Origin of the sequence: Anaerococcoides asporogena, from assembly GCF_029590275.1 — a bacterium.
Taxonomy (GTDB): domain Bacteria; phylum Bacillota; class Clostridia; order Clostridiales; family Clostridiaceae; genus JG1575.
The window spans coordinates 1,608,666-1,666,336 of record NZ_CP120965.1 but is presented as its reverse complement, the minus strand read 5'-3'; the positions used below and the strand labels follow the sequence as shown (position 1 = coordinate 1,666,336).

General features: G+C 52.8%; 40 protein-coding genes and 1 pseudogene (2 of these 41 cut by a window edge). 8 read left to right on the top strand and 33 right to left on the bottom strand.

The window, feature by feature from the left end; genetic code table 11:
• Positions 1–1,973, top strand: partial view of a UvrD-helicase domain-containing protein gene (locus P6M73_RS07915; RefSeq protein ID WP_277855568.1) — the 3' portion only. The gene continues 160 nt to the left of window position 1, outside the view; the window shows 1,973 of its 2,133 coding nt (coding positions 161–2,133); the start codon falls outside the window, past its left edge; its stop codon occupies positions 1,971–1,973.
• 337 nt (positions 1,974–2,310) lie between these two features.
• On the opposite strand, the gene P6M73_RS07910 is transcribed toward P6M73_RS07915, so the two are convergent.
• From P6M73_RS07910 to P6M73_RS07900, 3 genes are all read right to left on the bottom strand, one after another.
• A complete protein-coding gene (locus tag P6M73_RS07910; RefSeq protein WP_277855567.1) occupies positions 2,311–6,267 on the bottom strand; it encodes a S8 family serine peptidase in 3,957 nt (1,318 codons plus the stop codon).
• 381 nt (positions 6,268–6,648) lie between these two features.
• Positions 6,649–7,323 carry a class I SAM-dependent methyltransferase gene (locus tag P6M73_RS07905; RefSeq protein WP_277855566.1) on the bottom strand — a complete coding sequence of 225 codons (675 nt, stop codon included), beginning with the start codon at positions 7,321–7,323 and terminating at the stop codon, positions 6,649–6,651.
• Between the two features lie 205 nt (positions 7,324–7,528).
• Entirely contained in the window at positions 7,529–8,668 is a 1,140-nt protein-coding gene (locus P6M73_RS07900; RefSeq protein WP_277855565.1) for a glycerate kinase family protein, read from the bottom strand.
• A 404-nt stretch (positions 8,669–9,072) separates the two neighbouring features.
• On the opposite strand from P6M73_RS07900, the gene P6M73_RS07895 reads away from it, so the two are divergent.
• Complete coding sequence (locus P6M73_RS07895; protein ID WP_277855564.1) at positions 9,073–10,056, top strand: ornithine cyclodeaminase family protein; 984 nt, start codon at positions 9,073–9,075, stop codon at positions 10,054–10,056.
• A 162-nt stretch (positions 10,057–10,218) separates the two neighbouring features.
• On the opposite strand, the gene P6M73_RS07890 is transcribed toward P6M73_RS07895, so the two are convergent.
• The 24 genes from P6M73_RS07890 to sufC all read right to left on the bottom strand — a co-directional run bounded on the left by P6M73_RS07890 (position 10,219) and on the right by sufC (position 43,663).
• Positions 10,219–11,541, bottom strand: a complete 1,323-nt coding sequence (locus P6M73_RS07890) for a cell wall-binding repeat-containing protein (RefSeq protein WP_277855563.1) — start codon at positions 11,539–11,541, stop codon at positions 10,219–10,221.
• A 36-nt stretch (positions 11,542–11,577) separates the two neighbouring features.
• Positions 11,578–11,748, bottom strand: a complete 171-nt coding sequence (locus P6M73_RS07885) for a hypothetical protein (protein ID WP_277855562.1) — start codon at positions 11,746–11,748, stop codon at positions 11,578–11,580.
• A 694-nt stretch (positions 11,749–12,442) separates the two neighbouring features.
• The gene (locus P6M73_RS07880) at positions 12,443–15,133 is read right to left on the bottom strand and encodes a cell wall-binding repeat-containing protein (RefSeq protein WP_277855561.1); all 2,691 of its coding nucleotides are present in this window, start codon (positions 15,131–15,133) and stop codon (positions 12,443–12,445) included.
• Between the two features lie 721 nt (positions 15,134–15,854).
• Positions 15,855–18,422, bottom strand: a complete 2,568-nt coding sequence (locus tag P6M73_RS07875; protein WP_277855560.1) for a fibronectin type III domain-containing protein — start codon at positions 18,420–18,422, stop codon at positions 15,855–15,857.
• A gap of 720 nt (positions 18,423–19,142) precedes the next feature.
• Positions 19,143–20,540 carry an O-antigen ligase family protein gene (locus tag P6M73_RS07870; protein WP_277855559.1) on the bottom strand — a complete coding sequence of 466 codons (1,398 nt, stop codon included), beginning with the start codon at positions 20,538–20,540 and terminating at the stop codon, positions 19,143–19,145.
• On the bottom strand, positions 20,537–21,667 hold the full coding sequence (locus tag P6M73_RS07865; protein ID WP_277855558.1) for a hypothetical protein: 1,131 nt from the start codon (positions 21,665–21,667) through the stop codon (positions 20,537–20,539). The genes P6M73_RS07870 and P6M73_RS07865 overlap by 4 nt, the downstream gene beginning before the upstream one ends.
• 1 nt (position 21,668) lies before the next feature.
• Positions 21,669–22,769, bottom strand: a complete 1,101-nt coding sequence (locus tag P6M73_RS07860) for a glycosyltransferase family 4 protein (protein ID WP_277855557.1) — start codon at positions 22,767–22,769, stop codon at positions 21,669–21,671.
• Positions 22,766–24,217 carry an O-antigen polysaccharide polymerase Wzy gene (wzy, locus tag P6M73_RS07855; RefSeq protein ID WP_277855556.1) on the bottom strand — a complete coding sequence of 484 codons (1,452 nt, stop codon included), beginning with the start codon at positions 24,215–24,217 and terminating at the stop codon, positions 22,766–22,768. Before wzy ends, P6M73_RS07860 begins: the two co-directional genes overlap by 4 nt.
• Position 24,218: 1 nt before the next feature.
• Complete coding sequence (locus tag P6M73_RS07850; RefSeq protein WP_277855555.1) at positions 24,219–25,358, bottom strand: DegT/DnrJ/EryC1/StrS family aminotransferase; 1,140 nt, start codon at positions 25,356–25,358, stop codon at positions 24,219–24,221.
• Between the two features lie 166 nt (positions 25,359–25,524).
• Entirely contained in the window at positions 25,525–26,685 is a 1,161-nt protein-coding gene (locus P6M73_RS07845) for an aspartate aminotransferase family protein (protein ID WP_277855554.1), read from the bottom strand.
• A 140-nt stretch (positions 26,686–26,825) separates the two neighbouring features.
• Positions 26,826–28,139, bottom strand: coding sequence for a lipopolysaccharide biosynthesis protein (locus P6M73_RS07840; RefSeq protein WP_277855553.1), 1,314 nt, complete (start codon positions 28,137–28,139; stop codon positions 26,826–26,828).
• 3 nt (positions 28,140–28,142) lie between these two features.
• Positions 28,143–30,308, bottom strand: a complete 2,166-nt coding sequence (locus P6M73_RS07835) for an O-antigen ligase family protein (protein WP_277855552.1) — start codon at positions 30,306–30,308, stop codon at positions 28,143–28,145.
• A gap of 4 nt (positions 30,309–30,312) precedes the next feature.
• On the bottom strand, positions 30,313–31,593 hold the full coding sequence (locus tag P6M73_RS07830) for a hypothetical protein (protein WP_277855551.1): 1,281 nt from the start codon (positions 31,591–31,593) through the stop codon (positions 30,313–30,315).
• A 330-nt stretch (positions 31,594–31,923) separates the two neighbouring features.
• Positions 31,924–32,562: a sugar transferase gene (locus tag P6M73_RS07825; RefSeq protein ID WP_277855550.1), complete on the bottom strand. Its 639-nt coding sequence runs from the start codon at positions 32,560–32,562 to the stop codon at positions 31,924–31,926.
• Complete coding sequence (locus tag P6M73_RS07820; RefSeq protein ID WP_277855549.1) at positions 32,555–33,490, bottom strand: NAD-dependent epimerase/dehydratase family protein; 936 nt, start codon at positions 33,488–33,490, stop codon at positions 32,555–32,557. The genes P6M73_RS07825 and P6M73_RS07820 overlap by 8 nt, the downstream gene beginning before the upstream one ends.
• The gene (locus P6M73_RS07815) at positions 33,487–34,476 is read right to left on the bottom strand and encodes a peptidoglycan bridge formation glycyltransferase FemA/FemB family protein (protein ID WP_277855548.1); all 990 of its coding nucleotides are present in this window, start codon (positions 34,474–34,476) and stop codon (positions 33,487–33,489) included. The genes P6M73_RS07820 and P6M73_RS07815 overlap by 4 nt, the downstream gene beginning before the upstream one ends.
• Before the next feature lie 183 nt (positions 34,477–34,659).
• The gene (locus tag P6M73_RS07810) at positions 34,660–35,721 is read right to left on the bottom strand and encodes an LCP family protein (RefSeq protein WP_277855547.1); all 1,062 of its coding nucleotides are present in this window, start codon (positions 35,719–35,721) and stop codon (positions 34,660–34,662) included.
• Positions 35,722–36,199: 478 nt separating this feature from the next.
• Positions 36,200–36,706, bottom strand: coding sequence for a flavin reductase family protein (locus tag P6M73_RS07805; protein ID WP_277855546.1), 507 nt, complete (start codon positions 36,704–36,706; stop codon positions 36,200–36,202).
• Between the two features lie 229 nt (positions 36,707–36,935).
• Complete coding sequence (locus tag P6M73_RS07800; protein ID WP_277855545.1) at positions 36,936–38,345, bottom strand: aminoacyl-histidine dipeptidase; 1,410 nt, start codon at positions 38,343–38,345, stop codon at positions 36,936–36,938.
• Positions 38,346–38,750: 405 nt separating this feature from the next.
• A complete protein-coding gene (sufU, locus tag P6M73_RS07795; RefSeq protein ID WP_277855544.1) occupies positions 38,751–39,209 on the bottom strand; it encodes a Fe-S cluster assembly sulfur transfer protein SufU in 459 nt (152 codons plus the stop codon).
• A complete protein-coding gene (locus P6M73_RS07790) occupies positions 39,196–40,416 on the bottom strand; it encodes a SufS family cysteine desulfurase (RefSeq protein WP_277855543.1) in 1,221 nt (406 codons plus the stop codon). The genes sufU and P6M73_RS07790 overlap by 14 nt, the downstream gene beginning before the upstream one ends.
• Entirely contained in the window at positions 40,413–41,492 is a 1,080-nt protein-coding gene (locus P6M73_RS07785; protein ID WP_277855542.1) for a SufD family Fe-S cluster assembly protein, read from the bottom strand. The genes P6M73_RS07790 and P6M73_RS07785 overlap by 4 nt, the downstream gene beginning before the upstream one ends.
• Positions 41,493–41,501: 9 nt before the next feature.
• Positions 41,502–42,911 carry a Fe-S cluster assembly protein SufB gene (sufB, locus tag P6M73_RS07780; RefSeq protein ID WP_277855541.1) on the bottom strand — a complete coding sequence of 470 codons (1,410 nt, stop codon included), beginning with the start codon at positions 42,909–42,911 and terminating at the stop codon, positions 41,502–41,504.
• Positions 42,884–43,663: a Fe-S cluster assembly ATPase SufC gene (gene sufC / locus P6M73_RS07775; protein WP_277855540.1), complete on the bottom strand. Its 780-nt coding sequence runs from the start codon at positions 43,661–43,663 to the stop codon at positions 42,884–42,886. Before sufC ends, sufB begins: the two co-directional genes overlap by 28 nt.
• A gap of 300 nt (positions 43,664–43,963) precedes the next feature.
• Between sufC and P6M73_RS07770 the strand changes: the two genes are divergently transcribed.
• Together P6M73_RS07770 and P6M73_RS07765 are read left to right on the top strand one after the other, a co-directional pair.
• Positions 43,964–44,773 carry a TraX family protein gene (locus P6M73_RS07770; RefSeq protein WP_277855539.1) on the top strand — a complete coding sequence of 270 codons (810 nt, stop codon included), beginning with the start codon at positions 43,964–43,966 and terminating at the stop codon, positions 44,771–44,773.
• Between the two features lie 455 nt (positions 44,774–45,228).
• Positions 45,229–45,474 carry a hypothetical protein gene (locus P6M73_RS07765; protein WP_277855538.1) on the top strand — a complete coding sequence of 82 codons (246 nt, stop codon included), beginning with the start codon at positions 45,229–45,231 and terminating at the stop codon, positions 45,472–45,474.
• A 227-nt stretch (positions 45,475–45,701) separates the two neighbouring features.
• Here P6M73_RS07765 and P6M73_RS07760 read toward each other — a convergent pair whose 3' ends face one another.
• The 5 genes and pseudogenes from P6M73_RS07760 to glyA form a co-directional block, all read right to left on the bottom strand.
• Positions 45,702–47,390, bottom strand: a complete 1,689-nt coding sequence (locus P6M73_RS07760; protein WP_277855537.1) for a MutS-related protein — start codon at positions 47,388–47,390, stop codon at positions 45,702–45,704.
• Positions 47,391–47,463: 73 nt separating this feature from the next.
• Entirely contained in the window at positions 47,464–49,074 is a 1,611-nt protein-coding gene (locus P6M73_RS07755; protein WP_277855536.1) for an IS1634 family transposase, read from the bottom strand.
• A gap of 372 nt (positions 49,075–49,446) precedes the next feature.
• A complete protein-coding gene (locus tag P6M73_RS07750) occupies positions 49,447–52,644 on the bottom strand; it encodes a hypothetical protein (protein ID WP_277855535.1) in 3,198 nt (1,065 codons plus the stop codon).
• A gap of 388 nt (positions 52,645–53,032) precedes the next feature.
• Positions 53,033–53,293, bottom strand: a pseudogene (locus P6M73_RS16980) (serine hydroxymethyltransferase); the annotation flags it as partial.
• A 485-nt stretch (positions 53,294–53,778) separates the two neighbouring features.
• On the bottom strand, positions 53,779–55,014 hold the full coding sequence (gene glyA / locus P6M73_RS07740) for a serine hydroxymethyltransferase (RefSeq protein WP_277855533.1): 1,236 nt from the start codon (positions 55,012–55,014) through the stop codon (positions 53,779–53,781).
• 204 nt (positions 55,015–55,218) lie between these two features.
• Between glyA and P6M73_RS07735 the strand changes: the two genes are divergently transcribed.
• The 4 genes from P6M73_RS07735 to P6M73_RS07720 all read left to right on the top strand — a co-directional run bounded on the left by P6M73_RS07735 (position 55,219) and on the right by P6M73_RS07720 (position 57,086).
• The gene (locus P6M73_RS07735; protein WP_277855532.1) at positions 55,219–55,974 is read left to right on the top strand and encodes a threonine/serine exporter family protein; all 756 of its coding nucleotides are present in this window, start codon (positions 55,219–55,221) and stop codon (positions 55,972–55,974) included.
• Entirely contained in the window at positions 55,975–56,445 is a 471-nt protein-coding gene (locus P6M73_RS07730; protein ID WP_277855531.1) for a threonine/serine exporter family protein, read from the top strand.
• 1 nt (position 56,446) lies between these two features.
• Positions 56,447–56,629, top strand: a complete 183-nt coding sequence (locus tag P6M73_RS07725; RefSeq protein WP_277855530.1) for a hypothetical protein — start codon at positions 56,447–56,449, stop codon at positions 56,627–56,629.
• Positions 56,630–56,948: 319 nt separating this feature from the next.
• The gene (locus P6M73_RS07720; protein WP_277855529.1) at positions 56,949–57,086 is read left to right on the top strand and encodes a hypothetical protein; all 138 of its coding nucleotides are present in this window, start codon (positions 56,949–56,951) and stop codon (positions 57,084–57,086) included.
• Here P6M73_RS07720 and P6M73_RS07715 read toward each other — a convergent pair.
• Positions 57,079–57,671, bottom strand: partial view of an IS1634 family transposase gene (locus P6M73_RS07715; RefSeq protein ID WP_277855528.1) — the 3' portion only. It continues 22 nt past the right edge of the window; 593 of the gene's 615 nt are visible here — the last part of the coding sequence; its start codon lies beyond the right edge, outside the window; the stop codon is at positions 57,079–57,081. The two genes, P6M73_RS07720 and P6M73_RS07715, sit on opposite strands and share 8 nt — an antisense overlap.

Below are 57,671 nucleotides of genomic sequence, written 5' to 3'. Positions count from 1 at the left end.
CTACTGATGACTCCCTTCGATCCGTCCGTGTCAACCGTTCCTACCGGGCTATTGTCAAATCGCCGGCCAAGGACGCTCCTAATGTTTATACCCTGCTCTGGATCGATTCTCATGATGAGGCCTATGCCTGGGCTGAAAAAAAACGATTTGGCGTTAACCCTGTGACCAATGCGATTGAAATCTATACAGTGGTGGAGCGAACGGAAGTCGAGGAGACAAAAGAAGAATCGGATCTCTTTCATGCCATCCGAGACAAGGACTTCCGCCAACTGGGCATTAATGAAACACTGCAGAAAATGATCAGATCAGTCTCTACCTGGGAAGAGCTTGAACAGATTCAGCCTTACCTTCCGAAAAGGATTTACGAAACTTTGGCTTTCCTTCACGAGGGCATTCCCGTGGAGGAAATCCTTGATGCAGTGACCGAACCAGCCGGTGAACCTCTTAAGTTCGAGGAAGCGGTGCGCTCACCTCAAAATTCCGATCAGTTTCTGGTGGTGGAGACCGACGAACAGGCCGCCCTGGTGGATCAGATGGTCGCCGCCGGCATCGAAGACTGGCGAGTGTTCCTGCACCCCCAGCAAAAGGAGCTTACTACTCGATCTTTTGACGGTCCAGCCCTGGTGCTCGGCACAGCCGGAACCGGGAAAACGGTCGTGGCAATGCACCGGGCATTGATGCTTGCAGAAACTGTCTTTTCCAATTCAAGCGATCGGATCCTTTTTACGACTTTTACCTCCAGTCTGGCCGACGACATTTCAGATCAGCTCAAGGTGTTATGTCCCCCTGAGATCCACCGCCGAATTGAGGTCATTAATCTGGATAAATGGGTCAACCGTTTCCTGAAAACTCAGGGTCGCCGGGAATCCATCCTATATGGATATGACCTTGCAGCAGCCTGGCATGAGGCTTTGAACAAAGCAGCAGTCCCATTGAACCTGCCCCCGGCTTTTTATGCCGATGAATATGAAAAGATCATACTGCCACAGGGCATTAATGCCCTGGAAGACTATCTAAGAGTCCGGCGAACCGGTCGTGGAACGGCACTGGACCGAGGGCAGAAAGTCAATGTCTGGTCCGTGATTACCACCTTCCGCCAATTCCTGGAATCAAACCACACCCTGGATCCAGGAGGTGCTCTGGTCCTGGCATGCGAACTGATCACAGATTTATGCCCACAGGGGCTATATTCCTCAGTGCTGGTAGATGAGACCCAGGACTTCGGAGAGAATGCCCTGCGCCTCATTCGAGTCCTGGCAGGCCCTGAGAAAGCCAATGATCTCTTTCTGGTGGGTGATGCGCACCAGCGGATCTATGGCAGAAAAATTTCCTTGTCACAATGTGGTATTGATACCACAGGACGTCGGGAAATTCTGCGTGTCGACTATCGCACAACCGAGGAAATCGGCTGCTTTGCACGGTCGCTTCTGAAAGGAATGAGAATGGATGATCTGGATCAGGGCATCCAGGATCCCCGCGGCTCCATGTCGCTGCGTCACGGTCCTAAGCCACTGCTCCAAAACTGGTCAAAGCAGAATGAAGCCTGGAAGGCTTCTATGAATCAGATCCAGCTCTGGCTGGAGCAGGGTTATCCTGCTCATTCAATCTGCGTGACTGCAAGACTGAATAAGCAGATCAGCCAGATCAAGCAATACCTGAATAATCAGGACATCGCAACCTATGAAGTGAAGGCTGGACGACCGGATGAAGGGTCTATCCGCGGGATTCGACTGGCAACGATGCATCGGATCAAGGGCCTGGAATTTGACTGTATTCTCGTTATTGAGGCCAATCGGGACAGCTTGCCTCTCCGATCATTCTTGGAAAGCGCTGCTGATCCCTTCGATGCCAGGGAACGCACCATTTCCGAACGACTGCTTCTCTATGTAGCGGCAACCCGTGCCCGAAAAGAACTGGTTATTCATAGTTGGGGTGAACCATCAAAATTTCTGGATCCAATAATCAGTAAATGATCCAATGAATGGAAAACTGCCTGCTGGATGATTATTTACCATGATCTTTCCCAGATTCAAGACCCCAGGATTTCCCCTGCTCAATACATCCATAATGAAAAAGCCTCAGTGAAATACAGGATTTCACTGAGGCTTTTTTTTGTTATGTCCTTATCCGATTTACTCAGTTTCCTCTCTTTGCTCGATGGCTGCGATGCCTGATGGGCTATTGAAACCTGAGCTGGATCCTCTGAAGCTGCTTTGCCCTCCTATCGCTGCTGATAGCTCGGGCTTATCTGCTTTCGTTAAGCCTGTTGATCGGTTACAGATCATCCCCGAAAGAACGTCAAACTGAGGTTTAATTGCAGATCTGCTGGATCGCAGTCTGGGTGGCTGTGCTGATGGCGGAAAGACCGCCCAGGATGAAGACCTGATCCGGGTTTTCATCAATGAGGTAGGCTTTGGTGTCGGCATGCAGGTAGGCTGCCGGGGTCAGGACGACCGGCCCATGATTGACATGGCACAGCAGGGTGCCGGTCAGGGCATCGTAGGGCTTTTCCCCGTTGGCGATGACGATGGTATTGGTCGAATTGAAGAATTGATCGGCAATGACGGCAGCCGTAGCGTAGCGGTTGGCTCCGGCCAGCCGGACCACGGTTCGTCCGGGTGCCTGGAGAGCCGCTTCCACTTCTGCGGTCTGCACCAGCTGTCCGCCCGTCAGATAGACGGTATTGGCCCCTTTCAGGGAATCCTTGATCATATCAATGGACTTGCCATCATTGAAGAGAATGCCGCAGCCGTTCTTGGCGGCGCCAGGACCGGCGGTCAGGGCGTCAAACATGGTGTAGCCGTTGGCTACCACGGCCCGGTCCGTCCGGCCGGTGATGCTTCGAATCTTCTGGTCGACCAGGATGGAGGTTTTGAAGCGGGTGGTGCCGCCGATCCGCTCCACGGTCAGCCCCATGCCTTTCAGCGCTGTGACAATGCCGGCCGGAACCGCCTGTTCTCCGCCCAGGATGATGGCGTGCTTCGCCTTCAGCCGGGTGATTTCAGTCTTGGTCACACTGCGCAGGGCGGCGGGTTCTGTCAGCAGGATCGGAGCGCCCATGACGGCGGACAGTGGTCCACCCAGCAGGGCGTCAATGCCGCTGACGCCGTTGACCAGGATGATGGTGTCAGCCGTGACGAAGGTCTTTTTGCTGATTTCCACCGCGGTGGAGTACCTGGTATCCCCCGCGATGCGCTGAACCACCGGCGGAGCCGGTTTGCGGCTGCTCTGAAGAATGGACGTGATGCTCTCATTGTAAAGATTGTCGTAGGCGTAGATATAGATACTGGTCGATTTGCCCAGCATCCGCCAGATGTCAATGCGGTAGCGGTTGTTCACCGTTTTCTCCACCGTCATGTCGTAGGTGGAATCCGTCTTGCTGGTGGAAACCACAAACGCATTCACGCCAACCCCCAGATCCGAGGCTCCATCTGTGGCGTCGAAATAGAGATAGTTGCCTTCGATCCGGACATTGGAGACCACCGGCGCTTTATGGTCGATGAGCACCGGAATCTGCCGGGCCTGGGCAGTGCCCTGATCGTAGTTGATTTTGGTTTTGATCTCATAGAAGTACTTGCCGTCGGGAAGCGGTCCGGTGGGCAGATCATCTTCCCAGAAGCCCTCCTCCATGAGGTAGCTGGTGGGTGCTCCGGCATAGATCCGGCTCATCTTGGGAACGCCCTGATAGCTGCCGATGGTCTCCAGACGGGTTTTGGACGAATTGAGCAGCGAGAAGGTCACCTCATCGGCGCTGCGCAGGAAGGACAGGCTGGGCAGGATATTGGACCGACCGGTGAGGTAGGACACATCATTGCGCGGGTTTAGCTCCACGCGTCTGTTTTTCAGCCAGTAGGCTTCGTCATAGTAGGGCGAATAGCAGATCAGTCCGGAAGTGTCAAAGAAGGAGGTACCAACCGGATCCTGGCCGCGCCCCAGGGTGGCGCCGAAGGCATCCAGCACCAGCGGCTTGTTCCAGTCGCCGTAGAAGCCCATGAAGGGTACGCTGGTCGTGCGGCCGTCTGAATCCGTCAGGACAACGAAGCCCTCAATAAACTGCTCCTTGCTGACACCGCCCTGAGCGAAGTCGACGGTCAGGCTGACGGCACGGGACGAGCCCGCCTCCACCCGGAAGGCTTCATCGCCGCTGAGGCTGTGGGGCACTTTGCGGGAGCGCTCGGTGTAGAGACCGTTGTCCATGGCATCGGTCAGAAGGTGTACTTCGGCGGTATAGTCCAGTCCCTCGCCGCCGATGTTCTGCACCGTCAGATTCAGGTTCAGCAGCGGGCTGGTCACTTCCTTGAGTTCCAGCTTGGCTTCCCGGGTTATGGGCTGATAAGCCAGGGTCCGGGCCTCCAGGGCTTTGCCCAGATTCATCAGACCGGCTCCCTGCACTCGCGGACTGCGGGCCGTGCCCTGTTCAAACAGGACATCGGCTGAGTTCATCAGCAGCTGCTTGGAGACGATCATCTGGTCAGCTCGGGAGAGAGCCTGGAAGGCCGGGCTGTGCTCGAAGTAGTCCCGGATGACCACGGCTCCGCCCGCCAGATGCGGCGTGGCCATGGAAGTGCCGGACATCACGCCGTAAGCCTGGCCGTTCTGGGTCGAAACGATGTTCAGACCCGGCGCCGTGATCTCCGGCTTCAATCTCAGGTCATTGGTGGCCCCCCAGGTGGAGAAGTCCGCCAGTTTGATCGTGGGATCGGAGTTGGGGATGCCGCGGAAGGCGACGGTGCCGCCGTTGAAGCGCAGATCCGACAGCTTGCCGGCGGTTTCAAAGTCCACTGCCATAAACGGGATCGTGGCGTTTTCGCCGCCAGCCATGATCATCAGCTCCCCGTCACTGTAGTGATCGCCGACAATCAGCGCAATGGCTCCACCGGACTGCGCCAGCTCCAGCTGCTCGGCTAAGGGATAGGAGCCGGGCCAGATCATGACGATTTTGCCCGCATAATCAACTCCGGCGAAATCCTCCGGTGAGCCCAGTCCGGCATAGACGACGGGATAGCCTCCCTCACTCAGCGCCGTGACAGGATCCGGGCTGTTCGGTGCCGGCAGTACCACCGCCGAACGGAACCCGTCCGGGGTTGTCACATCGATCAGGATTTTCTCCCACTGCGGGATCACCTTGTCCGAAGCGGCGACCACCATGCTGTCCCTGGCCACGGCCGGATCACTGATCAGACCCTGATCCGGCATCCAGGACGCGGCGTTGGTCGGTGCCCCTTCTGCCAGATTCTTGTCGTTGCCGGCTGCCATGGCAACCAGAACGCCGCTGGCCTTGGCATTGGACACCGCGGTTTCCAGCGCGCTGGGTCCGAAGCTGGTAAAACCGGCCGGTGCTCCCAAAGACAGGTTCAGCACATCCGCTCCGAGCAGAACGCCGTCTTCCAGCGCCTCCAGATAGATGTCCTCGTAGGTGGTATCGACGGTGGGATCGGAGGAAAAGACCTTCAGCGCCAGCAGCTGGGCTTCCGGCGCCACTCCCTTGAGCTCGCCGTTGGCCGCGATGGTTCCCGCCACATGCTGGCCGTGGCTCTCCCCGCTTTCCAGAACGGAGTTGCTCCGGTCAAAATAGTTGTACGCGTAAGGGAACTTGGCGCTGACATACTGGCCGGGCATTCCCTGGGCCGCCACTTCCGAAGCATCCAGTTCGGCATTGGCGGGATTCGTCAGCACGAAGTCCGGATGCGTCGGATCAAAGCCGGAATCAATGACGCCGACCACGAGCCCTTCCCCTTTGTAGTTGAGATTCCAGGCCTGCGGTGCCCCCACCAGATCAGCGGATTGAGCCATCAAGGGCTGCGGCCGCGCATAAGTCCGGGCGATGGAAACCGACTTGACCCCCGGCAGCTGTTTCAACGCTTCCAGGTCCTTGCGCTTAACTTTGCCGCTGGTGCCGTTGAACACCTGGCGGAAGGTCTTCAGCTTCGAAAAGGCAATGCCGGCCCGGCGGGCCTCACTGAAAAACGCCGACTGTTCCCGGTCGATCTTTGCCAGGGTCCCCTGCCCCGTCTTCCATTTGGCCAGCTGATGGGGCTGAACCGACAGTTCAATAATGACCCGGACTTCTTCCTCCGGATCCTGCGCCTCTGGCCGGGTGACCTTCGCCGCCTTTTCCTTGTTTTTCTCCAGCAGGTTCTGCAGCTTGCCCGACACCTGCGGCACGTTCTTCGCTGAATTCGCTTTGGGCGCTCCACTGACCCGGATCCCCGTCCCCGACAGCACCAGACCAAGTGCCAGAACAGCCGATACAACTCTTTTCAACATAAATCCCCTCAAACTCATATTTTTTCTCTTCGCAATGACGACAGCAGCGACCACTCCCTCGCAAAGGGTGATCAAACCAGCAGCAAGAACCAACAAGACCGCTTGCGCAAACCCAGGACGCCAATTTCTCAGTCCGTACTGCTCCATCCTCCGGTATTCCGCCGAACACCCCGGAAAACAGGACGGCACAGACTGAATGCACTGGCGCTGCAATGGATTTGCTGTTTATGAATATATAGTAAATGTATCATTTTTTATCCACATTTAGAATGGCAAGACCCCCAGATTCCGAAATATATTTTACAAAACCTTTATCATGGAAAAAGCGGCATGCCCAGGCACACCGCTTCGGATTCAATCCGTTCTTTTTCTTTCGGGTATTCATGGCAGCTGATCCACCAGGAGGAACAAACTGGACCCATCGACTTCCTCCATGTGATAAGAACAGCCGGTGGCTTCGGCCAGCTGACGCAGGTCATTCTCGGTATAGGCGATGCCGACAAAACCGTCCCGACAGACGATCCTGCCGTCTCCGGTCTGCACTGGGTCAATTTCACCCAGCAACCCTATGTCCGCCTGTTCCTGAAACCAGGCCAGCCGGTGGTCCCAGAACCTTGGGCTGTAGGTGCTGAAATAGGCCCGCCCACCTTTCTTTAAAACCTTCAGGCACTGCCGGATCAGCGCCAGGGGCTGGCCTTTGATCGCCGACAACCCATTCTGCAGGCAGATCACCGCGTCAAAGGGTTCCTCAAAATCCAGGTGAAAAGCATCCATGACCTGAAAACTGCAGTTGGGCTGGTCCTTGCAGTACGCCTGGGCCAGCCGGATCGAATCGGCCGAGAGATCCACCCCGACGGCAGTTGCCACGGACGGCGCCAGCTCCCGCAGGATCCGGCCATAGCCGGCACCAACCTCCAGGATCCTGAAATCCGGTTTCAGCTCCTTTTGGACAAAACGGATTTCTTCGTCGAGATACTGCCTGATTCTGGGCAAATCGGTCTGATACACCTGGAACAGACTGGTCGAATGCAGATGCTCCTCATAGTAATTGGACAATGGGATCCCTCCTGTGAAAAAGTGGGGCTTACGCAGAGTGATTCTCCGGCTGATGGCTCCCCCGGTTAAACGACTGACGGACGAATCAGCGTTTTCCCGCCAAGCTGCGAAGGACGGGTCGTGATTCTCTGTTATGGTGCTGCGTCATGGTTCTAAGTCATGGTTCTAAGTCATGGTTTTCCGTCCCGGCTCTTCGTCGGACTGCTTAATGGACTGGCAGGGCAGCCTTGATCAGCCGCAGGATGTTGTCAGCGGTGGCGGCCAGATTTTCCCGGCTTTTATAACGGCTGACTTCCAGGGGTTCGGGGAGGCGGTTAATGGTAAAGATGGCGGTGACGCCGCCTGCATAAGCTGGCTCCAGGTCTCCGTCCGCGCCGCCGGCTATGACCAGAACGGGTTTGTTCTGCGCTTTGGCCCGGCCGGCCACGCCCATGACGACTTTGCCGCGCAGACTCTGGCTGTCGATTCTGCCTTCTCCGGTCAGGATGTAGTCGCAGTCTGAAATTAGCCGATCAAACTCCACGGTATCCAGGACAATCTGAATGCCCTGGCGCAAGGTAGAACCGAAGAAGGCAGCCATCCCGGCGCCCATGGCCCCGGCCGCGCCGGCTCCGGGCAGCTTTGACAGATCCCTGCCCAGATCCCGCCGGATTACTCCCGCCAGATGAATCAGTCCTTCATCCAGATCTCTGACCATGGCCGGATCCGCTCCTTTTTGCGGACCGAAGATATAGGCGGCACCCTGCGGGCCATGCATCGGATTGTCGATATCGCACATGGTAAGGATCTCCACTCCGGTCAGTTCGGGAGACCGGGCTGAATCATCGATCCGGGCGATGTCCTTCAGGGTGGCGCCGGTGGGGTGAAAGACCTCGCCGCTGCTGTCCAGAAAGCGGATGCCGGCGGCCGCGGCGGCTCCGCAGCCGCCATCGTTGGTGGCGCTGCCGCCCAGACCGACAATGATTCGCCGCACGCCGCGACGGGCGGCATCCAGCAGCAGTTCTCCCACGCCATAGGTAGTGGTCAGTCCGGGATTCCTGCGTCCCTCCACCAGGGGCAGACCGGCGCAGGCAGCCATCTCAATCACCGCCGTTTCTCCCCCGTCCAGCAGACCATAGGCTGCTGTCATGGGTTCTCCATAGGGACCGGCCACCGCCGCCTCAATCGTTTCGCCGCCCAGAGCGCAGAGAAAGGCGTCCACGGTGCCCTCCCCGCCGTCGGCCACCGGGATGGATCGGACCTGCGCCTCACTGAAGCGGCGATGGATTGATTCTTCGAGTATTTGACAGATCTCTATTGATGTCATGGTTCCTTTGAATGAATCCGGGATCAGGACAAATTTCATGTTGATTCTTCTCCTTCCGGTTCTGGCCAGCCAGACCGATCAGCTTGCTCACCGGCGGCTCTTGGAATCCGCCCGGAACTCATTGCTGTCACTGTCTCAATTATTGATGTCCGTCCGGTCCTTGTCAACTCAGGAGCAGACACCGGATCCGCGTCTTATCATAACTTCATTCCAGGCTTTTCCTAACTTCATTCCCAGTCTTTCTTTTCACGACCTCATCTCCAGTCTTAATCATGAATACATCCCGATCTTTTCCTAACTTCATTTCCAGGCTTTTCACGAGCCCATCACGAGTCTTTTCATGACTCCATCTCCAGTCTTTGGTACAATACGAGTAAGAACCATACGCTGGGCAAAGGTCCGATGAATTCGCCGCAACGTCTGGAATCAAGGGAGGATCGCCGATGAAAATACTGTTATTGAACCAGGAAGAAATGAAACGGGTCATCACCATGGCGGAAGCCATCCGCGCCGATCAGGATGCTCTGGCGATGTACTCCAGGGGTGAGAGCGACATTCCGCTGCGCGTCAATCTCAACATCGAGGAGTTCGAGGGCCAGAGCCTGTATATGCCGGGCTACGCCAGGGCAGGCCACGCGCTGGGCGTCAAGATCGTATCGGTCTACCCCCGCAATATTGAGAAAGGCATTACCAGCGTTCCCTCCACCATGGTGCTGCAGGATGATGCCACCGGCCAGGTCATCGCTCTGATGGACGGAACTTACCTGACCCAGCTTCGCACCGGCGCAGTGGCTGGTGCCGCCACGGATCTGCTGGCCCGGCTGGATGCCCGCAACTTTGTTCTGATCGGCACCGGCGGACAGGCAGCCACTCAGCTCGAAGCCATCCTGGATGTCCGGCCGATCCGGGATGTCCGGGTCTATGATGTCAGTCCCGAACGGGCCAAAGCCTTTGCTGATGCCATGGCCAGGCGCTATGATGTCGCCATCCGGGCCTCGGAGGATCTGTCCCAGGACATCCGGGAAGCTGACATCATCACCACGGTCACGACGGCCAAAGTCCCAGTCTTTGACGGCACGCTGCTCAAAAAAGGCGTCCATATCAACGGCGTGGGCTCCTATACGCCGGAAATGAGCGAGATTCCGCCGGAAGTGCTGCTCCGGGCCGGCAAGATCTTTGTGGATACCAAAGACGCCATTACCGAATCCGGTGATTTCCAGAAACTCATCCGATCCGGTCAGTTCGACCCTTCCCGAATTACGGGAGAGCTGGGGGAACTGGTCAGCGGCCGAAAGCCCGGCCGGGAATCCCTGGATGAAATTACCTTCTTCGAAACCACCGGCAATGCCATCCTGGACATCGTCGTGGCCCGCAAGATCTACGAGAACGCCCGGGAAATGGGCATTGGCACCCTGATCGATCTTTAGCAGCTCCATCCCCTCTTTTCAGAATCAGACAAGAGCGGGAGCGCCCGGCATGCACCGGGCGCTCCCGCTCTTTTTGATGGACTCCGGCATCATTCCGAAACCACGGGCTCCGAGGGGGAAGGCCATGATTCCGGGATGCGCGAGAGTGTGAGTTGATGAAGCTTAGTTGCCGAACAGGGTGATCCAGTAGGGGAACTGGTTGACCTGCACACGAGCGATGGCTGATTTGCTGAAGACGGTGCGCAGCATGTTGGCGTTATGTCCTTCCGACTGGCTGTAGGCATAAATCACAGCCTCCGGGGTCGGATGACCGGCAGCCGCATTTTCTCCGGTCAGATTCAGATCCGGCCCAATGGTCAGACAGTTGCGTCCGTCCGGCCGGGTGTGGCTGAAGAGAATGGAAAGTTCCACTGCGCGGACTTTCGCCGCGTCGTAATATCTTTCATCCCAGGCCAGCGGCACGCGGCCGTTTTTGACCCGATGCTGGTTCTGCAGATCAAAGGCCTGTTTGGCGTATTCCTTGTTGACCCGGGCGCTGATGTACTGGTTGGAATAGGTTCCGTCGGTGTTTTTCACCCGGATGGTGAAGGTTTCAACCGCGATCAGATCCGCCAGGCGTTCCCGGACGGGGCTGCTGACAACCAGGTCACCGCCGGCGACAAACAGGTCGGTGCATTCGTAATAGGAAACATATTCAATGACTTTGTCGCTGAGGTCGTCCTGTTTTACCAAAAGGATCGGCGCATCATTCTTTGCGGCAAAGGGAGTAGCTGCCAGTGCATCCACAAAGCTCCAGCCGTTGGCAATGACTGCTTTTCTGGTGCGGAAGAACTGATCGGCAATCATGGTGGAGGTTTCGATCCGATCCGCTCCGTTGATGCGGACAGCGGCAATGCCGGCGTCGGTCAGAATCTTTTCCATTCCCTGATCGATGGCCAGATAGCCTCCGATGATGTAGACCGTTTTAATGCGGTTGCTGACGAGGTGATCAATCACCGACTTGGACAAGGTTTTGCCGTCCGTCAGCAGAACCGGATAGCCTTTCTTGGCTGCCATGCTGCCGGCCGACAGGGCATCGGCAAACTGGTCGCCGGCGGTCAGAACGGCCGCGCTGGTGATGACATTGCTGGCTCGCAGGCGAATGGCAACCTTCAGCGCCGTTTCATAGCGGTCGCTGCCGCTGATGCGCTCGACATTGTATCCCAGGGAATTGAGCTCGGATTCAACCGAGGAACTGATGGCCGACAAGCCGCCCAGGATAATTACCTTGGTTGCTCCCAGGCGAACCATCTCCTGGCGGGTATCCGCCGAAAGTTCCGTGGTGGAGGTTAAAAGAATCGGCGCGTTCAGCGCATAGGCCAGGGGCCCGGCTGACAGAGCGTCGGGAAAGTTCGTTCCCTGAACCAGAATGACGGTATCCGCCATAGTATAAGTCGCTTTGCTGATATAGGTCGCGGTGGCGTACCGGTTTGGTCCGTTGAACACTTTCAGGTTTCCCGGATTCACCGTGGAGGCCAGCGTCTAGATTGACTTTTGCGGCAGGCTGGTTTCAACCACCGGCGGGTTAAATACCGAGCTGGTGGTTTGCGCCATGGCAGAGTGACTGAAGAGCGACACCGGCATGACTTGAAGTGCAAGGGCCATAACCAGAGATGATGTGAGTCCACGAAGTACATGTTTCCTTTTTTCCATAATGTCCCCCAATTGTCTAGTTTTTAAAGAATCGTTTTCATAATAACATATTAATTCTAGAAAATAAATATTTATGTAGGTTATTTTTACTTTAACAGTTCAAAAAACTTCTTGGGTACCACCCTTTTATATTCATTCTAAATTTAAATGCCGTTCAATACCCCTTAAAAATAGCCAAAAAATCAAAAAACCCACATTCAAATGTGGATTTAGCCCATTAATTTTCGACTATAATAGTTAATCAATAAAATGCAATAATATAGTATAATTATGAATTTACGGTTTGCCTCTTGCCCTGACCGGCTTTTCGTCCGGCTTCCCTCGTGCCGGATCCGCCACCAGAGCCGACTTGGATGCCAACCGGGGATCTGCAGCAAGTTGCCCCAGTCCCCTCTGCCGATGAAACCTGCAAACGGACCGTCGTACAAAAAATCTGTTTTTTTTCATGAATCCCAGACAGGAAATGCGCCGGAATCAGCGGTTGATTCCGGCGCATTTCCTTAGTCACTCGAAGATCAGAGCTCTCAGCCTTCTGCTGGTTTGCAGGTACAGGTCCCGAAGGTCCCCGGTGAAATTTCTGTTTTAGATACTTGATTCGAATCTGTTGAAGTCCAGTGCTGCAGATCCCTTTGTGTGGGCTGCTGCGATCAGCATCTTCGTCGGATTGCTCCCAGGTTGGGAGCAATCCTTCACCTTACTGAGCCATGGCTTCCATCAGCTGGGTCTGCACCGCGGAAGAAATCACCAGTTCGCCTCCGACCACTTTGATGTCATGGACCGGTGAACTGGCCAGATAGTCTTTCACGCTGGTGTCGATGGCGGTTTTGCTCACCAGCAGGATCGGCACATTGAGCTTGGCGGCATAGGGTACGGCTGCCAGCGCGTCAGCAAAGGTCCAGCCGTTGGCCACAATGGCGCCGGTGGCTTCCGGATAGTAGGTCTTTGCAACCAGGGTTGCGGTCTCAGTCCGGGTCGCTCCGGCCAGACGGGTAACGGTAAGTCCTTTGGTAACCAGAGACTGCTCCAGTGTGCTGCTCAGCACCAGGGTGCCGCCCACCATGGTGACTTTGTTGATGCCCTTGTTCTTGAGATAAGTATCATTCCCCAGGCCCAGACTCTTGCCATCGGTCAGCAGGATCGGAATTCCGTTCTTGGCTGCGTAGCTGCCGATGGCTAGCGCATCCGGGAAGGAGCTGCCTGAAGCCGGGATGACCGAGGTCGGTTTCCCCTTGATCAGTTCCAGACGCTCTGCCGCTTTGATTGCGGTGTCGTAGCGGGTGGTTCCGGCAATCCGCTCTACCGTCATACCGCTCATTGCCTTGAGGCTGGTTTCAACGGCGGCATCGATGGCGGTGGTGCCGCCCATGATGATCACCTTCTTGACGCCCAGGCGGACCAGTTCCTGTTTGGTCACGGCGGTCAGCTCCGTCTTCGAGGTCAGAAGGATCGGCGCATTCAGTGCCGTGGCCAACGGACCGGCAGCCAGAGCATCCGGGAAGTTGGCCCCTGATACCAGGATCGCCGTGCCGGCAGAAGAGAAGGCAGCTGCGCTGATAATATTCGCGGTCTCATAGCGGCTGGCTCCGGCCAGTACCTCAACCTTGTCAATGGGGTTGTCCACGGCATAAGTCATGAGGGTTTCCTTGCCAAAGCTGTCGACAAACCGGAAGTTCAGGCTCTGGGCTTTGCCCACCTGGACATTATCTACCGTAAAGGTTCCGTTGTAGTTCAGCGGAACGGACTGGCCATTCAGGGTCAGCGTTCCGACTTTCACCGTTGCGCCCTCAATCAGCGGCAGGATCCCGTCGGGATTGACCTGATTCTCACTCATGATCTGAATCGGGATCGACGGTACCGGCTGAGCCGAGAGGTTTGATTTGAGGAAGCTGGTGGTGCCCCCGGCCACATACAGCGCGCCCTTGGTGCGGCTGGTCATGGCGCCCTGTCGCACGGAAACGGCATACAGGTTGGTCGCCTTCAGGGACTGGCTGGTTTCCACCGTCCCGTAGATGTACAGATTGCCCCGGATGTTGACATCGCCGGTTTTGAGCACAGCGTCCGGTGCGACATAGACATCCTGATCCACAACCTTGTAATTCCAGGTGGTATCCTTGTCGATGACGATGGCATTGATCGGGTTTTCCGGCAGGAGCGATTCCTGGACAGTGAAGGATCCCTTGGACAGATCCGTGTCGTAGAACCAGTTTCCGGTGTAATTGTCATTGTTGTCCACAGCGCCGATGCCGTTGACATACCATTTGCCGGTGTGGGTGACATCCGTGATGTCCAGATCCATGGAGTAATAGCCATAGGAGTCCGGCGTCGTATCCTTGAATGTGGCCATGCCGCCGTATTCGTTGTGCAGATCAAATTCCACGGAGCGAACCCCTGTCTGGGAGTCCGAAGCCTTGACCTTGACCCGGACGCTTTGGCCCGGATAGGCAGTGGTGCGGTTCACTGACAATGTTGAAATGTCAATGGTCGGAGGTGTCATGTCCGCCCCGGGATTATCCACCGTGAAGTTGCCCTTGCTCAGATCCTCGTCATAGCTGGAATACGCCCGGTAGTTGCCGTTGTCATCTACAACGCTGATGTCCTGGAGCGTCCACTTGCCATGGTGGGTATTGGCATCAATCACGAAGCTCGCCATATAGTAGCCGTTGATGTCCGCCTTAGTAGATGACAGAACTTTGGATCCCCGGTTCTCGTTAATCAGCGTATACTGAACCTCTTTCACCGAGGTCTTTTCATCCGCTGCCAGAGCCCCCATCCGGATGGTATCCCCAGGCTTGGCTGTGGTCTGATTAATCTTCAGAGTTCCCACCTGAACCACCGGCGCCGTCATATCCGCTTTGGGATTGACCACCGTGAAGTTCCCGCGGCTCAGATCCACTTCCCGGCCGTTATAGAACCGGCAGTTGCCGTTATTGTCGACGGCTTCCAGGAAGGACAGCGACCAGCCTCCGTCATGGGTGTTGGAATCAATCGGGATCTGCACCGAATAATAACCCGAAGCATCCGGCCGAATCGTCGTCAGGTAGCGATAGCCCCCGTTGACATTGTCGAAGGTGAACTTAACTTCCCGAACTCCGGTATTCTCATCCGTCACCTTGACTCGGATCGTGACCAGTCCACCCGGCGTCGTTGCCGTCTGAACCACCGACAGCGTCGACCGGTCAATGACCGGTGCCGTCATATCCGCCATCTGCGAAACGATGGTCCGATTGGTCTCAATCCCGATCGCCGGGTGATACAAGGTGGGACGAACATAGTCCGAGCCTTGCCGGAACGGATTCGCCAAAGCAACTCCCCCAGACAAACCAATTTGCAATGAAAACGCCAGAGCAGCCGACGCAAACCGAATCAGATTTTTGTTTCGATGCATAATTTCCTCCAATAAAATCTAGTAAAATACGAAAAACCAATACAAAACTCATTTTAACAACAAAGGGTCAATCACAAAAACTGTGGGATTTTCCCAAGTTGACATGGAGCCTCTGTCGGCGTGGTTCCGCCAGCCTTGCCGCTAGGCTGCATAAATGCTGGGCTAGTCGGCCAGTCAGGCTACCACGTCGACCTCTCCGTGTAAACAGGGAAAATCATAATCCCACATAAAAAGTGATTGAGCCACAACAAATCGAATAAAAAAATAGCATTGATACCAATAAAAATTTCTTTCTCCCCTCAATTTTTCTTTCTAAAACAAAATAATAGAAGCATTCGAACTTGATAACCATTATAAAATTAAATCGCACCCCACTAGTTTTCACGACCATTCACTCGCCCTCCTCTTGGTTTCCCCTCCCTGAAACTTGTCCCTTTAGACATAAAATCCTTCGAATACCCGCCTGATCAGCCTGAACAGCCCGATTCGGCCGATCACCTTCGCCAACCTGATCAGGCAGCTGCCCCACAACAGCCTGTCCCCCCTGTCAGATCAATCTTCAAAAACCATTTGAGCAGAGCTCTGTCAAAGTGCTCTGTTCCTAGAGCTCTGTCCATGGAGCTCTGTTCATGGAGCCCTGAATGATCTTAACGATCTCAGCAAATCGAAAGAGGCAGCAAATCACCTGGGTGATTTGCTGCCGTTTCAATGATTCATGTCCTTAAGGTCTGGCTGACTTAATAACTGACCATTTGCCATATATTTTGGTTGTGCCGACCATGCGGTAGGCTCTGACTTTGTAATAGTAGGTGCGACCCCTGGTCAGGCCGGTGTTGGTATAGGACAGCAATGAAGTGGTCCGCTTCAGGCTGTAGGTACCGGTGCTCGAAGTCGCCCGATATACTTCATAGCCGCTGGCTCCGCTGACTTTTGACCAGGAAGTCTTGATGCTGCTGGATGTGACTCGCAGCGCGCTGAAGTTCGAAGGAACGGATGGCAGCGGTTTCGTGCTTTTGACCGTTGAGTAGCTGCTGTAGACTCGGGTGGATCCCACCAGACGATAGGCCCGGACTTTATAATAATAGGTTTTGCCGGTCGTCAGACTGCTGTTTTTGAACGACAGTGCCGTTGTTGTTTCGCCAGCCAGTGTATAACCGGAGCTGCTGGAAGTGGATCGATACACCTGGTAGCCGGTGGCTCCGGCAATGGCGTTCCATTTCACCGTAATACTGTTGTACCCCGAGGACGAAGGCGTAATCACCGGAGTCGCCGGCAGCGGTTTGCCCGAAACCGGGGCTGAGAATCCGCCGTATAGTTTCCCATTCGCTCCGCTCTGGTATGCTCTGACCTTGTAGTAATAAAGAGATCCCGTAGACAGCCCCGTGTTGAGGTATGAGGCGGCAGTCGTTGTGCCGACCAAAGAATACGTTCCGCCACTGGTGCGTGAACGCCAGACTTCGTAACCGCCAGCACCTGCCACACCGGACCAGCTCACTGTCACGCTGTTGTAGCCGGAGGATGCAGTTTTCAGTGAAGTGGGTGCAGTCAGAACGGGGATGGCGCTGGCAACCTCCGAATATTCCCCGTAAGTCTTCGCAGACTCCAGATTGCTGTAAGCCCTGACTTTGTAGAAATACTCAGTGCCTGTCGTCAGTCCGGTATGAACATAGTTCGTATCTGTCCGAGTACTCAACAGCTTGAACTCTCCATCCGGTGAAGAGGCTCCCCAAATCTGATACCCTGATGCTCCGATGATCGGCGACCATGTGATGCGGCTGCTGCTGCCGGAAGCCGATTCAGCCTTTACGTTAACTACTCTTGGCACCATGGATTGCGCTGCCGAGTATGTTCCAGGCACCTCCACCCCGCCAATCAGGCTGTATGCCTGAACTTTATAGTAGAATGCGCTGTCCTGAGCGACATTAGTCAGTGTGAGCGCTGGTTCGGATGTATGTTCACAGCGATCCAGATCGGTCAATGCGTTGCCGTAGGAAACGATATACCCCGCCGCGCCAGGGACTTCATTCCAGGTCAGCTGATGGGTGGTGGGTTCCGGAGCCGTCGCCCTGAAGTTTTCCGGCGCATTGAGTACCGGCTTGACTGCCAGCACACTGGAATAATTGCTGTAGACTTTCGTGGTGCCCGCCTTGACATAGGCCCGGATCTTATAATAATAGGACTTGCCGGTCACCAGATTCTGATCCTCATAGGAATTTCCGGTCAGATCAATCGTTGTAAAAGGACCAGTCTGGGATTCACTCCGGGCCAGTTCATACCCGCTCATGTCAGAATCCAAATTCCAGCTGAGATGAATGCTGTTCGGGGAACACGAGGATCCCGTGAAGTTCTGGGGCGCTTTGGGCTTCACCGTGAAGGTCTTGGCTTTCTGTGCGAAGCCATCCCCGGCGTCAATGACTCCGGCATAGAGCTCGTAGGTCCCATATTGAGACGGTGTCCAGGTCGCGGTGTTGCTTTTCCCGAATTCGCGGATCACCTGAGTATTCCCCTGAGAATCAAGACAGATGAAACCATACTGATAGGAACCTGATCTTGTATTTCCTCCGGTGGCCGTTGCTGACAGAGATACTGTTTCTCCCACTGAGCATTCCGTCTTTCCTCCCGTCGAGAAGGATGAAACGGTGAGATCCGCCAATCCCGGATCCGCCTTGAAGACAACATTGAAGTCCGGGTCGTAGAAAGGATTGAAGACGATATAAGGACTGTCGCCGGCCGGAGCAAAGATATACGCCTTCCCTTCCAGGACTCCCCCATTGTAGACATTTCCGCCAAAATCATTGTCAAGTACTATGGCGTCTGTGTTGCTGTACTCCGCTTTGGTACTGGTGTACCCGGTAAAATCCCAATCAGAGACATACATCGGCTGTTCATCGCTGTAGTTTAACTGGAAAGCCACGTCGAAGATAAATAACTCCGCTCCGGAGGGAACGGTGTTGTACGGATTATTTACCTTGGCATAGTCTGCCGCCTCCTTCCCTCGGATGACATTGCCGATAGTAATCACATATTCAAAGTCACCGGAGTAATTGCTGCCCGTAAACCGAACGCCCTCCCCTGGGTAGGCCGGATTCGACATCGACCCGAAGTTGTCCGGGTTGAATGCGAAGGTGTTGATCGGATTCAGTCGAAGGGACTGAGTCTTGTCCGGGAAATGTTTTGACAGGACCGCTGCCTGGGCGGGAATCGCCCCGAATAGCAGTGCCAGCATCAGGACAAGAAACAGACTGATTTTTTTCGATTTCATCGAAACAGCTTGTAATGAGTTTTTCATTTCATTCTCCTAAAAATTTTTTATATGATCCAGGTGTATTCTTCACCTTCATTTATCATTTGATTCTCCTGTAATCGACTGGATGAAACTTGATTTTTTGGTCGGATCCACTGTCTGCATCCGGTAGCACCAACCTTTCATCCGACAGCTCCAACCTTGCATTCTTCCACACGAATCTTGCATCTGCCGCTTCGAATCATTTGCACCGTAGCTGCCGCTTGATTATTGCTGTATGGATCGTGCTACGCGAATGTATCCTATTGATCTTTTCGAATGCATTTTGTCATCTGTTAAGCGCTGTGGTTTCTCGTCACATCACTCTATAGCAGGTGCTTTGCGAGCTAGTTTAGAGAAACGGTCTCATTCCTAACACACCCCGTTCGTTATTTCGTGCCCTGAACTACCTCCTTGATGCATTTTCAGGCTGGTCATAATTATCAGACAGCAATTAGTAATTATTGGCGGAATTTTTCCAATTGATCTATAATAATTATCCAACCATTTACTTCTTTCCTAGAGTAACATATCGACTGGACAGTCTGTACAACAGGTGTTACCCAATTAAAAAAATAACCCTGCCCTTCTTTTTCATGACGAATCGCCCATGACAGGCTCATCTTCAGGAGATCGGTAAAAGCCAGTCATAATGTTTGAAGAAAAAAACATGACCGTTTATCGCATCCCTGAGGAACGATAAACGGTCATGTCTGTCGATCGGATTTAGATCGAATCGCTATGGAGCATTGGCGAACCAGCCTCTGGCACATGGAGCAGTTCGGATTCCCTCTGCATGGGAACTTCAGCCGGTCCGGCAAAATCCCAGAGGAGTCCGGGAAGAATGAAGAACAGGACGATCACCGAGGAAACATCGACCACCGGATTCACGAAAAACACCAGATGAAAGGAACTCAGGGCCAGCAGGAAGGTCCAGCGGCCTTTTACCGGCAGATTCCTGGTCGTCAGGATCACCAGGAACAGCCAGGTCGAAAGGAACAGTATAAATCCGACCAGGCCGTATTCAGCCAGAAGATCGAAGTAATCCGAGTGATTGCCCAGGTCAAAGAGGGTCCGATCCGGCAGCGGCGAAATTCCCAGCAAGGGGTGCTCCTGAAAGATCACAACCGACTTAAGATATACCCGGAGCCGGTTCACCAGTTTGGTCAGTGCAGCCAGCTGGCGCAGATCCATCAAGTAGATCAGACGGTCAATGGGCGCTTTGAGAAGCAGCAGCAGAACCGCCGGACTCGAATAGACCAGAAATGCGGTCAGCCAGCCATTCGTTCGGATCCAGGCCGGCCAGCCGGCGCTCCGGTTCGGATCCGGAAGCTCCTGATCCTGATTCTTGCGATCATCCGGAGCCTCGGTTCGGATTCGCTGCCTGGAGCTGCCTCGCGTTTTGGTCTTCACCAATCGCCAGATCACAACCAGCAGCAGTCCCCCCAGATACAGCACCAGCGTGAGCATGGCAATGTCATACTGGGACAGCAGGACGAAGGCAGATAAGGCCAGTGCCAGAACCATAGCTGCCATTCGCTGCCTTTTCTCCTGAATCAGGAGCAGGCCGCCGGCTAGTAAAACAGTCAGAGGAATCGCCTCATAGACCGTATGGAAATTGCCCAGCAGCGGACTGGCGCGGAAATACCCTTTTTCAATCCCTGCCAGATCCCGAGCAATATTGGGCGTGAAAAAGAACTGTGTCAGTGAAACCACCGCGATCAGACCGATGTACCCGACTGCCAGTTTGGCGATCAGAGTCATCTCCCGGGTACGGCGGAACAGAAAAAACCAGCACGGAATCAGCATCGTGAACGCAATGGAAATCTGGCGGTTGTAGAACGCGCCGACCCCCAAAGTGCTCATGACCAGATTGTAGAGGGGCCACAGCATCAGGATCCAGATCCTTCTGCTGAAAAACTGCCGGATCACGTCCCCACCGGTGGCCCATACCGCCAGGCCAAGCCAGAGCAGCATCAGACCGCCCCATACCTTCCAGCTGTAGTAGAGGCTTTGGGGATTGACTGACCAAAGTACCAGCACCAGGGTTAACTGGTAGAAAAGACTCAGGACCGGCTGGCTCTCATTCAGAAATATTTCTTTCAGATCTTTCCATTGAATCATTGTCCGACCCTCTCAGAATTTCGCGTCACCCGGTACCAGACATAGAAGACGGCAGCCTGAAGCAGCATCAGCCCCAGTGAAGTGGCCGACTTGATGTAATCGACCCATTCCACCTGATTCAGGGATGTCTGGAATCTAGCCTGGGCGTCCAGTCCGCGTTGGCTGTACTCTGCCATCAGACGCTGTTTCTGGATAGAAGCCTCAGGTGATGGCAGCACTTCCAGCTGATCCCCCCGATAGCTGATCCGGTGAATCTGAGTATCATACAGAGAACCCTGTTCGATCAGATTCACTCGTTCTGCTCCATACAGAGACAGCGTATCCGTTGTGACAGCTGCCAGGTAAGGTCCGGCCAGCCAGATCCTCTGCACGGCGTCATCCGCCAGGATCTGCTGAAAGAGACTCCGGGCCTCAGCCTGTTGCAGATCGTCCCAGGGGCCGCCGGCTCTGGGCGCCAGCGCCTGATTCAGATAGTAGTATTCGATGGCCCCGCCCCGTCGAATTTCGAGCACTGGCCGGTTGACCAGCTTGGGAGACGCCAGATTAAATCCAATCTCGTCCTTTGAAAAATCAATGGTACCGGGCAGTTTATGTACGGTCATTTCCTTCCCGTCGTAAGCGGCGGTAAACAGATTGCCGGAGGGTTCAAAAAACCAAAAATAGATCCAGCCGTCTTTCACGATCAAATTTCCGTAAAAGTCCCCCTGAACGAGCCTGGGATCGCCAAATTGCGTGACTTTCCGGCTCTGGGGCTCATAGTGGAACAGCTGAATCGACTGATAGCGCAGACCATTTTCCTGGGTGGCAATGACATAGCCATCTGCCACCGGAAGAATCTGCTTCAGGTCTTCTCCCACGGAATCCGAGTGGATCAGCCGGGCGGGAGAATCCGAAGGAAACCGGTAGGCATACCGGGACGTCATGGCAAAGCCCAGAACATCGCCCTGATCCAGGAAGGGAACCATCTGGCTCGTAATGTCGGTATAAAACTGAGCGGATAGAATCTCCCGGTTGATGTTGGCGGGATCCGGCCGGTGAATCGAGAGATTCAGTAACCACAGAAAAGCCGGCAGCAGCAGGAGTAGCCGGAAAGTTGCCTTCATGACTGATTTCAAGATTTTGTTCATCCTATGACCTCTGCTTTTCGGTAACCAGGCTTTTCACCAGCTGATCCAGCTTTTCGGCAACATTTTTTGTTCCGTAGCGCTCGACACTGCGGGCAGCGCTGAATTTGTACAGCGCCTGTTCCTGTGCCGGCAGGATCAGATACCGATCCAAAGCCTGGGCCAGAGCCTGAGGATTCAGGCTGGGAATCAGGAAGCCGTTTACTCCCTCGACCAGATATTCACGGATTCCCCCCAGTGCCGAAGCAATTACCGGGGTGCCGCAGGCCAGGCTTTCAATGCCAACCAGCCCCAGAGACTCATCGTAGCTGGTCGGGAAAACAAACACATCCAGACTTCGATAGAATTTCGCCAGCTCCTCGGAATTCAAAGCCCCCAGCACCTGGACCCGATTTCTGACCGCCGCATCCGGAATCCCCTGTATTTTTGACAGCAGCCGATCGTCATCTGCGCCGGTACCGGCAAACACCAGGTTCAGATCCCGGAACCGCTCCTCCCGGGCAATTGTTAAAAAGGCTTCCAGCAGCACCTGCCAGCCCTTCCCCTCAACAATCCGCCCGCAATAGCCGATTCTTCGGATATCAGGATTCTTCAGTTCCTCCGGCCGACGCGCCGGGTGAAAGACTTCCAGGTCGATTCCTCCCGGGTGGCACACGCTCACTCGATCCGGATCGATGGAAAACCGGCGCAGAAGCTCGGCTTTGAAATATTCCGACGGCGTGATCACCATCTGGCTTTTTTTGATCAGATGACGGGTAAAATAACCCGTGGCGCGTTTAAAGGCGGTATTGTACTTGACATCATGACCATGGACGGAGGTAATAATCGGCGCCCGGGATCTGATGAAACGAAACGGAATCGCTGCCAGGAAAGGATACTGCACATTGACAATGTCGTAATCCCCTCGCCGCAGCCGACGGCTGATCTCCGTCAGAAAGCGGAACTGGGCCTTCAGCTTCTGTACCTTGGAAGAACCACTTTCATAGATCAGCAAATCCACCTCATAACCCAGCTGGCGGTAAAGCTGATAGATCCGGTGCACGTAAATCCCCTGGGTCGCAGCCCCTGGCTTCGGGTATATCGGTGATATCATTAGTATTTTCATTTTTTACCCCATTTTTCAGAAACAGTTCGACAGCAGCAGACAAGAATAATGGTAAACAGGATCGGAAGAAAGAATTTGGGTGCAATCAGGTTGAGCAGAAATCGAATGGCCGCGGCCCTGGGAATATAAAATATATCCAGCAGGATCCTGATCTTGACCACATCAATCAGACTGTTCTTCCAGGTGATATTGGACAGCGAGCCCAGCAGAAGCCCCAAAAAGCCGCTGAAGGCAAAAACGCCGGGAAAGCTGAACTCACTGAAGATTTCGATGATGTAGGAGGAGCCCATGCCCATCCCCTTAAAGTACTGGCTGCCCAGCAGATAGTACCCCAGATCCGCCGCCATGCTGTCACCCCGTTCAATGTATTCCGGCGTGTAGGGATTTTCCGGCAGGTCATTCACATACTGATCCAGAAACGGACCCAGCGCGTAATTTTTCTGATCAAAGGGCGGCAGTTCAATTAATTCCTGTCCCTTGGCCAGGGTCTGATACGACACCCCCTGACCGTAGATGAAATCAATCACCACTGGGAACCCGTTATCCAGACGATCCACATTCCAGCGGTTGATGCCAATGCCATAAAATACGGGGATCAGGAGCAAGCCCATCAGCACAAATCCACCGATCAGACGCTTTTTCACCTGCCTGGTCAGCTGGCTTTGCGACGCCAGCAGCTGCAGGACTAAAAAAACGCTGAACAGCAGGCTGCGGCTGAAGGTGGAGCGAACCCCGGCAAAAAGAAGAATGGCGGTAGAGCCCAAATAGGAAGCCAGTGTGATCAGGCTGTACTTCAGCTGCGGCCTGGTGGCAAGATACAAGGCCAAAAAGGCAGCGCCCACTTCGGCAAAGCCGATGACCACAAAGGGCAGTCCCGTTTTAAATTCAGCATAGAGTGCCGCATAGCCGTAGCTTCTGCGAAAGATTACTTTTTCCAGATTGACGGCTGTCATGGCAGCCAGGCTGATCAGGTATCCAGCCAGAGCAATCCGCCGAATCAATCCTTCCTGAGACTTCAGCAGTGCCGCCACTCGATTGCTCCTTGAGCCCCCCATCTTTTCAGACCTGTGCTCATACAGCCACTGGCCCAGAAACAGTCCCAGCAGCGCAACCAGCAGCATGCGATTAGCCCCCAGTCCCGTTTCGAAGGTATAGCGGTTGGGCACGTGGTTCACAAATCCGGTCATCAGATCGATGACGGGACGAGCCAGCAGAAATAGAAAAATGGCCAGGTTGAAGAACAGCAGACCCATTCTCTCTTTCAAGGAAAAGAGACAGTATGCTGAAATCCCCAAATTAATGAGGAACGGAAGAATCGTGGAAACCGAAAAATTATCACTCAGAAAAATCGTGAGCACAGATACCGCACTGATCAATGCAATCGCTGCCACTTCAATCGAATCTTTCCCTTTCGGGAACGAACGGATCTTCTCAGAGAATTTCCCCATGTCACGATCTATCCCAAAGCTGCTTGATTAAAGCAACAATACGCTCCATTTGCTTCAGGGTCATTTTTGTGTCTGAAGGCAGACAGACCCCCGTTTGAAAGAGCCGTTCACTGACATCGCTTCCCCAGAAATCATACTTCTGGAAAATCGGCTGCAGATGCATCGGCTTCCATAATTTACGGGCGTCAATGTTGTGATCCGCCAAATGCTGAATCAGCTGGGAAGCAGACACCGGACCGTCAAGCAGAATGGATGTCAGCCAGTAATTGGGCGAATGCCCCTCAACTTCCGGCATGAAGCTGACCCCTTCCAGACCCTGCAGATGTTCCCGGTAATAATGGTAAATTTCCTGCTTTTTACTGACCCGGTCCGAAAGAACCTTGAGCTGGCCCCGGCCAATTCCGGCCAGGACATTGCTCAGCCGGTAATTATAGCCCAGTTCGCTGTGTTCATAATGCTTTGCCAGATCCCTGGACTGTGCTGCCCAGAACTTGATCTTATTGATGGCCTTCTGGTTATTGCTCAGCACCATGCCGCCGCCCGATGTGGTGATGATCTTGTTTCCGTTGAAGGACAGGATACCGAAATCACCGAAGCTGCCGGCGGGACGGTTCTGATAAACCGAACCCAGCGCTTCCGCGGCATCTTCAATCAGAGGCACATTGTACTTTTGGCAAATGGCTTCAATGCGCTCATAATCCGAGCCCAGACCGTAAAGATCCACCACGATGACCGCCCCGACATGATCATAAGATTTGAGCGCTTCCTCCAGCAGGTCCGGATCAATATTCCAGGTATCCGGTGAACTGTCAATAAAAACCGGCACTGCCTGCTCATACAGGATTGGGTTCGCAGACGCCGAAAATGTCAGCGACTGACAAAGAACACGGTCTCCCGGTCTGACCTTGGCGGCTTTCAACGCCAGATGGATTGCGCTGGTACCCGATACCAGCGCTGCCGCCGCTTTTCGGTCAATCAGCGCGGCCAGCTCTATTTCAAATTCATTGACATTTTTCCCAAGCGGAGCGATCCAGTTGGTTGCAAATGCCTCTTCAATATATTCTTTTTCAAAACCCTCGTCGCTCATGTGCGGCGACGCGAGCCATATGTGCTCATTTTCCACGTTTTCGTTATTACTCATTATGTATCTCCAAAACAAAGTCCCATCAGTCTGTCAAAGCAGCCCTTGGGCTAAAAACTGGCTGCTTTTCTCTTTTCGTATAAATATCACCTGTAATTTTACCACAGAGTGTCCGGGGAGAAGGTGAATTTTTGCTTACATGCCAAATAAGATCAGTCCAAAACCACTACCCGCTGTTCCGGTCAGTCCCGAATTCATTGAGTGACTCCATGATCCGGTTCATGTCATCCATTCCATAGCGCTGGTCAATGGGGATGCACAGACAATTTTCCTGGATCCGCCGTAAGTCGTCCGAAGCAGGGATGTTCACCTGTTCGGGCACCGGCCAGATCACCGGACAATAAATTCCTTTTTGAGCCAGGAAGGACTGCAGTCGCTTTCTGATCCCATTCTTCAATTCAATCGGGAAATAGAGCGGAACACTTCCGCCGGTCAGTCCAAAGTAAGGCCGGCCCAAATCGCTCCAACCCGAATAAGCGGCCAATCGGCTGAAATTCTGTCTGCGCGATTCCATCCAGCTATCCTTTGCTGGCGCAGCCGTCATTTCATCCCATACCGCCTGTGAAAAAGCGGACATTTGGTAAGATTCATCCATAGCGGCAATCCGGTTGCCCGCGTTGGCAAACTGACTCAAAAAATCCGCTTTATTTCCTTCCAGCCGTGATAAAAATCGATCCTTGGCGCGGTAGGCGTCCAGCGTCTGTTCAAGGAGAATGCTGTCCTCCCTTTGGGGAGGATCCTGCCAAAACAGACCCGAACATTTTTCTGCAAAGGCTCCATCCGGCAACGGCCCCCACTTTCTTAAGCTGGCAACCACAAAGTCAGCATAGGGATAGCTCAGGCCGGAGGCCCAGCTTTGGGTCATGTCATAAATGATTTTTGTACCCTGCTTAACCAGCGGTTCATCGGCGATGATCGTATCAAACCCGAAAAACGGATGGAACAGCATGGCATCCGGCTGGTATTGCTCAATCAGCCGATTCCAGACCGAAACACGAACGGTCAGGTCCGATTCCAGCGGATAGAAGCTCAGCTGCCAGCCTTCCCGTAAAAAAGGCTCGGGCACACTGGCACAGGTGTATTCCGGCACCAGGGCAGATTTACGAAGGACTGACCTGGCCCGAGTTACAGTCTCTGCCACCTCCTTCAGACAGAACCGAATCGCTGAACGACCGCTGCTGAAATAGATTCGGGAGTTTCCGAAATTCTGCGGGTTCACCGCATCGATCCGACCATCCGGTTGGACGGATCTGTTCCCTTTCAATTTGTCCTGAATTCTCTGAATCGCAGATTCCTTCAGATGAAAATGACTGCCAATTTCCTTCATGTGTTCCTCCCTTCTTCGAAAGTATCTCGTGGTCGCAATGTTTCTTGTTCTTCAGTCACCGTGTTTCCAGAAGCATCGGAAACACCCGGACGCGGCGAAACAGGATGAGATGCTCCCCTTCCTGGTCCATCGGTTGTGCCTTAGGAAACGTCTCCGGTGTTCAGTTCTTCTTTGCCCATGATGTCCCCGTTCGGCTTGAGTTCCGGACCGGTTTTAACCGTATGCTCCGGCTGAACCGGGCTGGTTTTCAATCCGGCTGGTTTTTTGCTGCCGCGAAGCAGCAGCACATAAAACTGAAGCCATAAAGTGACTTTTGAAATGGCTACCCCGTAGGTGAATCCGGCAAGTCCGAACCATTTTGCGCCAACGAGCGAAAGGACCAGAAACACAACGATCTGAGTCAGATTGATGTATTTTAACAGCTTCAGGTCAAAGTAACGCAGGAATACCACCCGCAGCAGGCTGGCGGAGATCGAGAACGCCGCAATCATCGACAGGGGAACCAGAATGCCCATGACCTGACTTAAGAACTGAGGATAGAGAAACCGGATCATGAGATACGTTATGGGAAAACTGATCAGGAAAATGATCCCGACCAGAATCATGTTTACTCTGACCTGGGTTTTGATGACCAGGGACTCATCCGTATCCCGATCGGATGACAGCCAGGACAGCAGGACGGCGTTGATGGGATTCACGACCAGGAACAGCATCTTGGAAAGAACCGTTCCGGCGTAATAAACGGCCATGGTGATATCACCCAGCAGCGGCAGAATCAAGAGCTTGTCAAAATAGTTGGGAATATTGGATAAGATTGTGGCTCCCACCAGTTCAAGGTACTCCTTGCGGTTTTCCTCATAGTAAGCGCTCTTGCCCGCTGGAATCGCCCGCATGGGCTTCGTCTGCGCATACAGATAGACAAAAGAGAAAATTTCGGACAGCAGCAGCGGCAGCCAGTAGATCACCGGAGAGAACCGGAAGATCAGAATCGCGCTGATTACGCCGGCCAGATACATCAGATTGCCAACACCGATGAACTGGAACATTTTTTTCTGACGCAGGTACCCCTGAATGTAGAACCGAATGTTGGTCAGGATCGTTGTAATCGTCAGGGCCGCAACTTCTGACGGACTGAATCCCAGCACCCACAGAATCCCGACCATCAACAGGCCTAGTATTGCGTTGGTCCAATTCATCAGGTAGCGCAGATCCGAAATATTGCCCGGTCCGGGCCGGCGGCCTGTCAGCACCTGATAAAGTACCCCCAGTTCATTGCCCAGCGACAGCGTCAGGATATTGCTGATCATGATATAGACCAGAAGGCTGGCATTGACACTGGTTTCCAGGGTCCGGGCAAGGTATGGCATCATCAGGAGATGGAACGATACAATGTAGATGCCAAATGCCATCGTATTGAGAATGATATCGTAATAGAATTTTTTCTTTTTAAACATAGCTTACCTTAACGTCCTGTAGATATCCGAATTGACAATCAGACTCTTCAGGGTCTTCTCCTCTTCTGACATTCTGGCCCGATCCAGCAGTTCCGTGATCGTAATGAATTCAAATCCATTGGCCTGAAGCAAATCCAGTGTGTCTTTGTAATAGTCAAACTTGGCATAGGTGTCATTATTTTTCAGGTTCACCGGCTGCACGGAGAGATTCCTCCAATACAGGATGAGCAATGCCTCCTTCTCCTTGGCCAGTTGAATCTGGCTGGCGATATACGGCTGGCGGCGGCTCAGATTCAGATCATTAATGCTGGCGTTGAGTGAATCCAGCTTGTACAGATCATTCTGAGTCACGCTCTCATAGGTAAAGGAATCCCGGCGTCTTGATTTTAAAATCATCGCATCCGATTGCTGGCGCAGATACTGCAGCATGTCCGGGTGAATGTTTTCCACAGTGGTAGACAGAGCCAGAGCGCCGCTGCGGCCGCTGTCACTGAACTTATTCCGGCTCAGTTCCAGATACTGCTCAATGGGCGGGAAGCTGTCGAGTCGCAGCGGCCGATAGTTGAGCCCCAGATGCAAATCGGCTTCCGCCAGGCGGTCGAGTCCCTTGATTTCCTGAACCGGCATGACTTTGGGATCCACGAAGACGCTGGCGGAAAGACCGCGGCGAGCCAGTTCGGTGACCCCCATGTGCAGGGCTTTGCCATTCATATCCTGCAGCGCAATGATGACAGTCGGCCGATCAAAGACAACCGGTTTGTACTTCTGGTTGGCAACAGCCTGATTGACCACCACTACCAGCAAACCCAGGTTGAGCACAAGTCCCAATCCGGTCAGCAGCCAGAATCCACGCCGCCCTTTCAGGAATGCCCCTCCGCGGTATTTTTCAGGTCCAACCGTTGCTGCTTCCCCTGATAATTCCGGAGGCTGATCGGTCTGCTCAGACAGCACCAGCACAAGCCCGAGCAGAGCCCAGAAAAAGCTGGAATGCCAGAAACTGTCTGAGATCAACAGCTTCGCGTTCATGGCGATCATGATCATGAGCAGGAGTCGACCACTTTGGGACTGACAGCGGATAAACTTCCGGCCAATCAGCCAGATCAGTCCTCCCAGGAAAACAAGTCCGAAAATCCCAAAACTGACCAGCAGTTCCAGGGCAATATTATGACTGTACCCCCAGCGGAAGAAGGAACCGACGAAGGGCCGGTCACCATATACCCCATACCCCAGGGGAAACTTTTGCTGAATCGCCCGGATGGCAAGATCCCAGATCTTGGTCCGGCCGTTGTCATCCGTAAAGGCGCTGCTTAGCAGCATGTCGAGATTTCTGATGCCCGTGGTAATGGTTCCACCGGTAAATCCTCGCAGCAGATTCCATCCCAGAATCAGCGCAGCCATCAGGATTCCTGCCGCTGCGATCCGGATTTTCCAGGTACGATTAAGCCGGAAGAAAAAAACGAAAACCAGGAAGGTACCCACCGGCAGAATCACGCCGCGTGATCCAAACAGAAACGCGATCATCACGCCGGCGATGCCTGCCGCCCATTCGCTTCGTTTCCCGGATTCCAGTGCACTGCCCAGAAACACCAGGGCGGCGAACATCATCTCATAGCCAAAGGACAGGTTGTACATCAATGTACTGGACTGCTGATCCTCCATAATGTAATAGTTGGCCCAGCTCCCGGTCACAACAAAGAGTCCCAGCTGAAAGAGCAGGTAAACGAAGGATATGCCGGCAGCGATCCGAAGATTCCTGAGCAGATTGTCCGGCCGGCGCACCATCAGTATGACAAAAGCACCGAACAAGCCTTTGCGCACATCGAAAGTCTTGGTAAAAATCCCATAGTTGAAATCCATCATCCATTCCATCGCCTGCTGATTAAACGTCATGGTACCCAATATCAGAACCATCACCAGCAGAACCAGCAGGATAAAGGTGCGGATTCCCTTCAGCGACCGAAGTCGCCAGGCCTCGAGCAGGGTCATGGCGTAAAGCAGCGCCAGGACACCCATTGACAGCAGGATCCCCTTTGTTCCAATAACAGCGCTGAACAGCGAAGTGAACATCCGCTGACCGAAGAAGTAGATCATTGCCCAGTCTGCCCACTGCAGCTCTTTCAACAGCTGGAGCGCTTTGGTTGCCTGATTGCTAACATTTAACTTTCCCAAATAATTAGTTCTCATAAGATGCTAACAACCTGGCGGGGTCCATCCGCTCAACAATCATGTCCTGTCCTGAGGTATCAGTAATCACAAGGAGGTCATACACCTGCTGCAGCGTCGCTGCCGCCGCCTCCAGAGTGGGCGCGGTAAAGAACACCCGGGCAATAATCTGCCCCAGAGTCCCCACCATTTTGTCCGTAATTGAATCTCCCACTGCAGATTTCAAAGTCAAGTCCAGCATCCCGGGCAATGTGCGGATTGCTTCTTCACCGGCAATGGATCCGATGGTTCCGACCCTGCCCAGAATAGTCGCGTTAAAGCCATACCCTTCTGCCGGCTGATCCAGAGCCAGAACCCGGCCTGACGGATTCATCGTTCCGCTCAGAGCGTGATGAATCATCATTTCCAGGGGATTGATCCCCATCATCTGCTCCATGAGCTTGTATTCCTGAGTTCCGGTCAGACGATACCCCAGGTCATAGACCTTCGGAACCCCCTCATGCAGGAAGCACTGGGCAAACAGCATGCCGTTCTTCAGTTCCAGATCGCGGAACAGTCGCATCAGTGCCGGAGCCGTGTGCTGGCGGAATAACTGGTCATCGCTGGCGGGCATGCTGTAAAGCAGTGGCAGCCCGATTTTCGTATCTTTGGTTCCCGACAGAAACCGGTTGGCAGTCCCCGTCAGATAGACCTCCCCATCCACAAACAGGAAAAAGGCGGTCATCTCCCGACGCTGCGTCAGATAAGGCTCGATGATTATTTTCGCCGGGTCCACCAGAAGCTGGAGTTCAGACTGGGCAGCGAGGAACTTCTCATAGTCGGCGATCACCCGAAGGCCATTGCCGCCCGATCCTTCCGCCGGTTTCAGCAGAATTGGAAAATGGGCGAATCGTTCATCGATTTGCCCCGGATCATAGGTTTCCAGCGTGGGAACCTGATATTGATTGAATAATTCCTTGTACTTCGCTTTATTGGTCAGGATCTCGAACTGTTCCCGCGTGCCGTAACAGAACAACCGGTTTCTGCTGCAGATCTCAGCATACGGAATCAGATAGGAATCGGTGAATCCTGTCAAAACCCCGTCGTAATGATGCTCCCGGATCATTCGGTCCAGCTTTTCCTCGTCCAGAATGCTGATATCGAAAGACTCCTCCGCCAGCAGTTTCACCGGGGAACGCTTCACGTCATACCAGTCCGTCACGCCAACCGCAAGATCCAACTTATGGGCTGCATCCAGTATTTCTTTCATGTTTCTGGTTCCGCCAAGCAGCAGTAATTTCTTCTTGTCCATTCATCAGACCTCATTTTCGAGTAATATACATTCGTGTCTTATGCATTCGTGTCATTTAGATCAAGTTACTTATTTTGAGCCTCTTACTTCGAGTCTCTTTCTTTGAGTCTCTTACTTCGAGTCTCTTTCTTTGAGTTTCTTACTTCGAGTCTCTTTCTTTGAGTCTCTTACTTCGAGTCTCTTTCTTTGAGTTTCTTACTTCGAGTCTCTTTCTTTGAGTCTCTTACTTCGAGTCTCTTTCTTTGAGTTTCTTACTTCGAGTCTCTTTCTTTGAGTCTCTTACTTCGAGTCTCTTTCTTTGAGTCTCTTACTTCGAACCTATTATTCGAATCATTTTTTTCTAAGTAATTCAGGCCGGCGTACCGTCCGAATTTCATCCAGATCCCCGACTTTTCCCGTTCCCGAAACCACCACATCCTCCTTGCGCACCACTTTTAAAAAGGTCTGCACCAGAATTCGAAGATCATTTCGGAATGTGATGTCACGGACATACGCCAGATCATAGGCCAGTCGATCATCCCAGTTTAAGGTGTTGCGTCCGTTAATCTGGGCCAGCCCCGTGAGACCTGGGCGAACCGAGTGACGCAGGGCTTCTTCCTCGCTGTAGTAGGGCAGGTACATCACAGACAGCGGTCTGGGACCGACGAAAGACATGTCGCCCTTTAAAATGCACCACAGCTCCGGCAGTTCATCCAGTGAAGACGCCCGCAGCAGCTTGCCAAAACGGGTCAGCCGCACTTTGTCCGGCAACAGCTGACCATTGGCATCCCTGGCATCGGACATGCTGCGGAACTTGATGATTTCAAAGATCCGTTCGCCTTTACCCGGCCGGCGCTGACGGAACAGAGCCGGCGACCCAAGCTTGAGGCGAACCAGAATCCAGACCACCAGAAGCACCGGGGACAGCAGGAACAGCAGCAAGGCTGAAAGAACGATATCAAAAAGTCGTTTAAAGAATAAACTATACATTCAAGCCATTTCCTTTCGTACGGGACAACGAGTCGTTGTTCTGGCGCAGCTGAAACTTCACTTCATCCCGGATGATGTCTTTCAGGCTGAACTTGGCCTGCCAGCCGGTTCGCTCCATGAAATCCAGGCTGTCCAGGGAACTGTTCTCCCCATTTTCCGGAGCCGGAGCCTCGTGAATGGTGACCGTAATTCCCTCTTCGGCGCAGACTTCACCGATGGCTTTTGCTACATGGGTCAGCGGATAACTTTCCATCGAACCCACGTTGTAAGTCTGGTTCCAGAAGGCAGGATCTTCCATGCACTGTGCAATCAGAATCGCATCTGCCACATCCCGGACATGGGTATAGGAAAACAACTTGCCATTCAGATTGATTGATATCTCCCCCTTGGTCAGGGCGTTTTGAACTAGCCGGGTGGTAATTCGCTGTGGGAAATTGTTTCCCACCAGGCTGGCTATGCGCAGGTGGACAAAGTCCCACCGGTTTTTCACCGCAAACTCCGAGATCCAGTGTTCCAGATAGTATTTGCCAATGTCATACAAGTTCGTTGGCCATACCAGATCTGAAACTTTGGCCGGTGCGGCGCGATGAACATCATAAAGACTCTGGCTGGATATGTGGATGATCCGGCGGACTCCCATGGCCTGTGCCGCCTGCAGCAGCCGGACACTAAACTGAATGCTGTCTGTAATCGGCTCCGCTTCATGACTGCGGGCATACGCCAGATGAAGCAGCGTGAAGCCGTTGAGATCGAGATTTGATTCAAGAAATGCCGTATTCGACAGAATCCTGACCGGTGCCGCGCAGCTTATTTCTTCGAGTTTCCTGACATCCGAGGTCAGCGCGATGACATCATCATCTTCCCCAAACAAGGCCAATAAATTTCTGCCCAGGAACCCGGAAGCTCCTGATATAATTACTTTTCTCATTTTTTTCCCCTGTACTTCGGAAAATAGCTCGATTCCGCCATGCCGCTTAATTCCACCATGTTCTGATATACATTCTCGTCGTGAATCTTTCTTCCGATAAAGAATCCCAGTGGTTCGCTTTTCGTGAACCGCAGCTTGAACTGCAGCAGTGGATCCTCCGGTGAGTTGGACACCCCGCCGCCGTGGTGAACCTTTGTGATTCCGTGTCGGTTGGCCCAGTCAATGGCACCATACCGCAACAGATACGCCGGACTCAGATGCAGAAATTCCCGGTAAGTCCCGGACAGATGAACCTGCATGATCTGGTCGTTAATAAAGTAAATCCCGGAAGCGATGACTTTCCCCTCATACCGGATGCTGACATTGATGATATGATCTCTCAGGTGATCGCAGATGTATTGAAAATATTCCGGAGAGAAATAATAAAAGTCTTCCGCCTCATTGCGATCCATCGTGTCATAGTAGATTTTCGAAAATTCGGTCAGGTCCGTCGGTCCTTCCAGGATCTCGATCTGTGCCCCTGATTTAAGGCCATGCCGTATGATCTTGCGGGCACTCTTGGAAAACTGATCCGTCAGCGGATCCCCCGTCCCATCCAGTTCAGTCACTACGCAGCGGCGAATCTGCTCCGGCTGGTAGTAGTCGCTGAAGGTTTTATGATTCTTCAGAATCGGGTGAAAGCGAATGAATTCAGAGACAATGTTATGCTCCTGGCAATAAGCTTCAAATTCTGAGGCATACTGATCCAGCAACCTGGTCTGATCTCCCCGCAGCTCCGTAATAATCGGCCCCCCGTATCCGTAGGGCGTCGTGATGTCAAAATAATTCTGCTCCGGATCCAATTCTGGCGGGAGATGTCGTTTTAGAAACTGATGTCGGATTACTCCGTCCGGCGTATCAAGTTCGAATACTTTGCAGGTTCCGCCCTCAATCAGCTGACACAGCTTCCCATATTGCTCTTCAAAGTATATATCCTGGAATGACATTAAAATTCCTCCGTCCTTCAACGAAAAAAAGGGACAACGTCGTGGTTAATCCCTTTGATCGATTTCAACAGGCAGCCTCACTCATTCAAAGTCTCAAGGGTGGTTTTCAATCGGCAATCATTCGTATTGATTGCAGGAACTGAGTGGTGGTCAAGATGAACCGACGGTTCATCGTTCGAAACATTAAGGCTTGCCCGGTTTGGTATTCTGTTCTGGGTTTAAAGCTTTCCCGGTGGCCGGATCCACATCCTTAAAGATAAAGGCATGAAGCTCTTCTACGGTTTTTGCCTTGTCATAAAGCAGATGCCAGCTCTTGGCGTTGACTTCAGTGGCCGTTCGTTCGGAAGGGAATCGGGTGCCATGAACCGTCATTTTGGGATCATTGGCTTTCATCGCCAGATCAAAGATCTGGAATTCATTCAGATTCGTTTCCACATGCTGACTCATGTCGGCAATAAACTTCGGCAGTTCGGTTGGATTGATCTGCTTCATTTTGCTGTAAACTGCCATGAGCACCTTACGCTGTCTGGCCGCACGGGCATAGTCCGAATCCAGATAGCGAATCCGGGAAAAAGCCAGCGCCTGGGTTCCATCCAGGTTGATGGTCTGATCCTTGAGTTCCAGCAGCGGAACGGAGGTCCGATTGGACTTGTTGATCTGTTCGATGACGATATTGGTATAGCGTGCTTCAGCCTTGGTTACGGCCATCTCCACACCACCCAGGTCGTTTACAATGGTAATCAGATCTCCGAAATCAACCTGAACGTAATCCGTGACATTCATGTCAAAATTCTGGTTGATCGTCTTCATCAGCAGGCGAATTCCGCCATAGGCATAGGAATGGTTTAATTTGTCCTTGCCGTGCCCGTCAATATTAACATAGGTGTCCCGCATCAGAGACGACATCTTAATGGTTTTATGAATATCATCCACTGACAGGATGATCATGGAATCGGATCGCTGCGGTCTTGTATTATTCACCGAAGAGTCAATCCCCACCAGCAGAATGTTGGCTACCTGATTATTATAGGAATTGATCTTTTCCACGACCTGCGAGTTAACCGCAACTTCTTCCGGGGTAATTTCTTCGCCCTGAATATTCAGCATAATCAGATTCTTGTACTGGAAGCCCATCAGGACTACGACCCCAATAATCAAAAAGAACACGATGGAAATCGCAGCCAGCAGACCCCGTCTGGTTTTCCTGTGAACAGTTATTCGGTCTTCAAATAAATCATCGTTCATACTTTCTCCGCTCATTCCCCATGCCTGGATGTGATTCTAATCATCGGCAGCTGCTGCCTGACCGTCTTCCTCCAGTCCATATGAACCGTATGGTTCACATCTCGTTCCCCGGGGTAATATTCAACTGCGGAAGATCCCCGCATAACGTTTATTTTAACAAGAATCTGCATAATTAACAAACCATCCGGTTCAGAAATAATCAGCTGATGGCTCAAAAACAGAGATAGACAGCTCCCTGAGCCATCTACCTCCATGAAATATCATTTTTTCAAGTCTTAAATCCACTTTCCCAGGTCAGTCCGCTTGATCAGTTTAAATTACGATATCAGACCATACCGCGTCGTCAGATCAAGCTCCTCAGATCAAACTTCTCAGATCAAACTTCTCAGATCAAACCGCTTCGTCAGAGTAAGCCCTTCCTTCAGAGTATCCTGAGTATCCGGTGGATCCTGCCTTTCTGGTGGATCCTGACGGAACTCTAATCGCGCTTGTAGGCTTCGACAATTTCCCCGTAATAGATGTTGTGGTAGTCTCCATCGCGATAAGATGTGCGCAGGACTTCGTCTGCCAGAATATCCGGATCGATCTTGTGCTTGTAGATAATGCGGCATTCATAGACGATGTCAGACTCCAGGACCGTGCTGGTATCGACACTTTTTGCCTTGGCCCGGGTAATAATGCCCTGCTCAAACTTGTCAATCTCGCGGCCTGAACGAGTGCCGGCAAATGCCAGTTTGTCCTTCGTGCTGGACTGGGTGGGAATGGATACCGTAAACTCCTTTGCGTTTTCAATGAGTTCAAAGGTATAGCGCGATTTGCGCACGAGAACCGTAAAAATGGGTCGACCCCATTCAAAGCCGATGTTGCCCCACGAGATGGTCATGACGTTTTCCCGTCCGTCTTCATCTTTCACAGTCAGGAATGCGCCCTGCCGGTGCAGGTATTTTAAACTGCGATCCAGGTATTTCATAAATTCGATAGCCATAAGTGACCTCCGCTGTCATCAGTAAGTTATTGGTACACAATACAAACTATTGTATCATATTCCTTCTTATCCTAACATTTCCGAATCACGGATGGGGCATCTTGTCCAAATATAAACAAAAGGTTTCAAAAAGCTTCATAATTGAAAAACGGACTGCCAGGCAGCCCGTTTTTTTGTTGGTCCTTGATTGTCGATCATCGGGTCGTTTGAAGACCGATGACTGTGGTTCTTACAGGCTCTTCAGCAGTTCCTTCATGAATTCCCAGGTCCGCTCCACGGATTTGATGGAGAGGTGCTCGTTGGGCGTATGGACATCGGCCATATCCGGTCCGAAGCTGATCATTTCGGTATTCGGCAGCTTCTTCTTGAGCAGACCGCACTCGAGTCCGGCATGGATCGCCATGATTTCGCCGGCCTTGCCCGTGACTTTCTCATACACGGAGAGGCAGGTGTCCTTCAACTGCGAATTGGGCTCGTATTCCCACTCCGGATAATCGGAGAACGCTTCGGCTTTGGCACCCATGGCTTTCGCCAGGGTTTCCACCTTCTGTGTAACCTGCTTCTTGCGGGTGGGTGAGGAACTGCGGATGGCATGGGTGATGATCACCTGGTCATCCTTCATTTCCAGAACCCCGGAGTTCAGGGATGATTCCACCATGTTTTCCATGGTCTTCATCATGCTCTGCACGCCATCGGGCATGATCACCAGGTAGTCAACGATGGCCTGAGAGGTGGTCTCGTCCATCAGGCGGCTGACCTCGACTTCCCGGATTTCGCACTGAATCGGATCCTCCTGGAACTCACGGCCGAAAACATCCAGGCAGAAGGACTTGACCGCTGCCATGTCCAGATTCTGAGCCGTGAAGACGGCTCTGGCATCCCGCGGAATCGCGTTGTGCTTGGCTCCGCCGGAAATTTCCGACAGCGTCAGGCTGCCGATTTCCTTCAGTGCCCGGCCCAGCAGCTGAACGGCATTGCCCCGCTGCTTAATGATCTCCATGCCGGAGTGACCGCCCAGCAGACCGAAAATGCGCAGCTCATAGCCTGTTTCCTTCACTTCCCGGAAGGTCGGGCTGAACGTAACCTTGGTCACATTGCCGCCGGCGCAGCTGACAAAGAAAATGCCCTCTTCCTCGGAGTCAATGTTCAAAAGACGAGTGCCGGACAGGTGCGCCGGATCCACTGCGGCCGCTCCGTCCATGCCGACTTCCTCATTGGTGGTGACCAGAAGCTCAATGGGCGGGTGTTCCAGATCATCCGAATCAAGCACCGCCATGCCCATGGCAACGGCAATGCCGTTGTCACCGCCCAGCGTCGTGTCCGTGGCATAGAGATGCTCGTCGATGACCCGCAGCTGAATCGGATCGGTTTCAAAATTATGAGCAGACTCCGCCGTCTTTTCACCCACCATATCCATGTGACCCTGGATGATGACCGGTGCCTTATCCTCGTACCCCTTGGTGCCGGGCTTCTTGATGATGACATTGAGTGCTTCATCCTGGATGGTTTCCAGTCCCCGCTCCTTGCCGAAGGCAACCAGCCAGTCGCTGATGGCTTTCTCATTGCCGGACGTCCGCGGAATCTTGGACATTTCCTCAAAGAAATGGAATACTTTTTCAGGTTTCAAATTTAAACTCATAAAGTTCCTCCTTGGTTTTCTTTTTCACATTCAATTATACTCTTTTCTTTTCACCAGCCCGTGAATAGACCGTGAAAGGATTGCAACATCCAGTCCACTTTTTTACAAAAGCTGTACAGGGATCCCGCCCCGTCTGACCATTCGCAAATCAGGGACGCGATTCCTTGCAGATGTGCCAATTTTCTATGATACAGCCCATTTTTTTCATTCCTCTTCCCTGCATCCCGTCACTTTGCGGGCCAGATCCTGCCCGCAGGGAACCGGATCCGGCATTCTTACAAATCTTCAGGGCCTGGAATGATTTGGCACAAGTCCCAGGCGGCTGACCGGTAAGCTTGGTTATCAGAAGTCCGACTGCTGCCTGACCGGTTGCTGTTTTATGCCTGCTGTTTGATGCCTGCAGTATTATGCCTGCTCTTTCTCGCCCTGGCCTGCCAGGTCCTGCTTCAGCAGCTGTGCCAGGGCATGCCAGGCCAACACGGCACATTTGACCCGGGCGGGGATGTTCTGGATGTTCTTCAGGATATAGGCATCCCCCAGTTCTTCCAGCTCCGCCTCGGGAATCGGCTCCCGCTTGATCATGCCGATGAAGCGCTGGGCGGCTTCCAGTCCCTCCTGGACGGTCCGCCCCTTCACCAGATCCGCCATCATGGAGGCGGACGCCTGGCTGATGGCGCAGCCGGCTCCGGTGTAAGCCAGATCCTCGATCCGGCCGGCCCGCAGGATCGCCTCCACCGTAATCTCATCGCCGCAGCTGGGATTATGGCCATGCTCGGCATGGGTGGCACCTTCAATATGCCGCTTGTTCTCGCGATTCTGGTTATGCTCCAGAATCAGCTCCGTATACAGTTCATTCAGTTCCAAGACCCATCAGCCTCCTGATTCGTTTCAGTTCCCGCACCAGCCGGTCGCAGTCCTCTCTGGTGTTGTAGAACCAGAACGACACGCGGGTGGTGGCGGTGGTGTTGCAGTACCGCGCCAGCGGCTGGGCACAGTGGTGACCCGCCCGCACACAGATCCCCTTGCTGTCCAGGATGTGCGCCACATCATGAGCATGGACGCCATCCAGGGTAAAGGTCACGATGCCGGCCCGGTTCTTCGGGCTGCTGCCGCCGATAACGCGCACCTGCGGAATCTGAGCCAGCTGCGCCAGCAGGTATTGGGTCAGGTCGGCATCAATGGCTCCGATCCGGTCATAACCCACTTCCTTGAGATAATCAATGGCCGCCCCCAGGCTGATGACAGCCTCCGACAGCGGGGTGCCGGCTTCAAATTTATATGGCAGCGTATTGTAGGTCGTCCGCTGTTCCTCGACATACTCGATCATGTCGCCGCCCAGCAGGAAGGGCTCCATGCCCTCCAGGATCGACTCCCGGCCGTACAGCACGCCGGCTCCGGTCAGAGACATGATCTTATGGCCGGTAAACGTATAGAAGTCCACATCCAGCTCCCGGACATCCACGGCCAGGTGCGGCACCGCCTGCGAACCATCCACCAGGATGACCGCCCCCACGGCATGGGCCGCCCGGGCCAGGGCTGCCACGTCGTTGATGTGTCCGGTGACATTGGACACATGGGTCACCGCGACCATTTTCGTCCGCTGGGAAATCTTCGCCAGTTCAGCCTCGGGCAGCGACCCGTCCTCATCAATATACAGGTAGACCAGTCTGGCCCCCGTGCGCTGAGCGGCCCGCTGCCAGGGCACCAGATTGGCGTGATGCTCGGCAATGGAGATGACAATCTCATCCCCGGGCTGCAGCGTCGCCTCGGCATAGCTGCGAGCCACCAGGTTCAGCGCCTCCGTGGAGTTTTTGACAAAGATGATCTCCGAGGTAGACCGGGCGCCGAGAAAGGCGCGGACCTTCTCCCGCACCCCCTCAAAGCGGGCAGTGGCTTCCTGGGAGAGCCGGTAGGCCCCCCGGTGCGGATTGGCATAGGTGGTCTCCAGATAGTCCGTAACAGCGGCAATGACCTGGCGCGGCTTCTGAGCCGTTGCGCCCGAATCCAGATAAGTCAGGGTCTGGCCGTAGTATGGGGTTTGGAAAATGGGAAAGTCATCCTTCCAGTTCAAGAATTCACCTTCTTCATCATCATCGCAATGCGGTCCAGGATCCGCTCCCGGAGCGCTTCATCCGGCATCTGGTCGATGATCGGACGGAACGCCGACTCCACGATGATGCGCTTGCTTTCCTCATGGGAGAAGCCGCGGCTCATCAGATAGAACAGCTTGTCCTCGTCGATCTGCCCGGCCGAGGCGGCATGGTTGCCGATGACATCATCCTCACCGCACAGCAGCAGCGGAATGGCAAAGGACTTGACGTCCTTGTTGAGCAGCATCACCGTCTCCACCTCGCCGCCCTCCGACTGGGCCGACCCCCGCTTGAAGTCCAGGGTGCCCCGGAAATACTTGCGCGCCCGGTCCGTCAGCGCGCCCCGGATCTCCATGTCGCAGCGGGACTTTCGGCCCCAGTGCGACATCTGGTGCGACAGGTCGATGATGCGGCTTTCATGGCCGACATAGATGCTCTTCAAATGCCCCTGGGACTCATCGCCTGCCAGATCCGTCAGGTAATGGACAATGGTTTCCCGGGCGCCCAGCTCAATGCTGTAGTAGTTGACCGTGCCCCCCTCGGCCACTTTGGCATAGCGCTGCTCAATGTGGCGCGCCCCCGTGGGCAGATGATTGATCTTATAGAGATTCAGCACCCCGCCCGGGGCCACCCGGATCAGGTTCAGGACGCTGGCCAGGGTGGCCGCCTCATCGCCGACGTACTCCATCAGCACATTCAGCGACTCATTGGCCCGTACCTCGATGACGTTAAGCTCCAGCAGGGAATGCTCCGCGCCGGACAGGTCATAGTGGAACCGGACCATCTCCCCCGCCGCCGAGGACTGGATATAGTGGGTTACGCTCGCCTCGTTCACAATCCGGGCCAGCTCCGCTTCATTGGTCCCCGGATAGGAACCCAGCCAGTCCTCTATATGGATCTCTTCAAAGGGCCGGAGCAGCTCCTGACCGCTCACCACATGGGCACGGCTGTAGACCGCCCCATCCGGCTCCACCTCCGCCAGGCGCAGGTCATTGGCCCGGACCCAGCGGAAGGTGATCACCGGCAGTTCATTGTATTTCAGTTTCTTTGCTTCCATAAAGTCCTCCTAACCAATGGTTCCTTCCAGCTCCAGCGCAATGAGATTGTTCATCTCCACCGCGTACTCCAGAGGCAGCTCCTTGCTGATGGGCTCCACAAAGCCTCGGACAATCATGGCCTTGGCCTCCTCCTCCGAGATGCCGCGGCTCATCAGATAGAAGATGGCCTCATCCGAGATCCGGCCGATTTTGGCTTCGTGCCCCAGATCCACGTCATCGTTTTGAATGTCGATGACCGGAATCGTGTCCGAGCGCGACTGGTTGTCCAGCATCAGCGATTCGCAGGTGACGGTGGACTTGCTGCCGTGGGCATTCGCGTTGATCTTGAGCAGTCCCCGGTACAAAGCGTGTCCGCCCGACTTGGAAATGGACTTGGATACCACATTGGAGGTGGTGTTGGGCGCGGCGTGGACCACCTTGGAGCCCGTATCCAGCACCTGGCCATGACTGGCGAAGGTGATGCCGGTGAACTCACAGCGGGCGCCCTCGCCCTTGAGGATCGACATGGGATAGAGCATGGAAATCTTCGAGCCGAAGGATCCGGAGACCCACTCAATGGTCCCGTTCTTTTCCACCGAGGACCGCTTGGTGTTCAGATTGAACATGTTCTTGGACCAGTTTTCGATGGTGGAGTAGCGCAGCGTCGCGTCTTCCTTAACGAAGAGCTCGACGCAGCCGGCATGCAGATTGTTGACGTTGTACTTCGGGGCACTGCAGCCTTCGATGAAGTGCAGCTTCGCGCCCTTTTCCACGATGATCAGCGTGTGTTCGAACTGGCCTGCCCCCGGCGCATTCAGCCGGAAATAGGACTGCAGCGGAATGTCAACCTGCACCCCTTCGGGCACATAGACAAAAGAGCCGCCGGACCAGACCGCCCCGTGCAGCGCCGCAAACTTATGGTCATTGGGGGGCACCAGGGTCATGAAATACTGCTTCACAATCGCTTCATGCTCCTTCAGGGCTGTTTCGATGTCCATGTAGAGCACGCCCTGACGCACCAGTTCCTCCTTCATCGAGTGATAGACCACTTCCGAGTCGTACTGCGCGCCCACTCCGGCCAGAGACTTGCGCTCCGCCTCCGGAATGCCCAGCCGTTCAAAGGTCGTCTTAATGTCCTCCGGGACATCATCCCAGCTGTGCTGCTGGCCGATCTCGGGCTTGACATAGTGCACGATATCCTCGATGTCCAGCTCCGACAGATCCGGTCCCCAGGTCGGTGCATCGATCTTGTAGAAGTGCTCCAGGGACTTGAGCCGGAACTGCAGCATCCACTCCGGTTCGTTCTTGCGGGCGGAGATATCCCGGATGATCTCCGGCGTCAGTCCCGCCTCCGATTTATATTTGTACTTGAATTCGTTCTTAATGTCATAGATGCCGCGGTCGAGGTCATCTACATAAGTTTTATTTCTTTTTTCCATTCCGTCTCCTCCTCTTCCGGCTTGTAGCGGCCGAATCCGTCCCGTTCGATCACTTCCACCAGTTCCGGTCCGCCCGTCTCGACGATGCGGCCGTCCACCAGGATGTGGACAAAATCGGGCTTCAGGTTGTTCAGAATCTTATTGTGATGGGTGATGACCAGAATGGCGTTGTCCTCCCGGAAGAACTTGCCGACGCCTTCTGACACGATCTTGACCGCGTCTACGTCCAGTCCGGAGTCCGTCTCATCCAGAATAGCCAGCTTCGGCTCCAGGATGGACATCTGCAAAATTTCATTCTTCTTCTTCTCACCGCCCGAGAAGCCGTCATTAAGATAGCGGCCGGCATAGGACGCATCCATGCCCAGTTCGTCCATCTTCTCCTTCAAGAGCTTGCGGAAAGCCAGGGCTTTCTGCGGCTCGCCGCTGACGGTGCTCTTGGCGGTCCGCAGGAAGTTCTCCACGGTGATACCCTGGATTTCCAGCGGCGACTGGAAGCTCATGAAGATCCCGCGCCGAGCCCGTTCATCCACGGCTTCCTCGGTGATCTCCTCCCCGTCAAACCAGATCGATCCCTCCGTCACCTCATACCTGGGGTTCCCCATGATCGAGTTGGCCAGCGTCGACTTGCCGGCTCCGTTGGGCCCCATGACCACATGGATCTCTCCCCGGTTGATGGTAAGATTCAGACCTTTTAATATCGCTTTATCCTCGACTTGCGTTTTGAGGTTTTCAATTTTCAATAATTCTGACATAGTCTCTCCTTCTGATATTGATTATCATTTATCCATCTCTTATTGTAATTTCTTCTTCCCTCATAGTCAACCAAAGTACTCGGGATTCAGCAGAGTTCATAGTGTATTCATCATTGTCCCCCATCCCTTTCGCCAAATCAGCCCCCGACACTGTATTTTCCTGCTTCATCCGCGACCAGGAAGCCCCCCATGGAGAAGCTTCCCGTTCAGACTGTGATATCATGAAATCAAGACGCTGAGAAAACGAAACAGTCGAATCCCTTTCCCGATCCAAACCAATGCGAGGCAGTCGAGGTAGTTATGAAACAACAGCCCACAGAATCAAACAGAAATCATCCAGTCCCACATCCGGAACCGGTCCAGATGCTCAACGCAACTCAGCTGAAAACCCTGGCCCTGATCGCGATGCTGATTGACCATATTGCCTGGGCCTTTGTGCCCACCCAGTCCGTCCAGGGGCAGATCATGCACGCCATCGGGCGGCTCACCTTCCCCATCATGGCGTTCTTTCTCGTTGAGGGCTATTTCCACACCCGGCATTTCTGGCGCTATCTGGGACGAATGGCGGGATTTGCGCTGGCCTCCCACTTCGCCTTCCAGTATTTTCAGTTCGGCCGGATTCCTCTCCTTTCTCCTCAGCCTCAGGACACTTTCCTGACCTTCACCCAGACCGGCATTCTGTATCCCTTTACCCTGGGTCTGCTCGCCCTCTACCTGATGCTCAACTGGAAGGGGTCCGACCTGGTGAAATACAGTCTGATCCTGATCCTGATCCTGCTGGCCACCCCCGGTGACTATATGTTCTTCGGACCGGTGCTCATCCTCCTGTTCGGCCATTACTACCCGGATCGGACCGCCCAGCTCCGCAACGGATTTCTCATCATCGGCTTTCTCGTCATCATGACCCTGCAGGTGGACTGGCAGGAGAGCTTCTTCATGATCGCCACCTTCCTTCCCCTTCTTCTGCTCCGCTATTACAATGGGCAGCAGGGCGCAGCCCGCCACCCTCTGATCAAGTACGGCTTCTACCTGTTCTATCCGCTGCACCTCTTCATCCTGGGGTATCTGCGTTATGCCGTCTTCCAGCTCCCACCCCTGGCCCAGTTCTGATCCCATGGAGACGCCAGCATCCGCCTGAGCCATCCGCCTGAGCCATCCGAAGCTCTGCCCGCAACAGTCATTCAATGGACGGTTGCGGGCGGAGCTTTCCTCTTGCAAACCAGAAACCAAGTGGAACCTGCCGGCAGGGTCCTGTCTCCAGATCCGCAACTGCGCAGGCAATCAACACAAAAATCCTTTGGCTTTCAAAGGAAAACAGCTTTCATTTCAGGGGTGTCCGGCTGAATTTTCAATGATGAAAAAACCTTCGGGAAGCGTTGCTGAATCGGTACTAAAATTGCGTTATTTTTGAATCAGTTACTAAAATATTGTTGTAGTCCAGTCTGTTTTTCAGAATCACTCAATCGGAGGGCTATGCCACCCAAGGGTCAGGTTATGACAAGATTTCCCCCGAGTCCAATTCATTCCAGGCGAATTCATATCAAAGTCCCTTGCCAGCCTATTATATGGAGGAATTTGAAAAAATCCGGCAATCCAGTGAAACCTATAAGGGAAAATTCAACTTCGCCGCTTTTTTATGGGGACCCTTCTGGGCTTTTTACCGGGGCCTTATTCTGCCAGCCATTATTGCCCTTGTCATCAGTTTATTAACCGCCGGATTAGGAGCGGTAGTCTATTGGTTTATCTTCGGGGTGCGCGGGAATTGGATGGTGTATAATTTGCACACTAAGAACAAACAGCTGCCGTTTTAAGTAAATAACGACTGCACAGCTCAGCAATAATAACCGGCACATGTTCGAATTCTGAACGAAACACCCTCCCTGACGCAGCGGCGAAACTGGCGAGTCAGGGAGGGTCAATTTTTGCGCTGTAAATATCATTTTGGATAACTGATTTTTCTATTTTATAAGCAATCCGGTCCGGTGGTGATCCTGGGGCTTCGTCCAGCCCGCCATTCCGGTGAGTCCACTGCTTTGGGCTAGCCCGTCACCTGAGGCTGCGGACATGCGGCGGCTTTGCCCGGATGTGGATCCATCTGATAATCCAGCAGGGTCATTTCCTCCCGAACCATGGCCCGGGCTCCTTCGGTGATCTCCCGGGGATAGCCTAACAGATCCAGGATGCGGATGGCATTGGAGGTCCCGCTGGTGCCGACGCGCAGCTTATGGTCGAAGGTCAGGCCCTGGCTTTCCACGGTCTCGGTGAAATAACACTTGCGGAAATTCCCCGTCGCGTAGCGGATAATGTCCCGGTCGTGGGTTGCCAGGATCAGCAGGCAGTTGCGGGCCTGCAGGTAATCGATGATGCGGACGGAAGCACTGATTCGTTCGGTGGGATTGGTTCCCCGGAACATCTCATCGAGGATATACAGGCCGGGGAACTCGCTGTCTGCGGAGCCGATGATCCGAAGTACGGCCTCGGCCTCCGCCATGAAATAGCTTTTCCCGGTGATGACGTCATCGCCCGGATCGATGGAGGACATAATTCGGAACGGACTGGCTTCATAAGATGAGGCCAGCGCCATATGAAGTGTCTGAGCCAGGATGGCATTGAGCCCCAGTACCCGCATAAAGGTCGACTTTCCGCTCATGTTGCTGCCTGTCAGGATCATGCCCTGGCTGGTCAGCTCGATGGAATTGGGCACGCAGTCCTCAACCAGCGGGTGTACGCCGTCCACTAGTTTCAGGCGGGCACTCTGACCGGCCAGGACCGGCCGAGTCCAGCATTCACCATACTGATCCAGGTGATCACGGTAAGCCGCAACGGACACCAGGGCGTCGACATAACCCACCGCCCAGACAAAGCGCCTGAGGCGGTCATTGTCCTGCCTTAGCCGGCTCTGAGTCCGGTAATACAAGACGTGCTTAACCAAAAAGAGCTGAGCGATGTAATCCAGCAGATCCACCCGAGCCAGCCAGGAGAAGATCCGAAAGCTGTCAAAGAGCGGCTTCACGGCCGGCAGATGCTCCCGAATCCCCGGCGACAGTTCGGCCAGCTCCGGTTCCTGAGCCAGCCGCACCCCCGCCCGAAACACGCTCATCAAATTCATCATCGACGCCATGTGCAAAGCGATGCCGCCCTTAAACTTCAGGCCTTTAATTCGGCGCACCTTGGACTGATCTTCTTTTCGTTCGACCACTCCACCCAGCACCGCGTTGATCATAATCACCGGCAGCACCAGCATCATTGCATTTTCCATGCTCCGAGTGATCAGGCTGAACACGATGGTGCCCAGCAGCAGCAGCCCGCCCGCCGACATCAGCCGAAGCATTCCCGGGGCCACGGAAGTTTCGGTCAGAAGAGGCAGCATGTAATCCGAAGCCACCTCGTAGCCGCAATCCGTGAGGATTCGCTGAGCCTTGCCCAGCAGCCTGTGATCTTGCCTGAGCCGCTCGATGAAAGCATCCCGTCTGGCCAGTTCCAGTGGATCGGCCAGCGGATCCGTCATCAGGTTCCACAGCACATTGGCTCCGGGCGAGGTATAGGTCCGATCCACATCGGCATAGACGTCCTCCAGTCCCAGATCCCCCACCGTGATCCCATCCAGGGCCAGCTCGCCCTTCACCCCAAATTCTTCCATAAACAGCTCATTGCGTTCATAGTGCTGAAAATCATGGGGCCTGCCCGGCCATAACGCCTGTGCCCGTTTCAAAAATGTCTGAGTCATGCCACCCTCCGTCCGTGTAATTCTCATCTACCCTAACACGCTTTCATTAATCCTGGATTCCCGGAACACATAACTATGATGGGGTCTCAACACCCATGAATTCATAGATCAACTTCTGTTTGTTGAGAATCTCACCAACCCTCAAGTCATGGCCTGGGTTTTCAAAGCACTCTATGACATCCAGCTTGTCCAGCAGAGACTGCATTGTGTAATCTTTGAACATTCCTTTATCCTGCATCTGCTTTTTGAGGTAGGACAAATAGATGAGCGCGACGAAGGCCACAAAGAGTTTTCCATCCAGGCTTTTTTCTGAGGAAACCAAGAGTCGCCTCAGATTGAGCCGTTCCTTGATATTGCCGAAGGCCTTTTCCACCAGATCTTTATTCCGATACAGCGTCAAAGCCGTGATGGCATCCATCTTTTCATTGGTCATCAGCGCAAAGAATCCAAAATAGCGCTTCGTCTGTTTGACCACATCTTCTTTAATGGTAACCTTGATCCCCCTCACCGGGGTATCTGTTATCTCAAAGTATTTCTTGTAGAACGTCTCGTGATCGGGATTACGTTTTCCGCTTAGGATTTCCCCCTTCATCGACAGCAGTCGTCGATCAAAATGAGCTTCTTCATCCGCGTATTTTTCAATGTTGAAGTAAGCGTGCAGGTAGACCCGGCGTTTTTCTCGGATGACATCTTTCTTGTTGGGGCGTTCTTTTTGAAACTCCCAGTCAGTCAGAATGGTTGAGGAGTATAAGCCATATTGCTCATCCAGGTTTTCAAAGGATCGGATGCTGTCATAGATCCCGTCGATATGTCTTCGGATATAGGCCAGATGCGTGCCAGCGGCAATGATGAACTTCAGTCGCTCCCCAAGAAGCGCATTGATATTGGCTTCACTGTAAAATCCCCGATCCATGACCAACTTGACTTTATCGAAGCCCAGCACTTTGAAATCAGCCAGCAAATTTTTGATCGTGCTGACATCTGGAATGTTGCCAGAGAGCTTTCTGTAATAAAACGGCAACCCTGAGTCTTGTCCAAAGACCAAGGCCAGGTTCAGCTGCGCCAGGGGGTCACTTTCTTTGTTTTTCCCGTACTGGACCTGACGAAGGGTTTGGGAATAACTCGACACCGAGGTGGTGTCATAGGCCCAATACTCATCGGGCTGATGGCGCTTGGCAAGACAGCTGAAAAAACGTTGTTTGGACTCTTCCGAGATGCCCGCAAACAGCTCGCTGCTGCGCTGAGATGGGATATTGGCTCCATAGGGATGCCGGTGGAGCGTACTCCATTTTTCAAATCGAAACAAGGGGGAATCGCTCTCCAGGATCAGATAATAGGCGATGGATTGAATCTGCTTGTAGAGAGAGGGAAAGCAAGCCTTGAGGTCCTCTGTAAGCCCGAGAGAGTCTCCGATTTGATCCAACAGATACGTGGCACCGTAGAACTTACGATCAGCTACGGTAAAGGGCACAGGGCCAGGATTGACTTCAGTTGTACCCGCCTCTGGGTTCCGACGTTTTTTACCCCGTCCATCCGTTGGGATGATTTCGCCGGTGACCGGATCTCGTTTGCCGATGAGCGACCGTTTGGACCGAGGCTGTTGTTTTTCCTTATCCCAATGGGAAACTGATTCATAAACATAGGTAATTCCGTTGCGCTTATCGAACTGATTAACAATGGCCATAATACGCCCTCCTAGTTATGTATAGTGTAACACATAACTAGGATATTCGCAAGGCTTTATAGCTGTAAAGTAAGTAATATCAATAGTTTTTGAGAAAATACAAAGGATTCCTCGTTAGGTGAACCGGGAATCCAGGATTAATCCGGTCTGAAAACACAGGTTGAAGACCGGTCAGAACATACCGATCGAATGAAATAAGCCCCGTCCTGTCAGAAATTCAAATGCCTAAAAGCCTGTAATCTTCCGATGTGCCGATCCTCATTCGAGCCAATGAAAAAATGACAGGCTGATTCACTCAGCCCGCCTTGGTTACCAGACAAATGACAGAATTCGCTTCAGAAAGCTTGTTATTACATCTTTCATGTTGTTTGACTATATATCCGAATTGCCTCTGTTGATTTTCTTTCTGTTGATCAGCGCTGCCAGGACAATACAACCAATCCCGGCAAGAACCAGATTGTTTTCCCTGGTACCGGAGTATGGCAATTTTTTGCCTTTATGCTTTTTATCCTTTTTCTTCTTTTGGGGATTTTCCCGCTTCACTGGATCCTTGTGAGCTTCAGTTTCCTGCGGTTGTACCGGTTCTTCCGATTGAACCGGTTGTTCCGGATCTTCTGGTTGAACCGGTTGGTCGGGAATTTCCGGATTTTCCGGGTTCTCAGGAGTCACTGGAAGTTCAGGATTCTCTGGTACTTCGGGATTCTCCGGCACTTCCGGGATTACCGGCACGTCTGGATTCTGCGGCACTTCGGGATTCTCAGCATCTTCGGTTTCGCTGTTAATTATTCTTTCATAAACGAACTGCACTTCCGTGGAATCATTGATGTATTCTTCAATTGGGAGATACTGGGTAAAAGGTCTCGCCTGATCCTCCGATACATATTGATATCCTTTGATCTGATATCCCGGGATGTCCTTGTGATACACTCCAAAGGATCTGGCTTTGGCCCAGCGATAGGCCAGAACCGAGTAGCCTGGAGCGATTTCATTTCCCTTCGTATCCAAAAACCGAACGGCCAGATTCGTCGTGTCATTCGGATCATGCTTGGGGGGTTCCTGATCATCAATAACCGTGGCAGTGACAAAAATTTCCTGATCATAATTCACACCATCGATTGCGGCATAATAACGGTAGGTTCGATCTGTCGCGATGTTTCTTGGGCAAATCACTTCAATCACCTGATGATTGCCGTCGCCGGCAATTCCGTATCCGTCAAAGCCTACCATAATGAACTGGTCCATGCTGTCCGAGGTGCCCTCATGCACCGGATACCAGGCTACACCCTTTTCGTCCACGATTTTTATTTTTGTCTTGTGATGATCCAGATTGATGCCATAAAGGTGTACCAGGGTTTTCTTGCTTTCCTGGTTGGTTGGAATGTTGGTATGGGAATTATCCGGCTTGTCTTCGCCGCCTCCCAACGTGCCGTAGGATTGAATGTACATATGGCTCAGTGAAGGCTGTGCAGGATCTCCCGCTTCAGGCAGAACGGCGGCAACCATTCTTTGGCCGCGCTCAATGACACCTGAGAACCCTGCCTCAGAAGAAAACACTCTTCCATCGGTACTTACCATCAGCGAATAGGTCTCGGTCCGGGCAGTCGTGTTTTCCGGCAGAATAAACGACACGATGCATTCTGAATCATTCACGAAATCGATCGATGGTTCAATGTCCTCCGAATGACTTCTCGAATTTTTGATAACCTTTGCCTGAATCCCCTGGAGGTAATGGCCAAGCAGCTTCACTCGCACCGTTCCCCCATGATAATCCATTATTTCGCCTTGAAGGAACTGGTTTCCTGTAACTACCGTCTGATCTCTCAGAATCGCCCATTGAAAGGCTTTGGCCTCATACTGGTTTTCATCCTTGAAGAGGCGTTCGGCAAAGCGAATCTGCGTGGTTTCCTTGGGCAATGGATTCTCAAACTGAATGATCATTCGACTGCCAATGATCTCCACCTGATCCTTCCCGGATAGTCCGGAAAAATTCGCGCCGTCAAAGTTGAGTGTAATTCCCGATTTCAGGAAGTTCAAGTCTTTTACCGGAAAAATATCCGAGGAAAATTGAAGTGTCAGCACTCTTCCGGCAGGATCAAGCGTCGCGCTGTCCGGCTGAATGACATGAGTCAGACCACTTGCTTCATTTCCTACGGTAACAATTCCCTCATGGGTCAGATCCTTGCCAATCCCGGCCTTTACCAGATAGACTTCCTCCGCATCTCCACTGATCGCCGGGAATTGCAGGGTGGCTGTCTGAATGGACTCCAGTCCATGAAATGATACGCCTTTTGTCAGTTCCGGCATTTCAGTGTGAACCTGACCTTCCACCTTGAAGATCTTCAGGGACAGATTTTCCGAACTCAGTCCTTCCCCCTTGATCGTGACAGCTGTCTGTCCACCCTCTTTTCCAATGAACGGGGTAAGAATTTTCAATTCACTGATTCTGGACTGTATAACTTCCATCGGTTCAACCTTGACCGTTACAGTCGGTTCTGACTGAAACCGCTCCGTTGAGGCAATGGCATTAAACCTTAATTGATAGGTCTGAACCTGCGTAGTTTGATTTCCTGGAATTTCAAGAGTTATCTGCTTTTTGGATTTTTCCCCGACGACAGTTGCAGCCTCTCCCATCTCGGTATCCTTACCATCCAAGGTTACCTTGACTCTCACATCCCCCGGTGAGACAGGTTCTGTCGCAATCAGCTCGATCTGTACGGATCCTCCTGAACAGGACAGTGTCCGGTCAAAGTTCTCTCTGCTGATTAAAATGTCCTTCAATTCATCCGGTTCTGTTTCCGGCAGAGCCACTTTTTTGGGAATGATCACTGCGATTTGATTCTTCTCGGAATAGAAGTCGCTGCCATTCCCATTGAATGCAACGTGGTAAATCTGATCCGTCTCTGTGGTATTTTCATTGAAGTTCAGTTCAGCAGTCAGGCCTTCCGGATGTTCCGAGACCTCAAGAGTCTGTTCGACTTCCATTGCTCGGTCGGTGCCGAAAAGAACCTGTGCCTTGATCAGATCTTTTTTCAGATTAGTGCCCGACAGAGAAAACTTCACTCTGGTATGGTCTCCCAGGTTAACTTGCTCCAGTTGGACGATCTGAATCAGATCGTCCTGCGGATGCTCCGGTTCCGCTGGTTTGGTTTCAGGTGTCGTATTCTTCATCACTTTGATGACTTTAACAAACTCATCGGCAAAGTTCTCCTCTCCCTGGCCGACACTGAACGATACTTTGTAACTTTTTGACGCAGCTTCCCAATTCTTCGGAAAGCTGAGGGACACCTGCTGAAAGGCTCCGGAATTCTCGAAGTTCTCCACTTTGCTCAAAGAACTTTCAATCCGTTCCTGTCTGACTCCTTCCAGTGTCACTTTGGCCCTCCAGTCGGCCGAATCCAACCCCGTTCCAGCTATTGAGAACAACACATTGCCCCCCTCAAACGGCAGAGTTGCCACACTGCTTTCCACTTCAAAAATACTGCTGGCATAAGCATACACCGCCTCCGGAGTAATGCCGGAAACCAGGATAGCAGCCACAAACACTGCAATCCACCTTCTTAAATTTTTCAAATTGACTCTCCCCCAAATCGTTAGTCTTTCGATGTTTCACTCTTATCTAATAATATTGTTTCTTCGAAAGCTAACGTTATTTTAACTGCAGACAGACAATCGTACAAACCCAGGAAAATCATCATATAAATCAACTTATTAAAAATCGATTATAAATTATTCACCTTAACTAATTATTTTTATGTAATTCATTCATTCTAAGCAAATTCATTTCGATTCTGATCAATTTATACCTTCGAAAGACTATTTTCTTGATTTTCATTTTTGTAACTATATTCAGTTTTATTTTTAATAAGGTTGGCTTTTATCTCCCCATTCACTATCCTTTTATTTTGTTTCATATAAAAAACAGCCTGCGGCAAAGCAGGCTGTTCGGAGGATCGTTGACTTATTTGTACAGGGGAAACCGATCGCACAGTTCAACGACCTGGCGTCTGACATCGGAGAGATCCTCTTCCATATGGGTCAGAACGTAGTCGATGAGTTCAGCGGTCTTCTTGAATTCTTCTTCCTTGAAGCCTCTGGTGGTCATGGCAGCGGTACCGATCCGGACACCGGAGGTGACAAACGGAGACTGAGTTTCCTTTGGCACGGTGTTCTTGTTAACGGTGATGCCGACTTCATCCAGCTTGTTCTCAGCGGCTTTGCCGATGAAAGCATCCCGTCTGGCCAGTTCCAGTGGATCGGCCAGCGGATCCGTCATCAGGTTCCACAGCACATTGGCTCCGGGCGAGGTATAGGTCCGATCCACATCGGCATAGACGTCCTCCAGTCCCAGATCCCCCACCGTGATCCCATCCAGGGCCAGCTCGCCCTTCACCCCAAATTCTTCCATAAACAGCTCATTGCGTTCATAGTGCTGAAAATCATGGGGCCTGCCCGGCCATAACGCCTGTGCCCGTTTCAAAAATGTCTGAGTTATGCCACCCTCCGTCGGTTCAATTCTCCACTACCCTATCACGCCCGGATTAACCGGATATGAAAATATAGCCATCAGCGCCCCTGAAAATTTTATGTTCAATTGTCAATCCTGCGTATATCATGCCGTTCCTCGCAGAATGATAAGCTGAGTGAACTATCCCGATAATAAAAGAACAGCCTACGGCTAAGCAGGCTGTTCGGAGGATTATTGACTTATTTGTACAGGGGGAACCGATCGCACAGTTCAACGACCTGGCGTCTGACATCGGAGAGATCCTCTTCCATATGGGTCAGAACGTAGTCGATGAGTTCAGCGGTCTTCTTGAATTCTTCTTCCTTGAAGCCTCTGGTGGTCATGGCAGCGGTACCGATCCGGACACCGGAGGTGACAAACGGAGACTGAGTTTCCTTTGGCACGGTGTTCTTGTTAACGGTGATGCCGACTTCATCCAGCTTGTTTTCAGCGGCTTTGCCGGTGAGTCCCTTGTTGGTCAGATCCAGCAGGATCAGATGGTTGTCGGTTCCGTCGGATACCAGCTTGTAGCCTCTGGCCATCAGCTCATCGCCCAGAACTTTACAGTTCTTGACAACCTGCTGCATGTAATCCTTGAATTCAGGCTTCATGGCTTCCAGGAAGCAGACTGCCTTGCCGGCGATGACATGTTCCAGCGGACCGCCCTGCATTCCGGGGAATACCGTCTTGTCCAGAGCCTTGGCGAACTGTTCCTTGCACAGAACCGCTCCGCCTCTGGGTCCTCTCAGGGTTTTATGAGTGGTGGTGGAAACGAAGTCCGCATAAGGGATCGGGCTTTCGTGAACTCCGGCTGCGACCAGACCGGCAATGTGGGCCATGTCGACAAACAGGTAAGCTCCGACTTCATCGGCAATTTCACGGAATTTCTTGAAATCAATTTTTCTGGGATAAGCGGAAGCGCCGGCAACGATCATCTTCGGCTTTTCTTTGAGTGCGATTTCGCGAACCTGATCATAGTCGATCATTTCATCCTTCTCAGATACCCCGTAGGAGATGAAGTTATAGAGCTTTCCGGAGAAATTGACCGGTGAACCGTGGGTCAGGTGACCACCGTGGGACAGGTTCATGCCGAGGATCTTGTCACCCGGCTCCAGAACGGACATGTAGACTGCCATATTGGCCTGGGATCCGGAATGAGGCTGAACATTGGCATGCTCCGCTCCAAACAGTTCCTTCATGCGCTCTCTGGCGAGGTCTTCAATCTTGTCTACCACTTCACAGCCGCCGTAATATCTTTTATTGGGATACCCTTCGGCATATTTGTTGGTCAGAGCTGTTCCCACCGCTTCCATCACTGCCCGGGATGTAAAGTTCTCCGAAGCGATGAGTTCGATGTTGTGCTCTTGCCGTCTTTCTTCCTCTTCCACCAGATTAAAAATCTCGGGATCTGAATTTTTCAGGTATTTGCTGTCCATTTCGATCAATTCCTCCTGTGTATTGAGTTCTATAGTGAATGCTAATAGATAATCTAATTATAATACACTTTCACACTGAATGACATAGACAGACTCTTAACAATGAAAATTTCAGGATTCAGAATGGAAAATTCAAAGTTACTCTGGTTTTGACAACGTTCTTCCATGTTATAATTTCTTCAGAAATTAAAGGAAATAAGAATTATGAATAATGAGCAAATTATAGAATACGCCGCCGATGCGGGCCAGATTATTCTGGAAGCCGGCAGTGAGACCTACCGGGTGGAAGACACCATCAATCGAATCCTGACCGCCTTTGGGATCGAACAGCCCCAGAGCTTTGTCACCCCCACAGGCATCGTGATCTCCGGCAAGCGCTCGGATGGTTCCTCCATCAGCGTAGTGCGCCGCATCACCGCCATAAATGTTGATCTGGAGAAGATCTCCATGGTCAATGACCTGTCCCGCCTGATCCAGGAACAGCAGATGACCCCCGCCTCCTTCAAGGACGGTTTGAATGCCATCATGCTGCGTCCCCAGTACCCTCTGTGGCTTACGCTGTTGATGGTAGGATCGGCCACGTTCTCTTTTACCATGATATTCCGCGGTACCGTGCCAGAGGCTGCCTGCGCCTTTGCAGCCGGCATTGTGGTCTTTATCCTGCGCCGGCTGGCCCGGGGCCTGAAACTCAACCCCTTCCTGCAAAACGCCGCCGGCGGTCTCACCGCTGTGCTCTTAGGCAGTCTGTTCGTTACGTTGGGACTGACTCAGACTTTATCCCTGATCGTCATCGGCACCATCATGCTTCTGGTGCCCGGTATTACCATTACCAATGCCATTCGTGACACCTTCCAGGGAGATTACCTCTCCGGCGTGACCCGGGCTGTGGAAGCCTTTGTCACCGCCTCCGGCATTGCCTTTGGCACTGCCCTGGGCTTTCTGATCGTGGGGGTGATGTAGATGGCGCCGCGTGCTTTAGTCTCCGTCCTGTTCGCCTTTGGCGCTGCCCTGAGCTTTGCCGTCCTGCTCAACATTGAGCGCAGAAAAGCCCTCTATGCCGCATTGGGAGGTGCCCTTTCCTGGTTTGTCTATGAAGCGGGACTCCACACCCTGGACAATGTGTCCGTTGCTCTGTTCCTCGGCTCTATGGCCATGGGACTGTATTCAGAGATTCTGGCCCGGAAAATGAAAAGCCCGGCTACGATATTCTACATCCCCGGCTTTGTCCCCCTGGTACCCGGTTCCAATGCCTACTATGCGGTTCTGGCCGCCGTTCGCAATGAACTGACCGAGTCCACCACCCAGCTGTTCAATACCCTGATTTATTCCGCGGCCATCGCCCTGGGCCTGATCTTTGCCTCTGCCCTGGTCGCCATCTATATCAATGCCCGAAAAATCACCCTGAAAAAACTGTTCAAGGAGATCAAGTAACATGAAACGCACCAAGCTCGTCTCCGTCTCCCGCGGAGAAAAATCCATCCAGGAACGCATCCAGGATGCCCTCAAGCAGTATTCCATCAAAGAAGAAAGCCTCATTGACATCCGCATCAGCGAAGAAGAAGAAGGCCGCACCACCGCCCTGATCATCTACGATCCGGACAAGCGGGCCATCTGACCGACCCGATGATACAGCCCCGGGTCGCTCGCAGTGAGTGACTTCTTCGCTGCGCCCCTCTGAGCGAACGGGATCATTAACTACAGACCCTCCGCCCAGAACAACTTTCAAAGTAAATAATCGCAAAAACCGACCCATGCTTCTCGGATCAGCAGCATGTGTGAACTTCCCATGATTTCTCCTACTCAACACTAATTGATGCCATAATGAACCTATTTAAAGCAACGAATAGAGCCTGTTCCCCGCGTTTTCGGCTACGGAAATACGGGGTTTTGCAATACTTAATTGAGTAGGATATCATTCTTAAAAAGGAGCAAAAATGTACTACGATTTTCTCGTAAAGATTCCGGAAAATACAGGCAAAATTACGGTTAACCGGCGCGGTGAAACCACTTATATTGAAAACACTTATGCCCGTCATTACAACCTGAAGTCCCGGAAAATTATGCCTATGTAGGGCACTCTACCGCCATGGCGACGTAGAGTGCTTTCTGCTTTTCGGTGATCTCTCCTATTTGCGGCTTTCTGGAGGGGTGATAGAAACGCTCAAAGACATCCAACTCATCAAGCAGTTCCTGCATCGTCCGATTTTTAAACAGGCCGCCTTGATTCATGGCTCTTTTGATGTAAGACATGAAAATCAGCGCGATGAATTGCACAAAGAGCTTGCCCTCAAGGTTCTCCTCTGATGCCACGGATTCCCAGCGCATGCTGAGGCGTTCTTTCAGATCGCCGAACGCCTTCTCAATGAGGTCCTTGGCTTGATAGACGTGCAACGCCTCCATAGGATCCTTAATGCCATTGCTCATCAACACGAAGCAGCCACAGTCCTTCAGGGCCGCATCGATGGCTTCCTGGTTCGCTTCGGTCTTGGTGCCACGCACTGGAGTCGTGACGGTGTGAAAGTACTTGTCATAGAGTTTTTGATGCTCGGGGACCCGCTTGCCTGATGCAAGTTCTTCTTCCAGCTGGTCCAATAACTTGTTCATCCGAATCTTGTCATCCGTGGCGTGCTGGTCATTAAAGTAATAGTGAACGTAGA

What these genes read in the sequence shown, in the direction of transcription:
- sufC (WP_277855540.1), bottom strand. Translation starts at nt 43,663, where the DNA reads ATGTCAGAATTATTGAAAATTGAAAACCTCAAAACGCAAGTCGAGGAT.
- glyA (WP_277855533.1), bottom strand. Translation starts at nt 55,014, where the DNA reads ATGGACAGCAAATACCTGAAAAATTCAGATCCCGAGATTTTTAATCTG.
- P6M73_RS07880 (WP_277855561.1), bottom strand. Translation starts at nt 15,133, where the DNA reads ATGCATCGAAACAAAAATCTGATTCGGTTTGCGTCGGCTGCTCTGGCG.
- P6M73_RS07720 (WP_277855529.1), top strand. Translation starts at nt 56,949, where the DNA reads ATGTACTACGATTTTCTCGTAAAGATTCCGGAAAATACAGGCAAAATT.
- P6M73_RS07800 (WP_277855545.1), bottom strand. Translation starts at nt 38,345, where the DNA reads ATGAGTTTAAATTTGAAACCTGAAAAAGTATTCCATTTCTTTGAGGAA.
- P6M73_RS07765 (WP_277855538.1), top strand. Translation starts at nt 45,229, where the DNA reads ATGGAGGAATTTGAAAAAATCCGGCAATCCAGTGAAACCTATAAGGGA.
- sufB (WP_277855541.1), bottom strand. Translation starts at nt 42,911, where the DNA reads ATGGAAAAAAGAAATAAAACTTATGTAGATGACCTCGACCGCGGCATC.
- P6M73_RS07825 (WP_277855550.1), bottom strand. Translation starts at nt 32,562, where the DNA reads ATGTATAGTTTATTCTTTAAACGACTTTTTGATATCGTTCTTTCAGCC.
- P6M73_RS07910 (WP_277855567.1), bottom strand. Translation starts at nt 6,267, where the DNA reads ATGTTGAAAAGAGTTGTATCGGCTGTTCTGGCACTTGGTCTGGTGCTG.
- P6M73_RS07860 (WP_277855557.1), bottom strand. Translation starts at nt 22,769, where the DNA reads ATGAAAATACTAATGATATCACCGATATACCCGAAGCCAGGGGCTGCG.
- P6M73_RS07875 (WP_277855560.1), bottom strand. Translation starts at nt 18,422, where the DNA reads ATGAAAAACTCATTACAAGCTGTTTCGATGAAATCGAAAAAAATCAGT.
- P6M73_RS07810 (WP_277855547.1), bottom strand. Translation starts at nt 35,721, where the DNA reads ATGAACGATGATTTATTTGAAGACCGAATAACTGTTCACAGGAAAACC.
- P6M73_RS07735 (WP_277855532.1), top strand. Translation starts at nt 55,219, where the DNA reads ATGAATAATGAGCAAATTATAGAATACGCCGCCGATGCGGGCCAGATT.
- P6M73_RS07840 (WP_277855553.1), bottom strand. Translation starts at nt 28,139, where the DNA reads ATGTTTAAAAAGAAAAAATTCTATTACGATATCATTCTCAATACGATG.
- P6M73_RS07895 (WP_277855564.1), top strand. Translation starts at nt 9,073, where the DNA reads ATGAAAATACTGTTATTGAACCAGGAAGAAATGAAACGGGTCATCACC.
- P6M73_RS07845 (WP_277855554.1), bottom strand. Translation starts at nt 26,685, where the DNA reads ATGAAGGAAATTGGCAGTCATTTTCATCTGAAGGAATCTGCGATTCAG.
- P6M73_RS07885 (WP_277855562.1), bottom strand. Translation starts at nt 11,748, where the DNA reads ATGGAAAAAAGGAAACATGTACTTCGTGGACTCACATCATCTCTGGTT.
- P6M73_RS07865 (WP_277855558.1), bottom strand. Translation starts at nt 21,667, where the DNA reads ATGAACAAAATCTTGAAATCAGTCATGAAGGCAACTTTCCGGCTACTC.
- P6M73_RS07730 (WP_277855531.1), top strand. Translation starts at nt 55,975, where the DNA reads ATGGCGCCGCGTGCTTTAGTCTCCGTCCTGTTCGCCTTTGGCGCTGCC.
- P6M73_RS07805 (WP_277855546.1), bottom strand. Translation starts at nt 36,706, where the DNA reads ATGGCTATCGAATTTATGAAATACCTGGATCGCAGTTTAAAATACCTG.
- P6M73_RS07850 (WP_277855555.1), bottom strand. Translation starts at nt 25,358, where the DNA reads ATGAGTAATAACGAAAACGTGGAAAATGAGCACATATGGCTCGCGTCG.
- P6M73_RS07725 (WP_277855530.1), top strand. Translation starts at nt 56,447, where the DNA reads ATGAAACGCACCAAGCTCGTCTCCGTCTCCCGCGGAGAAAAATCCATC.
- P6M73_RS07870 (WP_277855559.1), bottom strand. Translation starts at nt 20,540, where the DNA reads ATGATTCAATGGAAAGATCTGAAAGAAATATTTCTGAATGAGAGCCAG.
- P6M73_RS07755 (WP_277855536.1), bottom strand. Translation starts at nt 49,074, where the DNA reads ATGGCCATTGTTAATCAGTTCGATAAGCGCAACGGAATTACCTATGTT.
- P6M73_RS07820 (WP_277855549.1), bottom strand. Translation starts at nt 33,490, where the DNA reads ATGAGAAAAGTAATTATATCAGGAGCTTCCGGGTTCCTGGGCAGAAAT.
- P6M73_RS07900 (WP_277855565.1), bottom strand. Translation starts at nt 8,668, where the DNA reads ATGAAATTTGTCCTGATCCCGGATTCATTCAAAGGAACCATGACATCA.
- wzy (WP_277855556.1), bottom strand. Translation starts at nt 24,217, where the DNA reads ATGGGGAAATTCTCTGAGAAGATCCGTTCGTTCCCGAAAGGGAAAGAT.
- P6M73_RS07830 (WP_277855551.1), bottom strand. Translation starts at nt 31,593, where the DNA reads ATGGACAAGAAGAAATTACTGCTGCTTGGCGGAACCAGAAACATGAAA.
- P6M73_RS07785 (WP_277855542.1), bottom strand. Translation starts at nt 41,492, where the DNA reads ATGGAAGCAAAGAAACTGAAATACAATGAACTGCCGGTGATCACCTTC.
- P6M73_RS07815 (WP_277855548.1), bottom strand. Translation starts at nt 34,476, where the DNA reads ATGTCATTCCAGGATATATACTTTGAAGAGCAATATGGGAAGCTGTGT.
- P6M73_RS07770 (WP_277855539.1), top strand. Translation starts at nt 43,964, where the DNA reads ATGAAACAACAGCCCACAGAATCAAACAGAAATCATCCAGTCCCACAT.
- P6M73_RS07760 (WP_277855537.1), bottom strand. Translation starts at nt 47,390, where the DNA reads ATGACTCAGACATTTTTGAAACGGGCACAGGCGTTATGGCCGGGCAGG.